The 56,911-nt window shown below is 69.3% G+C and carries 55 protein-coding genes, 1 tRNA gene and 1 pseudogene (2 of these 57 cut by a window edge); 29 read left to right on the top strand and 28 right to left on the bottom strand.

Annotated elements, in window-relative coordinates; translation table 11 throughout:
• Positions 1-883, bottom strand: partial view of a P1 family peptidase gene (locus ACZ3H8_RS29860; protein ID WP_467407199.1) — the 5' portion only. Its footprint begins 188 nt before the window's first position; only the first 883 of its 1,071 coding nucleotides appear in the window; the start codon lies at positions 881-883; its stop codon lies beyond the left edge, outside the window.
• Positions 884-925: 42 nt separating this feature from the next.
• Positions 926-2,125, bottom strand: coding sequence for a low temperature requirement protein A (locus ACZ3H8_RS29855; RefSeq protein WP_467407196.1), 1,200 nt, complete (start codon positions 2,123-2,125; stop codon positions 926-928).
• 207 nt (positions 2,126-2,332) lie between these two features.
• Here ACZ3H8_RS29855 and ACZ3H8_RS29850 point away from each other — a divergent pair, with 207 nt between their 5' ends.
• Positions 2,333-2,539, top strand: coding sequence for a hypothetical protein (locus ACZ3H8_RS29850; protein WP_307662873.1), 207 nt, complete (start codon positions 2,333-2,335; stop codon positions 2,537-2,539).
• Positions 2,540-2,555: 16 nt separating this feature from the next.
• Here ACZ3H8_RS29850 and mscL read toward each other — a convergent pair whose 3' ends face one another.
• The 6 genes from mscL to ACZ3H8_RS29820 form a co-directional block, all read right to left on the bottom strand.
• Positions 2,556-3,020 carry a large conductance mechanosensitive channel protein MscL gene (mscL, locus tag ACZ3H8_RS29845; RefSeq protein WP_398986669.1) on the bottom strand — a complete coding sequence of 155 codons (465 nt, stop codon included), beginning with the start codon at positions 3,018-3,020 and terminating at the stop codon, positions 2,556-2,558.
• 132 nt (positions 3,021-3,152) lie between these two features.
• On the bottom strand, positions 3,153-3,686 hold the full coding sequence (locus tag ACZ3H8_RS29840) for an RcpC/CpaB family pilus assembly protein (protein ID WP_467407193.1): 534 nt from the start codon (positions 3,684-3,686) through the stop codon (positions 3,153-3,155).
• Positions 3,687-3,907: 221 nt separating this feature from the next.
• Positions 3,908-4,759 carry an S-methyl-5'-thioadenosine phosphorylase gene (locus ACZ3H8_RS29835; protein ID WP_467407192.1) on the bottom strand — a complete coding sequence of 284 codons (852 nt, stop codon included), beginning with the start codon at positions 4,757-4,759 and terminating at the stop codon, positions 3,908-3,910.
• A gap of 76 nt (positions 4,760-4,835) precedes the next feature.
• Positions 4,836-5,186 (bottom strand): FmdB family zinc ribbon protein, encoded by a 351-nt coding sequence (locus ACZ3H8_RS29830; RefSeq protein WP_356227331.1) that lies wholly within the window; start codon positions 5,184-5,186, stop codon positions 4,836-4,838.
• A gap of 68 nt (positions 5,187-5,254) precedes the next feature.
• Positions 5,255-6,550, bottom strand: coding sequence for an MFS transporter (locus ACZ3H8_RS29825; RefSeq protein ID WP_467407189.1), 1,296 nt, complete (start codon positions 6,548-6,550; stop codon positions 5,255-5,257).
• 293 nt (positions 6,551-6,843) lie between these two features.
• Positions 6,844-8,346 (bottom strand): potassium/proton antiporter, encoded by a 1,503-nt coding sequence (locus ACZ3H8_RS29820; RefSeq protein WP_467407310.1) that lies wholly within the window; start codon positions 8,344-8,346, stop codon positions 6,844-6,846.
• 221 nt (positions 8,347-8,567) lie between these two features.
• Between ACZ3H8_RS29820 and ACZ3H8_RS29815 the strand changes: the two genes are divergently transcribed.
• Positions 8,568-11,300, top strand: coding sequence for a penicillin acylase family protein (locus ACZ3H8_RS29815; RefSeq protein ID WP_467407188.1), 2,733 nt, complete (start codon positions 8,568-8,570; stop codon positions 11,298-11,300).
• Here ACZ3H8_RS29815 and ACZ3H8_RS29810 read toward each other — a convergent pair.
• Positions 11,290-11,910, bottom strand: coding sequence for a 5-formyltetrahydrofolate cyclo-ligase (locus ACZ3H8_RS29810; RefSeq protein WP_467407185.1), 621 nt, complete (start codon positions 11,908-11,910; stop codon positions 11,290-11,292). The two genes, ACZ3H8_RS29815 and ACZ3H8_RS29810, sit on opposite strands and share 11 nt — an antisense overlap.
• Before the next feature lie 94 nt (positions 11,911-12,004).
• On the opposite strand from ACZ3H8_RS29810, the gene galU reads away from it, so the two are divergent.
• The 7 genes from galU to ACZ3H8_RS29775 all read left to right on the top strand — a co-directional run bounded on the left by galU (position 12,005) and on the right by ACZ3H8_RS29775 (position 17,331).
• Positions 12,005-12,907, top strand: a complete 903-nt coding sequence (gene galU, locus ACZ3H8_RS29805) for a UTP--glucose-1-phosphate uridylyltransferase GalU (RefSeq protein ID WP_467407183.1) — start codon at positions 12,005-12,007, stop codon at positions 12,905-12,907.
• Between the two features lie 4 nt (positions 12,908-12,911).
• Positions 12,912-14,213: a molybdotransferase-like divisome protein Glp gene (gene glp / locus ACZ3H8_RS29800; RefSeq protein ID WP_467407180.1), complete on the top strand. Its 1,302-nt coding sequence runs from the start codon at positions 12,912-12,914 to the stop codon at positions 14,211-14,213.
• Positions 14,214-14,253: 40 nt separating this feature from the next.
• Entirely contained in the window at positions 14,254-14,766 is a 513-nt protein-coding gene (gene moaC / locus ACZ3H8_RS29795; protein WP_467407309.1) for a cyclic pyranopterin monophosphate synthase MoaC, read from the top strand.
• Positions 14,763-15,320 (top strand): MogA/MoaB family molybdenum cofactor biosynthesis protein, encoded by a 558-nt coding sequence (locus tag ACZ3H8_RS29790; protein WP_467407178.1) that lies wholly within the window; start codon positions 14,763-14,765, stop codon positions 15,318-15,320. The genes moaC and ACZ3H8_RS29790 overlap by 4 nt, the downstream gene beginning before the upstream one ends.
• A 17-nt stretch (positions 15,321-15,337) precedes the next feature.
• Positions 15,338-15,922 (top strand): GNAT family N-acetyltransferase, encoded by a 585-nt coding sequence (locus tag ACZ3H8_RS29785; RefSeq protein WP_467407176.1) that lies wholly within the window; start codon positions 15,338-15,340, stop codon positions 15,920-15,922.
• 163 nt (positions 15,923-16,085) lie between these two features.
• Positions 16,086-17,177: a divisome protein SepX/GlpR gene (gene sepX / locus ACZ3H8_RS29780; protein WP_467407174.1), complete on the top strand. Its 1,092-nt coding sequence runs from the start codon at positions 16,086-16,088 to the stop codon at positions 17,175-17,177.
• A gap of 80 nt (positions 17,178-17,257) precedes the next feature.
• Positions 17,258-17,331: transfer RNA gene (locus tag ACZ3H8_RS29775), tRNA-Ala, on the top strand.
• A 73-nt stretch (positions 17,332-17,404) separates the two neighbouring features.
• Here ACZ3H8_RS29775 and ACZ3H8_RS29770 read toward each other — a convergent pair.
• From ACZ3H8_RS29770 to ACZ3H8_RS29710, 13 genes and pseudogenes are all read right to left on the bottom strand, one after another.
• Complete coding sequence (locus ACZ3H8_RS29770) at positions 17,405-18,643, bottom strand: site-specific integrase (protein ID WP_467407171.1); 1,239 nt, start codon at positions 18,641-18,643, stop codon at positions 17,405-17,407.
• Complete coding sequence (locus ACZ3H8_RS29765; protein ID WP_467407169.1) at positions 18,631-18,840, bottom strand: excisionase family DNA-binding protein; 210 nt, start codon at positions 18,838-18,840, stop codon at positions 18,631-18,633. The genes ACZ3H8_RS29770 and ACZ3H8_RS29765 overlap by 13 nt, the downstream gene beginning before the upstream one ends.
• Positions 18,825-20,221 (bottom strand): annotated as a pseudogene (repSA, locus tag ACZ3H8_RS29760) (replication initiator protein RepSA). The gene ACZ3H8_RS29765 and the pseudogene repSA overlap by 16 nt, the downstream one beginning before the upstream one ends.
• Positions 20,196-20,627 (bottom strand): ASCH domain-containing protein, encoded by a 432-nt coding sequence (locus ACZ3H8_RS29755; RefSeq protein WP_467407167.1) that lies wholly within the window; start codon positions 20,625-20,627, stop codon positions 20,196-20,198. The pseudogene repSA and the gene ACZ3H8_RS29755 overlap by 26 nt, the downstream one beginning before the upstream one ends.
• Positions 20,624-20,941 carry a hypothetical protein gene (locus ACZ3H8_RS29750; RefSeq protein WP_467407164.1) on the bottom strand — a complete coding sequence of 106 codons (318 nt, stop codon included), beginning with the start codon at positions 20,939-20,941 and terminating at the stop codon, positions 20,624-20,626. The genes ACZ3H8_RS29755 and ACZ3H8_RS29750 overlap by 4 nt, the downstream gene beginning before the upstream one ends.
• Positions 20,938-22,470, bottom strand: coding sequence for a DNA cytosine methyltransferase (locus ACZ3H8_RS29745; RefSeq protein ID WP_467407162.1), 1,533 nt, complete (start codon positions 22,468-22,470; stop codon positions 20,938-20,940). The genes ACZ3H8_RS29750 and ACZ3H8_RS29745 overlap by 4 nt, the downstream gene beginning before the upstream one ends.
• 5 nt (positions 22,471-22,475) lie before the next feature.
• Complete coding sequence (locus ACZ3H8_RS29740) at positions 22,476-22,670, bottom strand: hypothetical protein (protein WP_467407160.1); 195 nt, start codon at positions 22,668-22,670, stop codon at positions 22,476-22,478.
• Positions 22,671-22,761: 91 nt separating this feature from the next.
• Positions 22,762-23,070 carry a hypothetical protein gene (locus tag ACZ3H8_RS29735; RefSeq protein WP_467407157.1) on the bottom strand — a complete coding sequence of 103 codons (309 nt, stop codon included), beginning with the start codon at positions 23,068-23,070 and terminating at the stop codon, positions 22,762-22,764.
• 23 nt (positions 23,071-23,093) lie between these two features.
• Entirely contained in the window at positions 23,094-23,288 is a 195-nt protein-coding gene (locus ACZ3H8_RS29730) for a hypothetical protein (RefSeq protein ID WP_467407155.1), read from the bottom strand.
• A 6-nt stretch (positions 23,289-23,294) separates the two neighbouring features.
• Positions 23,295-23,966 carry a DUF2637 domain-containing protein gene (locus ACZ3H8_RS29725; RefSeq protein WP_467407153.1) on the bottom strand — a complete coding sequence of 224 codons (672 nt, stop codon included), beginning with the start codon at positions 23,964-23,966 and terminating at the stop codon, positions 23,295-23,297.
• 81 nt (positions 23,967-24,047) lie between these two features.
• On the bottom strand, positions 24,048-24,230 hold the full coding sequence (locus ACZ3H8_RS29720) for a hypothetical protein (RefSeq protein WP_467407151.1): 183 nt from the start codon (positions 24,228-24,230) through the stop codon (positions 24,048-24,050).
• 77 nt (positions 24,231-24,307) lie between these two features.
• The gene (locus ACZ3H8_RS29715; RefSeq protein WP_467407149.1) at positions 24,308-25,657 is read right to left on the bottom strand and encodes an FtsK/SpoIIIE domain-containing protein; all 1,350 of its coding nucleotides are present in this window, start codon (positions 25,655-25,657) and stop codon (positions 24,308-24,310) included.
• 8 nt (positions 25,658-25,665) lie between these two features.
• Positions 25,666-26,007 (bottom strand): SCO3933 family regulatory protein, encoded by a 342-nt coding sequence (locus tag ACZ3H8_RS29710; protein ID WP_467407146.1) that lies wholly within the window; start codon positions 26,005-26,007, stop codon positions 25,666-25,668.
• Positions 26,008-26,151: 144 nt separating this feature from the next.
• Between ACZ3H8_RS29710 and ACZ3H8_RS29705 the strand changes: the two genes are divergently transcribed.
• The 7 genes from ACZ3H8_RS29705 (at position 26,152) to ACZ3H8_RS29675 (ending at position 34,751) form a co-directional block, all read left to right on the top strand.
• Positions 26,152-26,532 carry a GntR family transcriptional regulator gene (locus ACZ3H8_RS29705; protein WP_467407144.1) on the top strand — a complete coding sequence of 127 codons (381 nt, stop codon included), beginning with the start codon at positions 26,152-26,154 and terminating at the stop codon, positions 26,530-26,532.
• A gap of 213 nt (positions 26,533-26,745) precedes the next feature.
• Complete coding sequence (locus ACZ3H8_RS29700) at positions 26,746-28,440, top strand: helix-turn-helix domain-containing protein (protein ID WP_467407141.1); 1,695 nt, start codon at positions 26,746-26,748, stop codon at positions 28,438-28,440.
• Positions 28,441-28,475: 35 nt separating this feature from the next.
• A complete protein-coding gene (locus ACZ3H8_RS29695; RefSeq protein ID WP_467407139.1) occupies positions 28,476-29,456 on the top strand; it encodes an asparaginase in 981 nt (326 codons plus the stop codon).
• Between the two features lie 28 nt (positions 29,457-29,484).
• Entirely contained in the window at positions 29,485-29,946 is a 462-nt protein-coding gene (locus ACZ3H8_RS29690) for a PPC domain-containing DNA-binding protein (protein ID WP_467407137.1), read from the top strand.
• A 984-nt stretch (positions 29,947-30,930) separates the two neighbouring features.
• Complete coding sequence (locus ACZ3H8_RS29685) at positions 30,931-31,581, top strand: hypothetical protein (RefSeq protein WP_467407135.1); 651 nt, start codon at positions 30,931-30,933, stop codon at positions 31,579-31,581.
• Between the two features lie 1,071 nt (positions 31,582-32,652).
• A complete protein-coding gene (locus ACZ3H8_RS29680; RefSeq protein ID WP_467407134.1) occupies positions 32,653-32,871 on the top strand; it encodes a hypothetical protein in 219 nt (72 codons plus the stop codon).
• 11 nt (positions 32,872-32,882) lie between these two features.
• On the top strand, positions 32,883-34,751 hold the full coding sequence (locus ACZ3H8_RS29675; RefSeq protein WP_467407131.1) for an MMPL family transporter: 1,869 nt from the start codon (positions 32,883-32,885) through the stop codon (positions 34,749-34,751).
• Positions 34,752-34,785: 34 nt separating this feature from the next.
• Here the strand turns inward: ACZ3H8_RS29675 and ACZ3H8_RS29670 are convergent, their stop codons facing one another.
• Both ACZ3H8_RS29670 and ACZ3H8_RS29665 read right to left on the bottom strand, forming a co-directional pair.
• Positions 34,786-35,748 carry a trypsin-like serine peptidase gene (locus tag ACZ3H8_RS29670; RefSeq protein WP_467407129.1) on the bottom strand — a complete coding sequence of 321 codons (963 nt, stop codon included), beginning with the start codon at positions 35,746-35,748 and terminating at the stop codon, positions 34,786-34,788.
• A gap of 110 nt (positions 35,749-35,858) precedes the next feature.
• Positions 35,859-36,344, bottom strand: coding sequence for a GNAT family N-acetyltransferase (locus ACZ3H8_RS29665; RefSeq protein ID WP_467407127.1), 486 nt, complete (start codon positions 36,342-36,344; stop codon positions 35,859-35,861).
• 61 nt (positions 36,345-36,405) lie between these two features.
• Between ACZ3H8_RS29665 and ACZ3H8_RS29660 the strand changes: the two genes are divergently transcribed.
• The 7 genes from ACZ3H8_RS29660 (at position 36,406) to ACZ3H8_RS29630 (ending at position 45,925) form a co-directional block, all read left to right on the top strand.
• Positions 36,406-37,203 carry an exodeoxyribonuclease III gene (locus tag ACZ3H8_RS29660; protein ID WP_467407125.1) on the top strand — a complete coding sequence of 266 codons (798 nt, stop codon included), beginning with the start codon at positions 36,406-36,408 and terminating at the stop codon, positions 37,201-37,203.
• A 211-nt stretch (positions 37,204-37,414) separates the two neighbouring features.
• On the top strand, positions 37,415-38,254 hold the full coding sequence (locus ACZ3H8_RS29655; protein ID WP_467407123.1) for a nucleotidyl cyclase domain-containing protein: 840 nt from the start codon (positions 37,415-37,417) through the stop codon (positions 38,252-38,254).
• Entirely contained in the window at positions 38,251-40,494 is a 2,244-nt protein-coding gene (locus tag ACZ3H8_RS29650) for a hypothetical protein (protein WP_467407120.1), read from the top strand. Before ACZ3H8_RS29655 ends, ACZ3H8_RS29650 begins: the two co-directional genes overlap by 4 nt.
• Positions 40,491-42,257 carry a vWA domain-containing protein gene (locus ACZ3H8_RS29645; RefSeq protein WP_467407118.1) on the top strand — a complete coding sequence of 589 codons (1,767 nt, stop codon included), beginning with the start codon at positions 40,491-40,493 and terminating at the stop codon, positions 42,255-42,257. The genes ACZ3H8_RS29650 and ACZ3H8_RS29645 overlap by 4 nt, the downstream gene beginning before the upstream one ends.
• A 13-nt stretch (positions 42,258-42,270) precedes the next feature.
• A complete protein-coding gene (locus ACZ3H8_RS29640; protein WP_467407116.1) occupies positions 42,271-42,948 on the top strand; it encodes a vWA domain-containing protein in 678 nt (225 codons plus the stop codon).
• 485 nt (positions 42,949-43,433) lie between these two features.
• The gene (locus tag ACZ3H8_RS29635) at positions 43,434-44,273 is read left to right on the top strand and encodes a protein phosphatase 2C domain-containing protein (protein WP_467407113.1); all 840 of its coding nucleotides are present in this window, start codon (positions 43,434-43,436) and stop codon (positions 44,271-44,273) included.
• Complete coding sequence (locus tag ACZ3H8_RS29630; protein WP_467407111.1) at positions 44,270-45,925, top strand: serine/threonine-protein kinase; 1,656 nt, start codon at positions 44,270-44,272, stop codon at positions 45,923-45,925. The genes ACZ3H8_RS29635 and ACZ3H8_RS29630 overlap by 4 nt, the downstream gene beginning before the upstream one ends.
• 11 nt (positions 45,926-45,936) lie before the next feature.
• Here ACZ3H8_RS29630 and ACZ3H8_RS29625 read toward each other — a convergent pair whose 3' ends face one another.
• From ACZ3H8_RS29625 to ACZ3H8_RS29615, 3 genes are all read right to left on the bottom strand, one after another.
• Complete coding sequence (locus ACZ3H8_RS29625; protein WP_467407110.1) at positions 45,937-46,644, bottom strand: Crp/Fnr family transcriptional regulator; 708 nt, start codon at positions 46,642-46,644, stop codon at positions 45,937-45,939.
• Positions 46,645-46,661: 17 nt separating this feature from the next.
• Positions 46,662-47,177 carry a Pycsar system effector family protein gene (locus tag ACZ3H8_RS29620; protein WP_467407107.1) on the bottom strand — a complete coding sequence of 172 codons (516 nt, stop codon included), beginning with the start codon at positions 47,175-47,177 and terminating at the stop codon, positions 46,662-46,664.
• A 119-nt stretch (positions 47,178-47,296) separates the two neighbouring features.
• Positions 47,297-47,971 (bottom strand): MerR family transcriptional regulator, encoded by a 675-nt coding sequence (locus ACZ3H8_RS29615; RefSeq protein ID WP_467407106.1) that lies wholly within the window; start codon positions 47,969-47,971, stop codon positions 47,297-47,299.
• 143 nt (positions 47,972-48,114) lie between these two features.
• On the opposite strand from ACZ3H8_RS29615, the gene ACZ3H8_RS29610 reads away from it, so the two are divergent.
• The 4 genes from ACZ3H8_RS29610 (at position 48,115) to ACZ3H8_RS29595 (ending at position 51,832) form a co-directional block, all read left to right on the top strand.
• Positions 48,115-49,635: a flavin-containing monooxygenase gene (locus ACZ3H8_RS29610; protein ID WP_467407308.1), complete on the top strand. Its 1,521-nt coding sequence runs from the start codon at positions 48,115-48,117 to the stop codon at positions 49,633-49,635.
• 158 nt (positions 49,636-49,793) lie between these two features.
• Positions 49,794-50,657 carry an alpha/beta fold hydrolase gene (locus tag ACZ3H8_RS29605; RefSeq protein ID WP_467407105.1) on the top strand — a complete coding sequence of 288 codons (864 nt, stop codon included), beginning with the start codon at positions 49,794-49,796 and terminating at the stop codon, positions 50,655-50,657.
• The gene (locus ACZ3H8_RS29600) at positions 50,654-51,544 is read left to right on the top strand and encodes an SDR family oxidoreductase (RefSeq protein ID WP_467407102.1); all 891 of its coding nucleotides are present in this window, start codon (positions 50,654-50,656) and stop codon (positions 51,542-51,544) included. The genes ACZ3H8_RS29605 and ACZ3H8_RS29600 overlap by 4 nt, the downstream gene beginning before the upstream one ends.
• 99 nt (positions 51,545-51,643) lie before the next feature.
• Entirely contained in the window at positions 51,644-51,832 is a 189-nt protein-coding gene (locus ACZ3H8_RS29595; RefSeq protein ID WP_467407101.1) for a hypothetical protein, read from the top strand.
• A 97-nt stretch (positions 51,833-51,929) separates the two neighbouring features.
• On the opposite strand, the gene ACZ3H8_RS29590 is transcribed toward ACZ3H8_RS29595, so the two are convergent.
• Positions 51,930-55,223 carry a S41 family peptidase gene (locus ACZ3H8_RS29590; RefSeq protein ID WP_467407098.1) on the bottom strand — a complete coding sequence of 1,098 codons (3,294 nt, stop codon included), beginning with the start codon at positions 55,221-55,223 and terminating at the stop codon, positions 51,930-51,932.
• A 134-nt stretch (positions 55,224-55,357) separates the two neighbouring features.
• Here ACZ3H8_RS29590 and ACZ3H8_RS29585 point away from each other — a divergent pair, with 134 nt between their 5' ends.
• Both ACZ3H8_RS29585 and ACZ3H8_RS29580 read left to right on the top strand, forming a co-directional pair.
• Positions 55,358-55,930, top strand: coding sequence for a TetR/AcrR family transcriptional regulator (locus ACZ3H8_RS29585; protein WP_467407096.1), 573 nt, complete (start codon positions 55,358-55,360; stop codon positions 55,928-55,930).
• A 114-nt stretch (positions 55,931-56,044) separates the two neighbouring features.
• Positions 56,045-56,911, top strand: partial view of an MMPL family transporter gene (locus ACZ3H8_RS29580; RefSeq protein ID WP_467407094.1) — the beginning only. The gene runs 1,311 nt beyond the window's last position; only the first 867 of its 2,178 coding nucleotides appear in the window; its start codon is at positions 56,045-56,047; its stop codon lies beyond the right edge, outside the window.

Raw genomic sequence — 56,911 nt, 5'->3', positions numbered from 1 at the left:
TGTCCCCGTCGTTGAGGAGATGGACGGGGCGTACGGCGCGCGCGATGCCGTCGTGCGCCGTGCCCGCGAGCTTCTGCGCCTGGGCGCGGGTGAGGTCGGCGTCGGTGGCGACGACGGCGAGGGTGGTGTTGAGCGGGGGCGGCCCGCTCTTCTCGCGTGCCTCGGTGAGGCGGAGCTGGGCCGCCGCGTGAACGTCGGGGGAGGGGTAGGTGACGCGGCCCGCGAAGTACTGCCCGTACAGCGCGCCCGTCCGCGGATCGACGGCCGAGCCCGCGGCGTTGGCCACGACGAGCGCGGCGACGGTGATCCCGGAGTCCAGGACCGTGCTCGCGGTGCCGATCCCGCCCTTGAACTGCCCGACGGCCGCGCCCGTGCCCGCGCCGACGTTGCCCTCCTCGACCGGCGCGCCCTCCTCCGTACGGGCTGCCGCCTCCACCGCGGCGCGTCCCGTCGCCGCGTCCGGTCTGGCCCGCCAGTCGCCGCCGCGCCCCAGGTCGAAGAGGCAGGCGGCCGGGACGACCGGCACCACGTGCGAGGGGTCGGGGCCGACGCGGACGCCGCGGCCATGCTCCTCCAGCCAGGCCATCACGCCGGCGGCGGAGTCGAGGCCGTACGCGCTGCCGCCGGTCAGTACGAGCGCCTCGACGCGCTGGACCAGATTGCGGGGGTCGAGGGCGTCCGTTTCCCGGGTACCGGGGCCGCCGCCGCGTACGTCGACGGCGGCGATCGCTCCGCCCGTGGGGGCGAGCACGACGGTGGTGCCGCTGAGGGCACGCTCGCCGGGCACGCGCGCATGGCCGACCCGCAGGCCGGCCACGTCCGTGAGCCCACCTTCCGCGGGTCCGCCGGTCGGCCCGTCTGCCGGAGCATCATTCCTGTCCATAACGCCCATGCGTATCACGCCAGTTGCGGCAGGCGGTGGCCGTCACGCGGTGACCGTCTGACGGGTGGCGAGTGTCACACCCACCGCGACCGTCGCCGCGGTGACGAGCCCCGTGGCGAGGACGGCCCAGTCCCCCGCGAATGTGCAGGCGAGGACTGCCAGGGTCGCGACGGGGAGGGTGAGCTGCTGTGGGAGGGTGCGTTTGAAGTGACGTGCGTGCAGCAGCCAGACCGTGAACAGGAAGAGGGCGACCGGGACGGTGACGGCGGCATTCGCCGCGACCGCGGAGATGTGCGCCTTGCCCACCACGTGTTCGATCGAGACCTCGATGCCCGCGCCGATCGCTGCCGCGGACCCGAAGATCAGGACGTGTCCGTAGCCCCATGGAATGGCCTGCCGGTTGGAGACCAGCCGCTCGTGCGCCGGTACGGCGAAGTAGATCCACCACGAGGAGAAGATGATCAGCAGCCCGCCGCCCGCGATGGGCAGCAGCTCGCCGAGGGCCTCGTTCTCGTCGAGCGCGGACTGTACGGCGATGGTGCTCGCGAACATCGTCTCGCCCAGCACGATGATCGTGAACAGTCCGTAGCGCTCGACGATGTGGTGCGGGTGCCACGGGGTCTGCTGGTTCCGCTCGGCGACCAGCGGGATCAGCAGCTCCGCGGCGGCCAAAACGATGAACAGCCACCGTTTGGCCCCGTCGGGCACGAACAGCAGCCCCACCCAGGCCATCTGGCAGACCACGAGGCTTGCGGTGTACTCGAGCGCGGTCCTCCGGGCCGGTCCCGCCTCCGAGGCCGCCGCCCGCAGCCACTGGGTCGTCAGCGCGACTCGCATGATCAGATAGCCGATGACGGCGACGGTCCAGTCGTTGTCGTTGAAGGCGCGGGGCACCCCGGCCGCGTAGACCAGTACGCCGGAGATCTGGACCAGGGTCGCGATCCGGTACGGCACGTCGTCGACGTCGTACGCCGAGGCGAACCAGGTGAAGTTCATCCAGGCCCACCACACGCCGAAGAAGACATAGCCGTAGCCGATGACGCCGGCGCCCGGGTGGCCCTCGGCGAGCGCGTGGACGAGCTGCACGCCGGCCTGCGCCACCGCGACGACGAAGCAGAGGTCGAAGAAGAGTTCCAGTGGTGTCGCGGCGCGGTGCGCCTCGTCGCGGCTACGGGGGGTCATACGGCGCAGCGGCGCCGAGGCGTCTGAGCCTGTGGGGTCCGGGCTGGGTGCGGACGTCATGCGCACAAGCACAACAGACCGGGGCGGGACTGGGCGGCGAGACGCGCGCTGCCGTCCGCCGACGCGCACCGCGCACTCCGCGCGGGCCGGGCGGCCGTTCCCGGACGCCCCGCCGACCGCCCTCGGGCCGCCCGCAGCTGCCGCCGCGCCCCGACTATCCGCTCGGGCCGGCCGACCCGTACCCGCCCCTCGCCGTACCCTGGAGGTATGAGCACCGCCCCCGCCCCCGGACCGCGTGATGCGAAGCAGCCACGACAGCAGTCCCCGAAGCCGAAGCTGATCTTCGACGATCCGCTGGACCAGCAGTCCCCGGACGATACGGACCGTGGGTGGGGCGAGCGGCCTCTTGCGGCCGGCGACAGCGCCGCCGATTTGGCGCGCTTCCTTGACGAGAAGCCGCCCCACCACATCTGAGCCTTCGCCGGCTTCTCTACTGGTCGTGGCCCGAGCCGCGCTGCGCCACGACCGCGTCGCGGATCTCCTTCAGGACCTCGAGCTCGGTCAGCTCGACCACTTCCTTCGCGCCTTCCTTGGCGGCCTCCCGCTCGGCCCTCCTGGCCAGGTACTTGGACATGGGCAGCACCATGAGGAAGTAGACGACGGCCGCAGTGATCAGGAAGGTGAGGGTGGCGCTGAGCACCGAGCCCCACAGGATCTGGATGCCGTCCACCTCGCCGTTCACCGTCTTGCAGGTGCCCTTCAGGCAGGAGCTGTAGGAGTCCAGCTCCTTCGTCCCGAACGCGCCGACCACCGGGTTGATCACGCCCTTCACCACGGAGTTCACGATCTGGGTGAACGCCGCGCCGATGACCACGGCGACGGCCAGGTCGATCACATTGCCGCGCATCAGGAAGGCCTTGAAGCCCTCCAGGACGCTGACCTTCTTCTCGCTCACCACTGAGCCTCTCTTCGCATGTGCAGGACACGGAGCCAAACGCTCCGAAACCTACGTCAGCGCGTGACCTCGCTGTCCAGTCCGCACAGGCGATGAGGCGACTTGACGGTACGTCAGTACGAGCATGAGCAGTCAGCACACGGTCACCGCCAGCCGGGATGTCGCCCCGGCGCCCGCCAGCACCGCGGCCGTCGCCCGTGGAACGGACAGCACAACCAGCGCACCGCCGTCCGGAGAAGAGCCCTCAGCTGACCGCTCGCGCGTGCCCGGGACCTCGGCCACCCGGGCTCCCGACGCCACCACTCGCGCTTCGGACCCTTGCCCCGCAGGGGAGTTGGCGGCGGCGATCACATCCACCCGGTCTCCCGGGCGCAGCAGCCGGACCGTCGCGGCATCCGCGATACGCACCGGAGCCGACACCATCTCGGCGGCGGGCCGACGCTCGCGCTGCGGTGCCGCGGCGAGCGCCTCCGTCCCAGAACCGTCCGCGCCGCGGGCGCCCGAAGCGGCAAGCGCCGCCGCCGTCATGGCGAGACCGGCCGCCAGCGCCCGCCGTCGCCGGCGCATCGCCCGCCGCAGCCGATGCGCCCCGCCGCGCACTCGCAGCGGAGCGAACGGGGGCACACCTAGAGGCTCGGGCGCGGGGGAGGGAGGGAGAAGCGACATGACACTCACCGCCTGTCGTGAGGAGTGGAGTTGGACCGATCACCTGGACCGATCACCTGGACCGATCACCTGGACCGATCACCTGGACCGATCACCTGGACCGATCACTTGGACCGATCACTTGGACCGACCGCTCCTCACGATCCACCCTCCGTCCGCATCCCGCAGACGCCTGTGGACGACCCCCGCCCTGTGGACAACTCCCTCACCCAGGCAAGCGATTACGGCAGCTGAAACCCCGGATCGACGCCGCCCAGCGCCCGCGTGCACAGACAGTCCCTGTCCCCGTCCGCCGGCAGCCCCGCCACCGCATCGAACAGCACCGTCCGCAGCCGGTCCACATTGGCGGCGAAGACCTCCATCACCTCCTCGTGGGAGACGCCTTCGCCCGACACGGCACCCGCGTCCAGGTCCGTCACCAGCGCCATCGACGTGTAGCAGAGCGCCAGTTCACGGGCGAGCACCGCCTCCGGGTGCCCGGTCATGCCGACCACCGACCAGCCCATCGCCGCGTACCACCGCGACTCCGCCCGGGTCGAGAAGCGCGGCCCCTCGACCACCACCATCGTCCCGCCGTCCACCGGCTCCCAGTTCCGCCCGCGCGCCGCCCCCAGCGCCGCCTTGCGCCCGTCGGGGCAGTACGGATCGGCCGGTGACACATGCACGACGTTCGGAATGGTCCCGTCCGGCAGCGGCAGCCCGTCGTAGAACGTCTGCACACGCGACTGCGTACGGTCCACGAACTGATCCGGTACGAGCAGCGTCCCCGGCCCGTAATCCGGCCGCAGTCCGCCCACCGCGCACGGGCCCAGCACCTGCCGCACGCCCACTGACCGCAGCGCCCACAGATTGGCGCGGTAGTTGATGCGGTGCGGCGGCAGATGGTGGCCGCGTCCGTGCCGGGGCAGGAAGGCGACCCGCCGCCCGGCGATCTCGCCGAGGAACAACGAGTCGCTGGGACTGCCGTACGGGGTGTCCACCTGGATCTCGGTGACATCCTCCAGGAAGGAGTAGAAGCCCGAGCCGCCGATCACACCGATCTCTGCGTTCGCGTTACTCGCGTTGGTCGCCATGGCTGTCACAGTATCCGGGCGCGAAAACGCCCAGGGACCCCGCCGTACACAACGGCGGGGTCCCCGGAAGCAGACCTCAGGCGGCGGAGCTGCCGCTGGAGCTCGTGGACGAACTCGAAGAGCTCGACGAGCCCGAAGAGCCCGACGAGGAGGAAGAGGACGACGTCGAAGCCGCAGGCTTCGAGTCCGACGACTTGGAGTCGGAAGCCTTCGCGCCCGACGTCGACGCCGGCGAGCTGCTCGACGACGACCCACGGCTGTCGTTCCGGTAGAAGCCGGACCCCTTGAACACGATGCCGACCGCCGAGAACACCTTCTTCAGGCGTCCGTCGCAGCTCGGGCACACGGTGAGGGCGTCATCGGTGAACTTCTGCACCGCCTCGAGGCCCTCGCCACATTCGGTGCACTGGTACTGGTAGGTCGGCACTGGTCTTCCTCCTGGCACTCTCACTCAATGAGTGCTAACGACGGTCCATAGTGACGTATTCCGCTGGATCAGTCCACCGCCACCGGCACTCGGTGACCCATCCCACGCGCCGCGATCCGCCCGGAAGCCCTCGCCGAGAGCCGCGAGCGCAGCGCGACCAAGGTGACCAGGGCCAGCACGGTGCCCACCAGGGGGACCAGGAACCCGGCGCTCGCGCCGTGCTCGTCGGCCAGCCGTCCGGCCACCGTCACGGCCGCCGCCTGGCCGAGGGCCACCGCGCCCGTCAGCCAGGTGAAGGCCTCGGTACGGGCCGAAGCCGGCACCAGGGGCTCGACCAGCGTGTAGCCGCTGATCAGGGCGGGCGCGATGCACAGGCCGACCAGCAGCCCGAGCCCCGCAAGCAGGGCCACGGAGTGCACCGCCCACAGCGCGGAGGCCGCAAGTGTCAGCCCGGCGTAGCCGAGCACCATGCGCCGCCGCGGCCCGCTCTTCCAGGCAATCGCGCCGCACGCGATGCCCGCCAGCATGTTGCCGGCCGCGAAGATTCCGTACAGCAGACCGTTGACCCCGGGGTTGCCGATCTCCTCGGAGAAGGCGGTCAGTGCGACCTGCATTCCGCCGAAGACCGAGCCGATGCCGAGGAAGGCCACGGCCAGCACCCGTACGCCCGGAACGGACAGGGCGGAGGCGTGCGGCTCGGCGGCTGTCGCCGCGGGCCGGACCGCCGGCTGCGTACGGCTCTGGGCCGCGAAGAAGAGACCGCCGGCCAGCGTCAGTGCCGCCTCGGCGATCAGTCCGGCCGCCGGGTGGACGCCCGTGCACAGCGCGGTCGCGAGCACCGGTCCGACGACGAAGGTGAACTCGTCCGTCACGGACTCGAAGGCCGCCGCCGTCGACATCAGTGGCGAGCCTCCCCCAGAGCCTTCGGCCCGGGAGGTGCCCCCACCGAGCATGGCGGCCCAGCGGGCCCGCACCATCGGGCCGATCTGCGGTACGGACGCACCCGTCGGCACGGCTGCCGCGAACAGCGCCCACAGGGGCGCGCCCGCCAGCGCGAGCGCCGTCAGGGTGGATACGGAAGCGGTGTGCACCAGCACGCCCGGCAGCAGGACGGCCCGCTGCCCGAATCGGTCGGCGAGCTTGCCGCTCTGCGGTGCGAACAGCGCCATGGAGACACCGGTGAAGGCGGCGACGGCGCCGGCGCTGCCGTAGGAACCGGTGGTGTGCTGGATCAGCAGGACGATGCCGATGGTCAGCATCGCGAAGGGCTGGCGTGCCAGAAAGCCGGGGAGCAGGAATGTCCAGGCGCCGGGGGTGCGCAGGAGCTGCCCATACCCAGGACGGGTCTCGACCGTGGATGCCACGGTCCGTGCCTTTCTGCCGCCTGGTAGCGCTCCCCTGGTACGCGTCGTACTCGTGATACGAGACGCACGCTCGTGACACGAGACGCACGGGAGCCGCCGAGAGCTGTCCTCTTGCGCGGATCTGCGGTAGATACCGGGGCCCACTGCGAGGGCGCCGCGGCCGCCATACGGTCGCGCCAGCTCTGCGTCAGGCAGAGTTGGTCGATCAGTGTGGCTTCATGGTACAGGTGGATCTCACGGTTGCGCCTGGGAAATGGGTCACATACCTAGGGGTCTGCCTGCGATTAGTCGGATCAACTTCCGCCGTTTCCACCCGTCCCCAGCCAGTCGGCCAGCTTTCCGCCCTGTGCGACCGCCCGCAGCCGCCGTTCCGCCGCGTCCCGCACCGGATCCGTCGCCACCACAAGCAGCTCGTCGCCCCGCCGCAGCACGGTCGACGGCAGCGGTACGAAGCTCTTCCCGTCCCGTACGATCAGGGTCACCGCGGAACCCGGGGGCAGCCGCAGCTCTGCGACCTCCACGCCGTGCATCTTCGACTCCTCCGGGATCGCCACCGACAGCAGATGCCCGCGCAGCCGCTCCAGCGGCGCCGACTCGATGCCCAGATCCGCCGCGTCGGTCGACCTGCTCAGGTGCAGTGCTCTCGCCAGCCAGGGCAGCGTCGGCCCTTGCACCAGGGTGTAGACGACGACCAGGACGAAGACGATGTTGAAGACGCGGCGGCTGCCGTCGATGCCGTAGACCATCGGGATCGTGGCGAGAATGATGGGCACGGCGCCGCGCAGCCCCGCCCATGACATCAGCACCTGCTCCTGCCATGGAATCCGGAAGGGCAGCAGGCTGACGAAGACCTCCAGCGGCCGCGCCACCATGGTCAGCACCAGGCCCACGACCACCGCGGGCCAGAAGTCGTCGAGCAGCTCGCTCGGCGTCACCAGCAGACCGAGCAGGACGAACATGCCGATCTGCGCGATCCAGCCGAGACCTTCGGCGAATCCGCGGTTCGCCGGCGCGTGCGGGAGCCTGGAGTTCCCCAGCAGCATCGAGGCGAGATAGACCGCGAGGAAGCCACTGCCGTGCGCCATGGCGCCGGCGGCGTACGCGACCACCGCGATCGCCATCACCGCGATCGGATACAGACCGGACGCGGGCAGCGCCACATGCCGCAGCCCGAAGGCGCCCAGCCAGCCCGTCGCCAGGCCGATGGCCGCGCCGATCGCCAGCTCCAGCGTGATCTTCCCGATCAGTACGTACCAGTCGTCGACCGGTCCCGCCGTCGAGAAGGCGATCACCAGGATCACCACAGGGGCGTCGTTGAAGCCCGACTCGGCCTCCAGTACACCGGTCACCCGGGACGGCAGCGGCACCTTGCGCAGTACAGAGAAGACCGCGGCGGCGTCCGTCGATGACACGACCGCGCCGATGATGAGCGCCTGCCGCCACTCCAGTCCGACCAGATAGTGAGCCCCCGCCGCCGTGATGCCCACGCTCACCGCGATGCCGACGGTCGACAGCGCGACCGCCGCGGGCAACACGGGTTTGATCTCCTTCCACTTCGTGCCCAGGCCACCCTCGGCCAGGATCACCACAAGCGCGGCATAGCCGATCACCTGCGTCAGCCTGGCGTCGTCGAACCTGACGTCGAAGAAGCCGTCCTGGCCGATGGCGATCCCGATCCCGAGATACAGCAGCAGGCTGGGGAGCCCACTGCGGGACGAGATGCGCACCGCCGCGACGGCGATGAGCAGAACGAGGGAGCAGATGAGCAGGAGTTCATTGAGCTGGTGGACAGTCAGTGGCCGATCCTTCCCTTCGCGCCTACATGCCGGATCGTTCTTCCGGCAGGCGACACTTCGTTACCTTACCTAATCTTTAACGTTTCCTTGATGCAGTCGATCATCTGTACGGGTTGAGGGGCCGGGTTGCTGCCTTACGGATACCGCGTCCGGGCGGGCGGAGTGCTGCGCCTACAGTTGCTCCAGCACTCCAGGACCACCCTGCCCCTCGAAGGACAGCGATGCCCGCCAACACAACCGCCTCTTCCCCCAAGAAGAAGAAGGGGCGACGCGCCCGCCTGCTCGTGATCGTCCTGGTGCTGGCGCTTGTCGCGGGTGTCGGATACGGCACGTACTGGAGCATCAGCACCGTGCGCGCCTCCTTCCCGCAGACCACCGGGACACTCAAACTCGACGGTCTGCGCGGCCAGGTCGAGGTCAAACGCGACAATTACGGCATCCCGCAGATCTACGGGGACAGCGACGAAGACCTGTTCCGCGCCCAGGGCTTCGTCCAGGCGCAGGACCGCTTCTGGGAGATGGACGTACGCCGGCATATGACGGCCGGCCGGCTCTCCGAGATGTTCGGTTCCGGACAGGTCGAGACGGACGCCTTCCTGCGCACCCTCGGCTGGCGCCAGGTGGCACAGGAGGAGTACGACACCAAGCTCACGCCGGAGACGAAGAAGAACCTCCAGGCGTACGCGGACGGCGTCAACGCCTATCTCAAGGGCCGCGAGGGCAAGGACCTTTCCGTCGAGTACGCCGCCCTGTCCTTCACGAACGACTACAAGCCCGAGCAGTGGACGCCGGTCGACTCGGTGGCCTGGCTCAAGGCGATGGCGTGGGACCTGCGCGGCAATATGCAGGAGGAGATAGACCGCTCGCTGCTGACCAGCAGGCTCACCGAGAAGCAGATCAAGGACCTGTACCCGTCGTATCCGTACGACCGGAACAAACCGATCGTCGACGAGGGCGGAATCAACCCCGCCACCGGGAAGTTCGACCCGGACGCCAAGCCGTCCGACCTGTCCGGCGGCGGCAGCGGGGGGAACAGCCCGGCAGGCGCCACCCAGGGCCTGAACTCCCAGCTCGCCGCGCTCTCGAAGACGCTGGACACGATCCCGGCGCTGCTCGGCCCCAGCGGCAGCGGCATCGGCTCCAACTCCTGGGTCGTCTCCGGCAACTACACGACGACCGGCAAGCCGATGCTGGCCAACGATCCGCATCTCGCGCCGTCGCTGCCCTCCCTCTGGTACCAGATGGGGCTGCACTGCCGTACGGTCTCGGCTTCCTGCCAGTACGACACCGCCGGCTACACCTTCTCCGGTACGCCCGGCGTGATAATCGGTCACAACCAGGACATCGCCTGGGGCTTCACCAACCTCGGCGCGGACGTCACCGACCTCTACCTGGAGAAGCTCGCCGGCGACAGCTACCAGGTGGGTGACGAGGAGAAGAAGCTGACCACCCGCAAGGAGGTCATCAAGATCGCGGGCGGTGGCTCCAAGACGATCACTGTCCGCTCCACCGATCATGGCCCGCTGGTCTCCGACCGCAGCAACGAGCTGGAGAAGGTCGGCCAGAAGGCCCCGGTCTCCAACGCCGCACCCGACCGCGGCGCCGGTTACGCCGTGGCCCTGCAGTGGACCGCCCTGGTGCCCGGCAAGTCCATGGACGCGGTCTTCGAGCTCAACCGCGCCAAGGACTTCAAGACCTTCCGCGCGGCCGCCAAAAACTTCGAGGTTCCCGCGCAGAACCTCGTCTACGCCGACTCCAAGAACAACATCGGCTACCAGGCGCCCGGCAAGATCCCGGTCCGCGCCGAAGGCGACGGCACCACGCCCGCTCCCGGCTGGGACCCGAAGTACAAGTGGAAGGGCTTCATCCCCTTCGATGAGCTGCCCTACGAGTACAACCCCGAGCGCGGCTTTATCGTCACCGCCAACCAGGCCGTCGTCGACGCGAAGAAGTACCCGTATCTGATCACCAAGGACTACGGCTACGGAGCCCGCAGCCAGCGGATCAACGACCTCATCGAGTCGAAGATCCAGGGCGGCGGCAAGATCTCGACCGAAGACATGCGCACCATGCAGATGGACAACAGCAGCGAGATCGCCAAGCTGCTCACGCCGTATCTGCTGAGGATCGACGTCTCGGACAGCTACGTCCGCGAGGCGCAGAAGCTGCTGGAGGGCTGGGACTACACCCAGGAGCCGGATTCCGGCGCCGCCGCGTACTTCAACGGGGTCTGGCGCAATGTCCTCAAGCTCGCCTTCGGCAACAAGCTGCCCAAGGAGCTGCGCGTCGAGGGCGAGTGCCTCAATGTCCGCCCGGCCGACAGCTCGGCCCCGGACGACGAGCTGACCGAGCGGGTGCGCGAGTGCGGCCAGCGCGATACGGAGTCGGCGCAGCCGGACGGCGGCGACCGCTGGTACGAGGTCGTGGGCAAGATCCTCAAGGACGAGAACAACGAGTGGTGGAAGTCCCCGGCCAGCCGTACCGACTCGGCCACCACCACGCGTGACCAGCTGCTGGCGCGGGCCATGGAGGACGCCCGCTGGGAGCTGACGGCCGAGCTCGGCAAGGACGCATCCAGCTGGAGCTGGGGCCGGCTGCACCAGCTGACGCTGAGGAACCAGACGCTCGGCACCGAGGGTCCCGGCTTCCTGCAGTTCGTGCTCAACCGCGGCCCGTGGAATCTTGGCGGCGGCGAGGCCGCGGTCAATGCGACCGGCTGGAACGCGGCGGGCGGCTACGGAGTCATCTGGGTGCCGTCGATGCGGATGGTCGTCAACGTCGGCGACTGGGACAAGTCCCGCTGGATCAACCTGACCGGTGCGTCGGGGCACGCGTACAGCGCGCACTACACCGACCAGACGGACAAGTGGGCGAACGGCGAGCTTCTCGACTGGGCCTACAGCGCGCAGGCCGTGTCCCAGAAGACCGCCGACACCCTCAAGCTCACTCCGTAGCGTCCGTAGCGTCCGTCGAGCCGGTGAAGCGCCTGACGGCCTCGGGTGTCACCACCGCGTGCACGGGGTGGTCGTGCGGTTCCTCGGGGACCCGCGCCACCACCTCGTTCGCGTACAGCAGCACCACCAGCGCCGGGTCGGCGCCTGCCGCCGAGAGGCGGGCGAGGACCCGGTCGTACGAGCCGCCGCCGCGGCCGAGCCGCATACCGCGGGCGTCCACCGCGAGCCCGGGAAGGAGCACGGCATCCGCATCCAGCACGGCGTCCACGCCGAGCCGCGCGCCGTCCGGCTCCAGCAGCCCGCGCCCCGCGCGCACCAGATGTTCCGCGCCCTCGTACACTCCCCAGTCCAGATCGTTGTCCGCCTGCAGGACCGGCAGCAGGACGCGTACGCCCCGCGCGCGCAGCGCGTCGAGCAGCGCGCGGGTGCCGGGCTCGCGCCCGACGGAGACGTATGCGGCGACTGTGCTCGCTTCGGCCAATTCCGGGAGGTCGAGGGCCAGTCGGGCGAGAACCGTGGCGGCCCGCTGGACGTCCTCAGGGGACAGGAGGACCCGGGCGTCCAGGAGTTCACGCCGAACCGCACTCTTTCCGGACAAGTCACCGCTCATTACCCGTTCACAAACCTCTCGTACATGTCTTTATGAGTCGGAAGTTAACCGGAGGCTCATCTTCAGCCCATACTCGACGGCTATGGTGCTGCGCATGACTCAGTCGCACCCCAGGATCAGCAAGGCTGTCATCCCTGCCGCAGGCCTCGGAACCCGGTTCCTGCCTGCCACGAAAGCCACTCCCAAAGAGATGCTGCCTGTCGTCGACAAGCCCGCGATCCAGTACGTCGTCGAGGAGGCGGTCGCGGCCGGCCTCTCCGACGTACTCATGGTCACGGGCCGCAACAAGCGGCCGCTCGAGGACCACTTCGACCGGAACTACGAGCTGGAAGAGGCGCTCACCCGCAAGGGCGACGCCCGCCGCCTCGCGAAGGTCCAGGAGTCGAGCGACCTCGCCACCATGCACTACGTCCGCCAGGGCGACCCGCGCGGCCTCGGCCACGCTGTGCTCTGCGCCGCCCCGCACGTCGGCGACCAGCCCTTCGCGGTCCTCCTCGGCGACGACCTGATCGATCCGCGCGATCCGCTGCTCGCCAGGATGGTCGAGATCCAGGAGCGGGAGGGCGGCAGCGTCATCGCGCTGATGGAGGTCGACCCCGCCCAGATCCAGATGTACGGCTGCGCGGCAGTCGAGGCCACCGGCGAGTCCGATGTCGTCAAGGTGACCAACCTGGTCGAGAAGCCCGATCCGTCCGAGGCCCCCAGTAACCTCGCCATCATCGGCCGTTATGTCCTGAATCCTGCCGTCTTCGACATACTTCGTGAGACCGAGCCGGGCCGGGGCAACGAGATCCAGCTCACCGACGCACTCGAGAAACTCGCCGAGGACGAGAAGGTGGGCGGGCCGGTGCACGGAGTGATCTTCAAGGGCCGCCGCTACGACACCGGCGACCGTGGGGACTATCTGCGGGCGATTGTCAGACTCGCGTGCGAACGTGAAGACCTGGGCCCGGAGTTCCGGACCTGGCTTCGCAGTTATGTGACCGAGGAGATGTAACACCGTGAGCAGCACGATCTGGTCGGTGGACGACCACCTGGAGGACATCCTCGGCGCGATCCGCCCGCTGGACCCGATCGAGCTGCAGTTGCCCGACGCCCAGGGCTGCGTCCTGGTGGAGGACGTCACCGCGCCGGTCGCGCTGCCGCCCTTCGACAACAGCTCCATGGACGGGTACGCGGTCCGCACGGCCGATGTCGCGGGCGCGAGTGAGGAGTTCCCCGCCGTCCTCACGGTGATCGGCGATGTGGCGGCCGGCGGCGCCGGGCTGCCCACCGTCGGACCCGGCCAGGCCGCCCGCATCATGACCGGCGCTCCGCTGCCGCCCGGCGCGGAGGCGGTCGTCCCGGTCGAGTGGACCGACGGCGGCACGGGCGGCGGAGCCGCCACCACGATGCGCCCGGCCGGCGAGGCCCCGGAGGGCGCGAGCGGCGAGGTCCGCGTCCACCGGCCGGTCGAGGCGCGCGCCCATGTGCGCGCCCGCGGCAGCGACGTCCAGGCGGGGGACCTGGCGCTGGAGGAGGGCACCGTCCTCGGCCCGCCGCAGATCGGCCTGCTCGCCGCGATCGGCCGCGGCTCCGTGCGCGTCCGTCCCCGTCCGCGCGTCGTCGTGCTCTCCACCGGCAGCGAACTGGTACAGCCCGGCGAGGAGTTGGGCGAGGGCCAGATCTACGACTCGAACAGCTTCGCGCTGTGTGCCGCCGCCCGCGACGCGGGCGCCCTCTCCTACCGGGTGGGCGCGGTCACCGACGACGCGGAGGTGCTGCGCGCCACCATCGAGGACCAGCTGATCCGCGCCGATCTGCTGGTCACGACGGGCGGCGTGAGCGTCGGCGCGTACGACGTCGTCAAGGAGGCCCTCGCCTCGGTGGGCGACGCGGACGTGCCGGGCAGCGGGATCGACTTCCGCAAGCTCGCCATGCAGCCCGGCAAGCCGCAGGGCTTCGGCTCGATCGGCCCGGAGCACACCCCGCTGCTGGCGCTGCCCGGCAATCCGGTCTCCTCGTACGTCTCCTTCGAGCTGTTCGTACGTCCCGCGATCCGTGCCCTGATGGGGCTCAGGGACGTCCACCGCCCGAAGGTGCGCGCACTCCTCAAGGCCGACAAGCCGCTGACGTCGCCCGCGGGCAAGCGGCAGTTCCTGCGCGGTGTGTACGACCCCGAGTCGGGCACCGTCTCCCCGGTCGGCGGTTCCGGCTCCCATCTGATCGCGGCCCTCGCCCATGCCGACTGCCTGATCGTCGTCCCGGAGCCCGACACCTCGGCCGAGCCGGGCGCGGAGGTGGAAGTGGTCCTCCTCGGCTGACCTGCATACGGTGGCGGTACCGTGTCTGCCCACACAGGCCCTGAGGGGCCAGGACCGGGAGCGCCACAGCAAAATGAGTACGCAAGGCAGGCTGACGCACATCGACGACGCGGGGGCGGCCCGTATGGTCGACGTCTCCGGAAAGGACGTCACCGCACGCACCGCCCGGGCCAGCGGCCGGGTCCTGGTATCACCGCAGGTCGTGGAGTTGCTGCGGGGCGAGGGCATGCCCAAGGGCGACGCGCTGGCGACAGCCCGTATCGCGGGCATCATGGGCGCCAAGCGCACCCCCGATCTGATCCCGCTCTGCCACCCGCTCGCGGTCTCCGGCGTCACCCTCGATCTGGCGGTCGCGGACGACGCCGTCGAGATCACCGCCACGGTGAAGACCACCGACCGTACGGGCGTCGAGATGGAGGCCCTGACCGCCGTCTCGGTCGCCGCGCTCACCGTCGTCGACATGGTCAAGGCCGTCGACAAGGGCGCGGTGATCACCGACATCCGGGTCGAGGAGAAGACGGGCGGCAAGTCCGGCGACTGGAGCCGGTCATGAGCCCGGCGCCACGGGCCGGAGAGGTGTACGGCCACAGCCACGGGCCTCGCCCCGAGGCGGCCCGGCGGGCCCTGGTGGTCACAGCGTCCAACCGCGCGGCCGCCGGTGTGTACGAGGACAAGGGCGGCCCGATCCTCGCCGAGGGGCTGGCCGCGCTGGGCTTCCAGGTCGACGGGCCGCGCGTCGTCCCGGACGGGGACCCGGTCGAGCAGGCTCTGCGCGACGGTGTCGCCGCCGCGTACGACGTCATCCTCACCACCGGCGGCACCGGCATCTCACCCACCGACAAGACCCCCGAGGTCACCCGGCGGGTGCTCGACCATGAGATCCCCGGCATCCCCGAGGCGATCCGCGCGTACGGACGCGAGAAGGTGCCCACCGCGGCGCTGTCCCGGGGGCTCGCCGGAGTCGCGGGACGCACCCTGATCGTCAATCTCCCCGGCTCCACCGGCGGAGTGCGTGACGGCCTCGCCGTACTGGAGCAGCTACTGGTGCATGCCGTGGACCAGATCCGCGGCGGCGATCACCCAAGATCCCCCGGGAGACCAAGCTGAACGCCCCCACCTGGCCGGTGATCCTGGCGGACGGCGATGTGGTCCTCCGCCCGATAAAGCTGCGCGACCAGCGGAACTGGCGCGAGGTGAACCGGCGCAACCGCGACTGGCTGCGGCCCTGGGAGGCGACCATTCCGCCGCCCGCACCGGGCGGGCCCGTCGCGCACCGGCCCACGTACCGGCAGATGGTCCGCCATCTGCGCACCGAGGCCAACGCGGGCCGGATGCTCCCCTTCGTGATCGAGTACCAGGGCCGACTGGTGGGCCAGTTGACGGTCGCCGGGATCACCTGGGGCTCGATGTGCTCGGGCCATGTCGGCTACTGGGTGGACCGGGAGATCGCGGGCCGCGGGGTCATGCCGACCGCCGTCGCGCTCGCCGTCGACCACTGTTTCCGCTCGGTCGGACTGCACCGCATCGAAGTCTGCATTCGGCCCGAGAACGCCCCCAGCCGCCGGGTCGTGGAGAAACTCGGATTCCGCGAAGAGGGACTGCGCCCTCGTTATCTCCACATCGACGGTGCGTGGCGCGACCATCTGGTGTTCGCCCTCACGGCCGAAGAGGTGCCCGAAGGACTGCTCCGCCGCTGGCACCAGGCATGACCCGGAACGTCCCGGGAAATAAAATAAACGTTCGAAAATGATCGCTGTCGACCATGTTCCGATCTGAACAATCACAAAAAAAGTCCGTGATATCAGCCAGATCGTGCGACACACCGGGCCAATTGGCGGATGCCCTTGCGCGAATCCCTCTACGGTGTGATGCGTGAGCAGCAGCGGCCTCATCTACGCAGTCATCGTCGGGGCCTGGGCCGCCTACTTGGTGCCGATGTGGCTCCGCAGGCAGGACGAGCTCAATGAAGCCCGTCCGACGGAACGCTTCTCCACCGCCATCCGGCTGCTGTCCGGACGCGGTGCAATGGAGCGCCGGTACGCCAAGGAGCTGCGGGAACGCACCGCCGAGCAGGCTGAGCCCGAGGCAGACCCGGATGCCTCCACGGACCGTTTGAGTTCCGTGGACGTCCGGGCCTTCGCCGCGCCCCCGGCCCGTACCGAAGCCCGGATGGACATCCCGGCCCGCCAGGCGCCCGTCCCGGCCCAGGCCCAGGCGCGACGCCCGGTGCCGCGTCCGCGGCCGCGGCCGAACGGCTCCGCCGCCGAGCGCGCCCGGCGCACCAAGGTCCTGGCCCGCCGCAGACGTACCACCGTGGTCCTCTTCTTCGCGTTCACGCTCGGCGCGATCGTCGCCGCGGTCGGCGGACTCCGCTTTCTCTGGGCCCCGGCCGTACCCGCCATACTTCTCAGCGCGTACATCGTCCATCTGCGCGCCAAGGAGCGCCGGCGCTTCGCGTTCACCATGGACCGTCGCCGGGCCGAGGCGGCGGCGCAGCGGCTGCGCGAGAACCGTCCCCGCCGGCACCCGGACGCGGCGGCCACCGCCGAGCCGGACGAGGAGCCCGCGGGACGCACCGAGCCAGAACCGGGCAGTGCCCTCTCCCCGCAGGAGGCAGGCCGCCGTGCGCTGGTCGAGCAGACGGACCACGCGGAGTGGGTCGACCAGCAGCGCGAACGCGGGCCGGCGCGCGGCGACAGCTGGGAGCCGGTCCCGGTCCCGCTGCCGACGTACGTCACCGCGCCCGTGGCCCCGCGCGCCACGAGCGGCGTGGACGTGAGCGACCCGGAGACCTGGAGCGCGGCCCGCTCCTCGACGGCGGAACCGGCCTCCGGGCCGGCCCCGGCGGCCGACCCCGCGCCGAGCCGGCGCACGCCTGCGCCCCGGCGTGCGCGCGAGCGCGGACGCACCCCGCTCTTCGATCAGTACGCGGACGAGGACAGGCCCCGCGCCGCCAACGAGTGAGCCCGCCATCGGCGCGTGACCAGCGCCGGAACGGATTTCCAAGCACCCCGGCGGGGATGCTAGAGTTTCACTCGTTGCAAGGGCCTGTGGCGCAGTCTGGTAGCGCACCTCGTTCGCATCGAGGGGGTCTGGGGTTCAAATCCCCACAGGTCCACCGCAGCTGAGAGCCCCTATCGGAGTAGTCCGGTAGGGGCTCTCGGGCGTCGTACAGCAGCGAAGTACAGCAACTAACTCTGATCTTCCCCGCCCAGGTGCTTGCCCAGCTTCCGAAGAGCCTTGCGCGTGGCCTCGGAGGGGATGTGGGTGTACACCTCCATCGTCACCGCGATCTTGCTGTGCCGGAGGATCTGCATTGCGATGCGCGGGTGCACATCAAGGGCGGCGAGGAGCGACCCACAGGTATGCCGAGTGTCGTGCAAACGGATCTTGCGTACCTTCGCCTTGGTCGACCGGGCAGCGAATGCGCGATTGAAGTTCCGCGGCTCGATCGGAGTGCCGTAACGGGTGGTGAAGACGAAGTCCGAGTCCGTCCACAGCTCCCCCGCGGCCTTCCTGGCGACCTCCTGCGCCTTCCGGCGGAGATCCAGGGCCGTCACACAGATCTTCGGCAGTGGCAGCGTAGCGGTCGACGCCTCGGTCTTGGTCTCGTCATGGACCAGTTGGCGGTTGATGCGCTGTAGTTGGTGTTCGACGGTGATCTCTCCCACTGCAAGATCCACGTTCTTCCAGGTGAGGCCCAGCACTTCACCCCGGCGGAAGCCGAGCACGAGGATCAGCACGTACGCCGGGTACAGCGGGTCAGCAGCCATCCGCGCAGCTTCCAAGAACGTCCGCGCCTCCTCGACCGACCACGGTTCGCGCTTCCGCTTCCTGCCCGACCGGACCTTGACGAGTGCGGCGACGTTCTTGGTAATCAGTTCTTCCGTCATGGCATTGGTGAGCGCCGACCGGAGCGCGGCACGCGCATCCTGCACCGTGCGACGGGACAGCACTTGATCGCAGCACCGGCCCACAGCACAGCACTTGCGCTCATCAGCAGGACGCTTCTCGTCCTTGCCCTGCGCGCAGCACTGGCACTGCTCTGACAGGCGATTGACCCACGCCCGCACATCACGAACCGTCAGCTTGTCGAGCCGCTTCTCTCCGAGGCCGGGGCCGATGTAGAGCCGGGCATGCATCGCGTAGGTCTCGGCGGTCTTGGGCTTCAGCTCCTGATGCACCACATTCTTGAGCCAGTACGCGAGGTACTGCGCAAGCGCCGGCGAACTGGTGGCGACGGGCCCCTTACTGGCCTCGGAGTGAAGCCTCACCCACTTCTCGTGCACCAGCGCCCGGGTAGGCCCGTAGACGTACTTCCGCTTCCGCTCACCTTCCGGCGTATCCACCCAGACGTACGCGGCGAAGCCGTTCTTGTACGGGTAGACGGAGCCCTCTCCGTTGCCGCGCTTGCCGCTCATGCTGACCACCCACCTTCGGCCTCAAGGGCGCGGCGTTCGACGTACTCATCCACCCAGCGGGGCAGGATGCGGCGGTTACCGCCATCCTTGACCGAGCGGATCTGCCCGGTGAGGAGCAGCATCTTGGTCTTGGAGAGGCCGTAGCCGAGCATTTCGGCGACCTCTGCCGTGCTGTGCCACTTCCGTTCGATCACTGCCGGAGGCATAGGTCGTGTCCCTCCTGTGCTCGTTGGTCGTGCATGGCTTCGCGGGCGGTTTCTCGGTTGATGCGGATGTCTTCGGCGATGGACGCGGCGAGGGCGGATTCGCCGGGGGTGTGGCCGTGGCCCGCGTAGCGCCAGTCGGCGAGGACGAGGGTCGTTTCCGGATCGGGCAGTTCGAGGGCCTGGCGCTGTTCGGCTGCTCGGTAGTCGGCACGGACCTGACGCCGTTCGGCGAAGGTCGAGGAGTAGCGGCGGGACTTGGTCAGGAAGTGGCCGCGGAAGCCGAGCATGTGGGCCCAGGCCCAGAGCTTGCGTTCCGGGTAGAGCGGATCGAGGTCCCAGCAGGCGCGAATGAGCCGCCGGGCGTGTTCGGGTACGCGGTGCTGGTCGAGTTCGGCGAGTTCGCCGATGCGGCGGTCGAGGCTGCCGGTGGTCTCGGCTGCTTTGGTGGCGTACTTGGCGATGTAGGCGGCGACCTTCTGCTCTGTGATGTCGTCGCTGTCGAACGCCGTGATGGGCCGGACGTCGAGCTTCTCGCCCCAGCACAGCGAACGTGCGGGCTGCCCGGCGACAGCGGGCACCGTCACGGTGGTGTAGGGATGCTCTCTGGCTCGCGGAGCGCGTCGGTGAGCAGGTCGAGCGTGGCCCAGGCTGGCGGTTCGCTGTCGGGGCCTTCGGGTCCGTCGATTCGGATGACGGCGTGGAAGTGGATCCCGCCCCGGTTCTGGAACTCTGCGACCTTCCCGTACGACAGCCGGATGGTGGCGGCGAGTTCACGCTGGGTCAGTCCGGCACGTGCGGCGATCTCACGGCGCAGCCGGTTGACGAACCGGTGCCACAGCTCCCCCGCAAGGTTGTTGAACAGCACCGCGCCCGCGTAGTCGTACGTCTGCGGGTCGAGGGCGTTGCCGAGTGCAGGATCACCGTCCTGGTGGCGGGTGCCGCAGCGGCAGCGGCCGGAGTCGGGGATGTTGTGCACGCGGCCGAACGACGGTGGGGTGAGTGTGGCGAAGACGCGGGGGCGCTCGCGCACGGCAGGGGGGATGTTCATGGCGTCGTCGCCTGCCAGGCCCGCGCGGATCAGGCGGTAGGCGTCCCCGGCGTACAGGTAGGCGCAGGGCGCGCAGCGGGAGGCGCGGCGGTTGCCGCAGGCGATGCGCATCCGGCCACCGGGCTCATCCTGCGTCGAGTAGGTGTGCAGGACCTGCCCGGTGCTCTTGTCGCGGGTCAGAGACCAGCCGGTGAGATGGACGGGCTGTGCGCACCCACCGGTCTTGCGGATCTGCTCGCGCCAACGGTCGAAGTCGGGGGCCGAAGCCACCCTGAGCAGATCGCCCAGGGTGGTCGGATCCAGCAGGTCAGCCACGGGCAGCCCCCAGCGCATCAACGAGGAGCGGGGAGGCGAGCAGGCCAGGGGGTGGGGTCCACAGACCACGCGCACCAGGCCACGACAGCGGCTCGGCGAGCGGGACGACAGTGGACAGCCGCCAATGCCACTGGCCGCGGGCGGACCAGAGCGTGCACCAGCCGTCATCTGTATGGCAGCCCTCCAGGCGAGCGACCGCGACCACAGCGCCCCGCGGGAAGGGGCGGCGCAGGAACGGGCGAGCCAGCGACGCGTCTTTCGCGTTCGGGTCGATGGTGCGTCCGGCATGGATGAGGACCAGGCCCCGGTGCTCAGTGGGCCAGGAGCGGTTCTCGACCCGCTTGGTTCCGTAGGCGATCGCACTCGCCCAGGGCTGCCACAGCGTCAACGCCAGGACCTCGGGAGCGGGGGCCGGGGTGTTCATGCGCTCACCGCCTCGGTGTCGAGCGGGAACACCGCGTAGACCACGACCGTCGACTGTCCCAGTTGCGTGATGAACTCCAGCTTGGTGCGCTGGTTCAACGCGCTGAGGGTGACGTCGTCGGTGTCGATGTGGAGGGCTTCGCGCCACGCTTCCAGGTCGCTTGCGGTATCGAGCAGAACGTGAGCCTTGATGGGCGTGATGCTGCTCGTGGTGATGTAGCCGCCGGGAAGGTCCGGGTGCGTCTGGGCAAAGCGGGCCAGCGTGGCGAGCAGGGCCGCTTGGCTGCCGAGGGCTTCCCTTTCGATCTCGTTCATGCCGACACCTGCCTCTCCAGCGGGCTGCCGGTGACGGTCTCGACGAGGGCGGAGACGAGGACTTCGGCGACGGGCGGGGTGACGGCGTTGCCGAACTGCCGGACACGCTCGCGCTTGTTGCCCAGCACGGTGTAGGTGTCGTGGAAGGCCATGGCGCGGCCGATCTCACACGGCTCCAGCATCCGGAACAGCACGTCTTCCACGTCGGTGGTCGTGCTGGTGGCCAGGGCGTAGCGGTCGCGGGTGGTCAGCGTGCCCACCGGCTCACTGGCCGGGCGTGCGCTGCCCTTGCCGTAGTACGGCACGAGGAGAGCGCCGTCGGTGTCGGGCCCGGTGACCAGGCCGTGATGGTTGCCTGAGGCGGTGACGGTGGCCAGCGGATCGGTGACCGGTCGGGCGCGTTCCTTGTCGCCGCCACCGCGCAGCGGGATCACATACGGCAGCCAGGCCAGGCCGGTTTCGTTGCGGGCGGTCTGCGTGCGCAACGGCAGAGTGGCGGGTGCTGCCTGCTTGCCGTCGCGGCCCTCCACCGGGACCAGCAGGGGCGGGATGGCTAAGGCGTCGTTCGCGCGGGTGGTGCGGGTCGGCATGGGTGCGGTGACCGGGGTCGGTTCGGTGCGCCAGGTGCCGCCGGCCGGGGCAAGCATCGCCGTTCCGTACTTGGCCAGACCGGCACGGATGCGGGCCATGGTGGCAGCGGCGAGGGGTTCGGTGCGGTCGCCGATGCGCTTGCCCGTAAGCGTCCAGTCGATCGCGGTCGCGGCCGGAAGGGCGTCAGGTTCCACGATGGAGCTGCGGCAGCGGGCGTTGGGGCAGCGGTAAAGGTACTGCTGCCGATAGCGGCCCATGTCCCGGCGCGGGTTCTTGAACACCTGCACCGCACTCACGCGCACCTCGCAGAGAGGGCACCAGGCGGACGGGCGCAGCCACTTGTTCCAGTCCGGGACCCGCCCCAGGGTGCGGTGCCAGTAGGCGAGGTAGAGGCGGTCACGGGACTGCGGGGCGAAAACGGTGCGGACCGGACGGGCGTGCATCGAGTTGAAGGCGATCAGGCGGGTGTCGTAGCCGATCGCGCGGATCTCGGCCCGCCAGGTGTTCCACAGATCCCAGGCGCGCACGTCGATGACGTTCTCCACCACACCGGCCAGCACCGGACGCCCCCGCAGTGCGCAGGAGTCGAGGTAGCGGGGAACGTCCCACATCAGCGCGCGGGAGCGGTCGGCCGCCGGGTCGGGCAGCGTCTCACCGAACAGGTCCGGCTGCTTGTCGAAGTCCCGCCGCTTGCCCCGGGCATTGGACCACTGCGGGCACTCCGGAGAAGCCCAGAACAGATCAGCGGCCGGGAAGCGGGCCACGTCCGCGTCGTGCAGGTCGCCTTGGAAGTGGTCGACGTCGGGGAAGTTCGCGGAGTGCGAGGCAATGGCCCGGTCCCAGTGATTCGCCGCCAGCACCGGCCGGACGCCGGGAACGGTGGCGGAGCCGAGGGAGGAGCCGCCGACCCCGGCGAAGAAGTCGATGTAGGTCAGCACCCCGGTCACCGCCCCGCCGCAGAGATGCGCGTGGTGACGAGCCAGAGGGGTGCGGTGCCGGTGCCGTGGCAGGCCGGGCAGTGCGCGGTGATGGTGCGCAGGTGTCCGGAGCGGTCGCGGCCGCCGAGGGTGACGGCGACGGACGGGAAGCCGTCGCAGTTCGGGCAGATCCGATCGGTCGGCGCAGGGCGGTCGGGCATGATGGAAGTTCCTTCCGGTTTCAGTGATCGGGTAGGGGTCGGTCCGTCCGGGCGGCGGATACTTGGCGGTTGAGGCCGCCCGGAGGGCCGGTCACTTACTGGGCTTTTTGGGGACCTTGAGGGCGAGCGTGATCAGTCCGCCCCCGCTGATCAGGGTCGGAACGGCTGCCTTGATCGCTACTGCGGTAGTCGCAGCGACTTGCACCAGGGACAGCACGGCGACGGTGGTGATATAGACCAGGCCGCAGACGCCGACCGAGGCGACGAGGATCAAGACCACCGGGCCGGTCCAGGAGCGGGGCGTGGTGTGGACGATGACCACGGACCGGGGGTCGGTGCCCGGGGGGATCAGGTCGGCCGGGACATGTCCGGCACGGAGCTGTGCATCGGGGCGTATCACGGTGGTTCTCCCTTCCGGTCAGGTCACTTGGTGGTGCCGTTGACGACGTCGACACCGGCCTTGGTGCCGGACTCGATCGCCGGGGCCAAGAACGTGTCAGCGAGCAGGAAGCCGCCGAGGAGCAGCACGACGATCAGCCAGGTCGGCGGGCGCAGCATCTTGATTCCGAAGTAGCCGAAGAGGGCGACCACGGCGATCAGCGGCAGTTCGACATTCACAGCCGGTCAGTCCTTTCCGGTGAGCTGGAGAGCGAGGGCATCGGCCATCGACCCGGGCACGCCGAGACGGGCGCGCAAGGTGTCGGGATCGATCGGAGTGCCGGTGGCGGTGCGGTGCGCGTCGGCGATCTTCCGGGCGTGCGCAACAAGCGCGGCCGGTACCGGGGCGGCGGGCGGCAGCGCCAGAACCGGTTCGATCTCAGGCTCGGGCTCGGATGCCGGGACCGGGGCAGGTGTATCGCGGGTGAGCGCAACATCCGCAGCCGGTTCAGCAACCGGGGCAGGAGCCGTGTCGGTTGCCTGGTGGGCGGGAGTGTGGACGAGCAGGGTGCCGCCGAGGAACGCGAGCGCGGGCCAGCCGGCCACCAGAATCCGCAGCCAGGCCGGAACGTTGTGCAGGTCGAGCAGTCCCGCGGTGGCGACATTCGCGCCCAGCGACGCAGCCAGTGCGACGGCGAACCAAGTCCATGCAGCACGCGCGGGCTCCCCCGCTGCGCGAAGGATGCGCAGGCGTCGCCAAGCAGCGACCAGCAGCAGATCCACGGAGACCGGGTAGGCCCAGGCTTTCCAGCCGTCCTGTCCCGCGGCGACAGCGATGTCATGCAGGTGGGCGAAGGACAGCGCCCCTGCGATCACGGCTTGCACCAGTACGGCGTCCAGGCGGATCTTGCGGCTCACGGGTCTTCACCTCCTTCACAAGGGAGTTGGGGCCGGGACCGGGCGGGGCTCGCAGGTCCTGCCGCCCGGTCCCGGCGGGGATCAGTTGGGGACATTGCCGGTGCCGAAGCAGGTCAGGCAGAGGGCTTCCTGCCGGTCGGTGCTCTCGCGCTTGCTGCGGGTGCCGACCTTGAAGGCCTCGGAGACCTGACCGGTCGTGCAGTCGGGACACGGCTTGGGCTTGCTCTTCGCCGTTCGGCGGGCGGTGCGCTTGGGTGCCGTCACAGGGGGTTCTCCTTTCTGGCATGGCAGGGGTAGGGACCTGGCGCGAAGCGGTCACGCCGACCGTGTGGAGCGAGGAACTACTGGGTGCTCGCAGCAGCGATCGGTACGGCCGCCGGGGCGGGGATCGCGGCCTGTGGGCGGAACGGGTCCAGGGCCGGAATCTGCGGCGTGAGGTGCGCAAACTCGCGGCATACCGCGGCGACTTCACCCAGCGATGTCTTCGGTGTGCGGATGCGCGTCCAGTTGCCGGAGGAGTCACCGACGATCGCGGTCCCAGCCCGCTCGGGGGCGATGCTGGTCGCAGCGGCGACCGCGAGTTCGTTGACGTCGGCCAGACCCATTTCGGCGGTCTGCTTGTCGTTGCAGCGATGCACCACGCGGCCGGTGAGCTGGGCCCGCAGCGCGGTTGCGCCCTTGCCGAGTTCGGAGCCGAAGCGCTGCCCGCACACCTCGAGGTAGATGCCGATTGCGCGGGCCAGCTGTGCGAGGCGGACGAGTTGGGTGACCATGTGGTCCCGGCGGGCCGTGTCTGCCTTGGAGGCGATCAAGAACAGTTCGGCGATCTCATCGATCAGGACGACGATCGGGATGGGGCGCAGGTGCTTGGGAAGGCCCCAGATGTCGGAGGTGATGTCTTCCAGCGCCGTGCCCGGGGCGATGCCCTGGTGCAGGCACAGCAGGTCGAAGCGGTCTTCCATCTCCGCGACCAACGCGTCCAGCAGTCCCTCGGCCTGGTCCGGAGTAGTCGCCAGTGCCGACAGTCGCGGAGCGAAGGGGCCCTGTTCCACGCCGCGCTTGCAGTCGATCCCGACCAGGGCGACGCTCTGCGGCGCGAGAGCCTTGATCAGGCAGCGTTGATGCATCGACTTGCCCGAGTGGTTCGCACCCAGGGTGAGGCCGTGCGGGATCTGCTGGTAGCTGCGCACGTAGGGGCGGCCGTCCTCCCGCAGAGCGACCGTCGCGGACAGCGGTCCCGCAGCCAGACGGCGCGGCATCCGCACGTGGTCGAGGATGTCGAAGCCGGTCATCCGCAGATCGACCACACCCGGCTTGATCTCGAAGACGTGCACCGAGTACACACCCCACGCGTGCCGCAGCCGCTCGGCCGACTTGACCACATCGTCCGGGGCCAGGCCCGCAGCAAGCCGCAGACGAAGCACCAGACCGGTACGGGTCGGGCGGATACCGCGCAGCTTCGGAACACCGGGACGGGCCTGCTGCTCACCGGCGGACAGCTTCTTGGCGAAGACCTTCCACCACGGCGGATCGACCGTCAGCTCACACGCCTCCATCGTCGGACGGTAGGAGGAGAGGATCCGGTACAGCGCGGCCGGAAGACCGAACAGCACCCAGTACACGGCCGGAGCCTTGACCCGAACGATCAGCGCGAAGACCACTAACGCGCCTATGAACAGCAGCAGTTCCATCACGGCGATCAGCCCTGGCCATTCGCAGCCGCCGGAACCTGCGCGGCCATCACCGCGGTCGCCTTGAAGCTGATGCCGTGCCCGAAGTCGTTCTCCCACGGGGTGGCGAACAGACCGGGCAGAGCTACCGGCATGCCGGGGAACAGGTCCGGCTGAACACCGTCCTCGGTCACCACGACGGTCACCGCGTCCGGTCGGCCATCCACGACCACGGCCACGTTCACGTTGAACTGCACCTTGCCCTGCTTGTCGACCGCGACCTCACCGGTCTCCCGGTTCTTGAGCTTCTTCTCTGGAGCCTGGATGAGCATCACGGTCATGGCTTCGGTTTTCACGGGGATCCTGCGCATGGCTTGCCTCCTGAAGGGATCGAGGGATGTTGCGGTACATACATAGTCGGCTTGGCATACCTAGTTGTCAAGGCGTTCTTGGCTTGCCTAGTTGGGCGAGTTGCCGCGAAGCTGGATTCTGTGACGACCGCGAAGAGAGTGGACATGATCAAGAAGTCCGGCGTACCGGCTTATCTCCAGATCGCCGGGAACCTGCGCGAGCAGATTCAGCAGGGCCTGTTGACGCCCGAGGAGCCGCTTCCGTCGACTGCGGAACTCGGTCGGCAGTACGGAGTTTCAGCAAGCGTCGTCAAGGCCGCGATCAGCGTTCTTCGCACCGAGGGTCTCGTCATTGGGCAACAAGGGAAGGGGGTGTTCGTCCGCCCCGCCGGCCAGGATCAGCAGCCGGAAGGCGTCGACGACGATGCGCTTGCCGCCCAACTCGGTGAGATCCAGAGCGCGATCCAGGATCTTTCAGGTCGAATGGCTGCGATCGAAGCCGCCGTGTTCCCAAAGCGCTCTCGAACTGACCGATCCGGCAAGTAAGTTCATCCAATTCTGCTCGGATGTCACTCATCCGGCGGAGCAGGGCCTGTCTCTGATCTTGGGTCCGTGTCATTGCTAACCACTCCGTCTCTGGAGGCTCTGCCCCTGGCTAGCGGGCTTGCATCCATTGACGCTCAGTAGTCGCAACATCGCCATGGACCGGATGTGGACACGAGATCGGCCGGGTAACTGTCCACACGGGAGGGATGAATCTTGGCCCAGGAGCCCCGAAAGCTCACTCCTACCAAGTCCGCTCAGGATCTTCTCGGCGCGGAACTTCGGCACTGGCGCCAGGTTCGCGGACTGTCGCAGGACGAGGTTGGCGCGCGAGTCTTCACCAGCGGCGACACGTTAAGCAAGGTAGAGGGCGCAAAGCGCTTTCCATCACGGGAAGTAGTTGAGGGCTGCGACGAAGTCCTTGGCACTGGCGGAATCTTGACTCGGCTATGGGATCTTGCAGACGCCCAGCGTCTTGACGGGCGCACACGGTCAGCCAAGCAGTCAAACCATGTGGACACTTCCTCTCTCGATCTCCAGGGCGCCCTCTCCGCAGGCACGATGAAGCTGCGGATAGATGAGGAGGGCAACGTGTGGGCCGAGGTCAATCGACGATCGTTCCTCGTGGGCAGTGCTGCCGCATTACTCAGCCAAGGGACTGCCAGCGGGGCCGCCGGTCTAAACGGTCTCTCTCCCGGGGTGAGCGCAGCGGATGATCCCTTCGGGTTCGCCAGAATGGTGACCTCGAACTGGCCCGACCTACGACTCTCCCGCCCAGTGCCCGACTTCGGAGTCGACTGGACTGCCCTCATGCCGGGGGGACGCTCAGTGCTCGGTGCCAACATCCCGCTGCAACTGCACCCCGCTCGGATCGATGGCGGCCGGGCACTCGTCTCCATCCCCGACCCACGCCGCGCCGGCAGCTTCTTGGACCGCCCCGGACGTGGCCTGCTCATTGGAGCTGCGGGCAACGACGATTCGCCCCAGTTCTATCTGCTCGACGGCCGGAACGCCCGAGGGCGCCTGAGCCGCACCGCAGGCATTCAAGAGGTCACTGCACCCCTTGCCTACGAGCTGGACGATCTGACCTACGGCATCCTCTGGGCTGTCTCCAACTACGACGATGCATTGCAGGCAGACGATCAGGACTTGGCCGAGACGCGGACCGATCTCGAACGGTACGACCGTCTGTCCTCGTCAGCCGTAAGCCGGGAAGCCGCGCCGGGACTCAACTCCGTTGCCCACATGTGGCTCGGATCGGACTTCTGCGCGCGCCACATCCTCAAGGCGTTGCCCGACCTGCCGGAGCTACCGGCGTTCTGGACCCGAGAGCAGCGTGGCGAGGAAGCCAGTGCGTGGCTGATCTTCGACCACAAGTACCCGTACCTTCAAGCGACGACCCAGGCACTTGGAGGGCCGAGCACACGAGCGTTCTGCGTGCCCGAGGCCATCGTTCAAGCTTCACCCCGACATGAGCGGATCTTGCTCTTCCTGGCTGTGGCGCTCATGGAGTCTCTCGGCATCCATGCGCAGTTCACCACGGATGCGTCATACGAAGCCGTCGAAGGGTTCGTTGTCTCGCCCAACAAGGAGGCGATCATCGCCAACTGGGTTCGAGGCGACGGCATGTGGCATGTCGACGTGACCGGACGGACATCGATCGTCCGTGCATTCACCAATGCCGCAGGCGATGTTGCAGCAGATTCGATCATCGAGGCGCCAACGGCAGCGGAACGTCTGCGCGCACTGGCTCACTACCTCGATCTTCCTTGGACCTGGCTGGTCCATCGATGCGCCCAGCTCGGTAAGTACGGGACATCGGGCCTGATCCAGTCCCGAAGCCGACTCGTATCAGCAGCCGGCCTTGATGCGGCCTGTTCGTACGTCGGTGCATTGCCGATCGACAGCTAGCCTGCAAGCCGCAAACCAGAAAGGGGAAGGCTCAGATGACGGACACGCGTCGACGCGTTGCAGTGTTCTCACTCGGTGGCACCATCGCGATGACCTCGCAGGATGCGGGCGGTGCGACCCCGACGCTCTCAGCCGGTGATCTCGTGGCAGCCGTACCAGGTCTCGCCGAGACAGGTGTCGCGATCGAGGTCCACGACTTCCGACGACTGCCCGGTGCATCACTGGCCTTCCGCGACCTACTCGATCTCGTCGAGGAAATCGAAGCGCTCGATGTGGACGGCGTGGTGATCACGCAGGGCACGGACACCATCGAAGAGACCTCGTACCTGATCGACCTCGTGTACTCAGCCGAGATGCCGATCGTTGTCACAGGGGCGATGCGCAACGCGAGCATGGCGGGCGCCGACGGGCCGGCCAATGTGCTTGCTTCCGTCCGTGTCGCTGCCAGCATCGAGGCCCGGGGGACCGGGGCCGTGGTCGTGTTCGGCGAGGAGATCCACGCTGCTCGTTGGGTACGCAAGGCTCACGCCACCAGCCCTACGGCGTTCACGTCCTACCCAGGACCGATTGGCTACGTTGCCGAGGACCGAGTACGGATCTGGAGCCAGCCGACCGAAGAGCCGAAGATCCCGCGCGAGCGACTCAGCAACGATGCCCGGACTGCGGTGGCGCTGATCGGACTCGGAGATGATGGGGTCGTACTGCGTGCCATCGGAGCGCAGGTCGATGGCTTGGTTGTTGCCGCGTTCGGCGCCGGGCACGTTCCTATGGGGTGCGTCGATGCGCTGGCAGACCTTGCCAAGGAGATGCCGGTGATCCTGGCGACGCGCACCGGGGCCGGACCTGTCCTGACCGATACTTACGGATTCTCCGGATCGGAAGCCGATCTGCTGGCCCGTGGGCTCCTCGCGGCCAACACTCTCGGGCCGATCAAGGCGCGGATTCTTCTCCAGCTCCTGTTGATGCACGGTGCCGATCACAGCGAGATCGCAGAGCATCTCAGCCGCATCCACTGACCGAGGCCTACATCCCGAGAGGACTGTCTTGCGCAGCTACGAGTTGACCACCGGCCGAACCTTCGGGGTGGCCTTCGACCACGGCGACGACTTCTTTCCCACGCTCGCGGAGTTCTGCCGCAGCAACGGCGTTCGGCACGGATACATCCCCATGTTCATCGCGGGCTTCGCCGAGGCCGAGATCGTCGGCGCGTGCGAGAAGTTGGAAGACCCAGAGGCCCCAGTGTGGAGCAAGGTCCACTTGGCCGGGGTCGAGGCGATGGGATGCGGAACTCTCGCGTACGACGCCGAGACGGACACCGTGCTGCCGCACATCCATACGTCACTCGGAGAGAAGGCCCGCTCAGCCAACGGACACACGAGTCATCTGCTCAACGCCCAGGTGCAATTCCTTGTCGAGATGCTCGTGGTCGAGGTGATCTCACCGGTCATGACCCGTCCGCAGAATCCGGACCTCTACAACGTCCCGCTGCTGACCTTCGGTGCATGAGCTGCACACGCTGCCGCAGCAGCAGCGCGGACAGAGTTTCCCTACGTCATCAAGTGCTCGCTTCGCTCGCTGCCCGACCGGTGTTCGGCCAGCGAGCGGGATCATTGCCAGCCCAGCCGCCGTCACGCAGCACAGCCACAACGGGCCCGGCTCTGCCCCATGCCCGCCATGCGCCCGAGTGGCCCCAGAAGGCTGCAAAGACACCAGGGCACCCAGAGCACCGGAGAGCGGGCGGAAGCTCGGGAGAACACCACAGTTGACGCTTGGGGCGTCTGCTTTCCCGGCCTCCTGAACTGCGGTAGCAGTCTGATCAGAGATCAGAGAGTGCCGCACGGAGTGCGGCGGCGCCGGCCGGACGCCGCCGCGCTTGCCCCTCAATGTCTGCGCCACCGGGGCCGCACGTCGTCGCCCGCCCGCGCCCACAAGGGGGCGAAAAGACCAGGCCGGGGGTGGGGACGGTCGGCGGAACGGCTTTACCCACACTCCCCGATTCGGGTCCCGCGTCGAGCAAGACCAGGGGGCCACTCGGACACATTGCGGGCAGGGGTGAAACCTGCCCGAGTAGCTGGCAAGCGTACGGCCCCCTGATCATGCACGACCCCAAACCGGGCAGGACACCGGCCAAAGCCGTTCCACCGACCTCACGAAGTTGGACGCTCAGCCCGATTGGCCGTGCACCCCTGAGCGCGTATCGGCGGGCGAAAGGCACCCCATCTGGACAGGGAGATTACACCGATCTGCTGACAATCGGCGCGTTCCTGTCGAGCGAGACGATCGATCGGCTGCCCACGGGTCAAGCTCACCCCTGGTTCGGACAAACCGATTGAAACAGGGAGCAAATACATGAGTCCTGACATCAGGGCAAGGTCCCCGCTGGGACCTGTGCCCCGTCGAGACAAGTGGAAGGCCCGCGGCACGATCGTCTCGCTCGCGCTGGTCCTGGCCGCCGGGGTGGTCAGTCCAGTCGCGGCCGCGGCTCAGAGCATGGGCGAACGCGTGAGCGCGTCGAGCGGCCCGGGCGGCGGAGACGATAAGTGCGAGGGCGTGTCGATCCTCGGCGACAGGGACCGTTGCAAGGGAGGGACGGGCCCGACGGGTGCGACCGGGGCGACGGGTGCCACCGGTCCCGCTGGTCCGACCGGCGCGACGGGTGCAACCGGCGCGACGGGACCGACCGGGGCGACCGGGCCCACGGTCAATGTCGGCGCGAGTATCTTCGCCACAAGCAACCAGACCATCCCGACCGGCGTCGTCACCCAGATCGCTTTCGACGGCGCCGACTACGACACGGACACGATGTTCGATGACGCGTCCGACACTCTGGTGGTCAACACTCCCGGGCGCTACCTCCTCAAGGGAAGGCTTCTCTGGAACTACACTCCGACTGCGGAGAGTTTCCGTGAGCTAATCATTCTGGTCAACGGCAGTATCTTCGCCTTCGACGAGCAGGACACCGCAGACATCAGTGACAATTTTGGAAATTCGCAGGAGGTGTCCACGATTGTTCAGCTGAATGCCGGTGACGTGATCTCCCTCATCGCCGTCCAGAACACCGGAAGCGACGCCACCTCGGTCGCCTTTTTGGGAGGCAAAGTCGCTGCTCCGCAGCTCCAGGCGGAGTGGGTCGCGCCGTAGACAGCGGCCTCGGCCGGTGGACTCTGTGACGGCCTGCCGGTCTGTCGGCAGGCCGTCACACTGAGCCTCTCAACTCGGCACCTGATCGAGTGACCCAGCGGATCGAGCTGGTGTGGGGTGCAACGAACGAGGCCTCCCGGCTATTGAGCAGTCGCGGACCGTTGGCGATCAAGCGGCCATGGCCATAGACCGCTCATACACGCTTCGGCCGCACGGTTACGGGCGAGCCGTACAGCAGCGAAGTACAGCAACCACAGCAACCGTCGCCGACCCACACCGACCCCCAGCGGCCGAGTAAACAGCGGAGACGACCTCAGTAACCGTTCAGCCCATAGTTCGCATCGAGGGGGTCTGGGGTTCAAATCCCCACAGGTCCACAACAACGACTGTTCTTGAGTCAGCTCAGGGAGAGTTCACGAGATCCCGTCCGATCACTTAGATCGGGCGGGATCTCGGCGTTTCCGGGGTCTGTTCGAGGTGGTGTCCGAACGCGGGCGGGGCCGGGGGCGGTTGCCTGGCAGACATTGGCCTGGGGTTCGGGGTGGTTCGGGTGCGTGGGAGGTGCCGGGGCCATCGCTGGACGCGCGCGTATCCGGTTCAACGTGCTGGGGTGTCAGGTATTCGTGCGGGCTGGCGGCCGAGCGGGTGCGGGAAGCCCGGTCGCGACCAGTGGCGTTGGAGCGGCCAGGTTGCTGCTGCAGATCATCAGGGCGAGCAGGATGGTCTGCGCGACGCGGCCGTGAGCGAGTCGCTTCCTGGGGTCGGCGATGTCGATGCCGTGCCCCTTCAGCCTGCCGTTGAGACCTTCGATGTTTGCCCGGCCCGGCCGGTAGGCGTTCTGCCAGCTGGGGTGAAGGTAATGCCGGCTCTGCCGGAACTTGTCGAGTTTTCCGAGGTCGCCGGGACGGACGGTGATGGTGGGCCGCTGGCAGATTCGCGGCAGTTCGTTCTCGGGCAGGGGGGCAGGCGTTCAGCGTGGGCCATCGGGACGGTGGGTTTGGCCGTGGTGTGTGCGGCGGTGGCCCGCCGGTTGGTGAGGTCCACGACGGCCGGCCGCGGGGCGGGGACGTGGTGGACTTGGTTGAAGCGGGGGCAGGCCACGGCAGGCGGCTCGCGGGCGGTGATCCGTTCGCGGAGTCGGGTGTTGTCGTCGATCTCGCGTACGGCTTTGTCGTCGAGCCCAGTGGTGGCGTTGGCGAGGACGGTGGGCATGGCGGGGCAGGCCAGGGATCCGTCAACGAGCAGGGCGCCTGGTACGTGCCCTGGATGCCGCGCTGTTCCTTCTTGTAGTCCAGGACGAGTTGGTAGCCGAGGCGGCGTGCGGGCTGGGCGAAATGAGGCAGTACATCACGGTCCGCTTCGACAAGCAGCCCTCCACCCTTGAGGAGTCGTATCTCGACGGGGTGGACAAGGCGGTCCAGCCGCTGCGGGCCGCCGGAGTGGATGTGGAGTACGGCGGTCCGCTGGGTGAGCTGGCCCGGCCCCCGGCCGACGACCGGACCAGTGAGGTGATCGGCTTCGCCGTGGCGATCGTGGTCCTGCTGGTCGGCTTCGGCAGTGTGCTCGCCGCCGGTGTGCCGCTGCTGACGGCGCTGATCAGCGTGATCTGCGGGCTTGCGCTGCTCGGGATGATCGCCGCCGTGTTCACCTTCGCGACGGTCTCACCCACGCTGGCCACCATGATCGGCCTCGGCGTTGGTATCGACTACGCGCTGTTCCTGATCACTCGGCACCGGCAGAACCTCATGGACGGCGCGGACCCGGTGAACGCGGCCGGCCAGGCGGTGGCCACCAGCGGACGGGCGGTGCTCGTCTCCGGATGCACGGTCATCATCGCCCTGGCCGGACTGTCCGTCTCCGGGGTCAGCTTCATCTCCAAACTCGGGGTGGCCGCCGCCGTCACCGTGGTCACGGCGGTCATCGGCGCGCTCACGCTGGTGCCCGCCCTGCTGGGGCTGATCGGCCGGCGGATCGACAAGTACCGGGTGCGCAAGCCGATCGCGGAGACGGACGCCCAGCCGGGTGAGGAGGCGCACGGAACCTGGCACCGGTACGCGCGGCGCGTCCAGCGCCGGCCGTGGCAGTTCCTGGCCGGCGGGGTGGCCGCCATCGCGGTGCTCGCCATCCCGCTGTTCTCCATCCAGCTCGGCCATATCGGGGACGGCGCCGACCCGAAGTCCTTCACCGACCGGCGGGCGTTCGACCTGATGTCCGAGGCCTTCGGGCCGGGCTCCAACGGGCCGATGACCCTCGTCATCGACCAGACGCCGGTGGCGGCGGCCGACCGGGCGGCGCTCTCCTCGCAGGCCCAGCAGGCGCTCACCAATGTGCCGGGAGCCGCCACGATCACGCCGCTGAAGCCGACTCAGGACGGGGACGTACTGGTCGCGACCGCCTATTCGCAGCAGGCGCCGCAGGACGAGGACACCACAAAGCTGGTCAACCGGCTGGTCGACGACATCCTGCCGCAGGCCGTCTCCGGCACCTCCGCCCACGGCTATGTGACCGGCACGACCGCCGCCCAGGTCGACTTCCTGGACATCGTCTCCAGTCGGCTGCCCCTGATCATCGCCGTGGTGGTCGCTCTCGCCTTCGTCATCATCCTGATCGTCTTCCGCGGAGTGCTGGTCGCGGTCAAGGCGGCGGTGCTCAACGTCCTTTCCATCGCGGCCTCGTACGGAGTCGTGGTGGCCGTCTTCCAGTGGGGCTGGGGCGGCCCGGCGCTGGGGGTGTCGGGCAAGGTGCCCGTGGAGAGCTATGTGCCGATGATGATGTTCGCGATCGTCTTCGGTCTGAGCATGGACTACGAGATCTTCCTGCTCTCCCGCGTTCATGAGGCGTGGCTGCGCACCGGCGACCCGAAGGCGAGCGTCGCGCACGCGCTGGAGATCACCGCGCTGGTGATCACCTGTGCTGCGCTGATCATGGTCAGCGTCTTCGCCGCCTTCATCATCAGCGACAGCATCGTGGTGAAGATGCTCGGGCTCGGCCTTGCCGTGAGCGTGCTGATCGACGCGACCGTGGTGCGGCTGCTGCTGGTGCCGGCGGTGATGACGCTGCTCGGCCGGGCCGCCTGGTGGACGCCGCGGTGGCTGGACCGGATCCTGCCCCACGTGGACACCGAGGGCGTGCACGAGACTGCGGCCGCGCCCCGGGGCGGCGGGGGCTGAGCGGCCCCCGCCGGCCCGAGTGGCTCCAAGTGGCTCAGGAGACCTGGGCCTTGTCGTAGACGGCCTTGGCCTCATTGCCGAAGTACGGCCCGAACATCCGGTTCGGCAGGAAGGTGTAGCCGAAGCTGTTCACCGAGGCCTGCAGACCGGTGCCGGTGGCCTCGCTGAACGAGGTGAACCAGGGGCCGCCGCTGGAGCCGCCCGTCATGTTGCAGCCCAGGCTGTGGTCCTTCGAGAACAGGAAGTCCTTCGAGGAGTTCCCGCTGCAGTAGATGAGCTTCGTGCCGTCGTACGGAGCGGCCGCGGGGAAGCCGAAGGCGTACATCGCCTTGTTGTAGCCGCCGTTGAAGCTCAGGCCCTGCGCGCCGACCGTCTCGGCGAGCTTCTTGCCGCCCAGCGGGGCGACGACGGCCGCGCCGACGTCGTAGTTGATGTCCTCGCTCGCCACCCACTGGTCGGTGGAGAAGGTCTTGGTGGCGGACCACTGGCCGTACGGCGCCTGGCCGTTGTTGTACGCGGGCACGAAGACCCAGTTGGTGTGCCAGCTGCCCTGGTACTTCACGCAGTGGCCCGCCGTGATCACGGTGCTGCCGTTCTGGCTGGTGACGGAGTTGCCGGAGCAGGAGGCCGTACGCCCCTGGAAGCTGAAGAACACCCGCCCGGACGTCTTGACCACGGCGCCGCCACCCGTCCACGGGCCGCCGGCCTGCGGGAACGCGGTGGGCGAGACGGCGGTGGGGGGTATGACGGTTTCCTTGCCGCCGCGCTTGGGAGTTCCCAGCGCCTTGAGACCGTCGCGGGTCAGTGGCAGCAGATCGAGCGGGGTGGCGTTGCGCATCCGCTCAGCGGTCCAGAAGCCCTGCGTCTGCTGCTGCTTGAAGACGGTGGGGGCGGGGGAGGGAGCGGGGGCGGCGCCGGCGGTGGTGGCCGACAGTGCGCCGACGAGCAGGGTGGCGACGGTCAACAGGATCCCGGCGGGGGTGCGATGGCGTCTCACGCATGTCTCCTTCTGCCGTGCCCGCGCGTGGTGTCGCGCGGGCAGGGTGGGGGATGAGCCGGTGCGGATCGGCGTGCGTGAGGCAGAGTGCCACGGGAAGCGCGTTTATGTCAGGGGCGCGACAAGAGCTTCGCGAAGCAGCGGCTGCTCTCGTACTCCCGGTAGTGGCCGAATTTCGAGCACGGCAGATAGCCGGCCGAGGTGTAGAGCCCGATCGCCTCGGGCTGCATGATGCCGGTCTCCAGCACCATCCGGGTACGGCCGGCGGCGCGGGCGTCATCCTCCAGGGCGGCCAGGATGCGACGGGCGAGGCCGAGGCCGCGCGCCTCGGGGACCACGTACATGCGCTTGAGCTCGGCGTCTCCGTCGGAGTAGCCCTCGGGGTTCGTGTCCTGCGAGCGCCAGCCGCCGGTCGCCACGGGCCGGCCCTGATCGTCGTACGCGAGGAGGTAGAGGCCGCGGGGCGGCAGGAACATCGAGGGGTCGAGCGGTGTGACATCGCCCTCGTCCTGGTACCGCTCGGCGTATTCGAGCTGGACCTGGTCGTTGAGTTTGACGGCGTCGGGGTGGTCGAACGGCGTGGCGCGGAAATTCATGGGCAGATCGTACGGGTATGCGAATGCGGGCTGCCGGTGCGGTGCTCGGTAGGGTGCCGGGATGCTCACCGTGACAACCGTGAATGTGAATGGACTCCGCGCCGCCGCCAAGAAGGGCTTCGTCGACTGGCTGGCCGGCACCGACGCCGACGCGATCTGCCTCCAGGAGGTCCGGGCCGAGGCTCACCAGCTCCCGGACGAGGTGCGCGAGCCGGACGGCTGGCACACGGTGCACGCCCCGGCCGCGGCGAAGGGGCGCGCGGGTGTCTCCCTCTACACGCGACGTGAGCCGGACGCGGTGCGCATCGGCTTCGGGTCGGCCGAGTTCGACGGAAGCGGGCGGTACGTCGAGGCTGACCTGCCGGGTGTCACCGTGGCGAGCCTGTATCTGCCCTCTGGCCAGGTGGGGACGGACCGCCAGGACGAGAAGATCCGGTTCATGGACGAGTTCCTGCCCTATCTGCGTGAACTGAAGGCCCGCGCGGCGGCGGACGGGCGCGAGGTGGTGGTGTGCGGCGACTGGAACATCGCGCACCAGGAGGCGGACCTCAAGAACTGGAAGGGCAACATGAAGAACTCCGGCTTCCTGCCCGAGGAGCGGGAGTGGCTGTCCCGGGTCTTCGACGAGGCCGAGTACGTGGACGTGGTGCGGGCACTGCACCCCGACAGGGAGGGGCCGTACTCGTGGTGGTCGTACCGCGGGCGGGCCTTCGACAACGACACGGGCTGGCGGATCGACTACCAGGTGGCGACGGCGGGCCTGGCGGGGCGCGCGGTGAAGGCGTGGGTGGAGCGGGCGGTGACGCACGGGGAACGGTGGAGCGACCATGCGCCGGTGACGGCAGTTTACGAGCTGTAGCCGGATTCGCCTTCGCGGCCGACTGCCGTACACCCATTCAACTCAACTGAAGAGACAGCGGACTTGATCGGTCGGAATGCGTCCGGCCGCGCTGGATTTTTGATCCACTTCGGTCAATTTCAGCTATGAGTCAACTGGCGTATACCCGTGCCGCGGCGATGTCGTACTACTGGGGCAGCTGATCGACAGCAGCCTTCGGGAGGTACGCCAAATGGCTGGTCACGCCACACACCGCTGGATCGTGGTCCTGGACATCGAGAACTTCAGTGTGCGCACCGATCCGGTTCAGCGATCAGTGCGTGCCGCGATGTACGAGACGCTCAAGAGCGCGATGGAGCGGTCAGGGCTGCCGGTCGAGGACATTGTGTACGAGGACCGGGGCGACGGCGTTCTGATGATCGCGCCGGGAACGGTCTCGCCGCTCCTGCTCGCGGGGCCGTTCATCCGTGAGCTCGACGACGAACTCGCCCAGAAAAGCGCGATGTTCAGCAAGGCGCACGCCCTCCGGTTCCGGGTGTCGCTGCATCAGGGGCTCGCCGTGCAGGACGCGGAGGGCTGGTCGGGCGACGCGGTCAACACCGCCTGCCGGCTGGTGGATGCCCAGCCGCTGCGCGATGTTCTGGTCGCCGCGCCCTCCGCCCGCATGGTGTTCGTCGTCTCGGACGAGACCTACCGCGGGGTGATCAGGCACGGTCATCGCGGTATCGACCCGGCTGCATATCTGCCGATGCGGTTCGCCACCAAGCACGGCGAGGTCGTCCACAGCTGGATCACCGTGCCCGGGTATCCCGCGCCGCCCGGCCTCCCGCCGGTCGGCGAGGACGACGGAGGCAATGGAGGCGGCGGTGGCAAGGGGGGCGGCGGTGGCGAGGGCGGCGGTGGCGAAGAGGGCGGCCCGGCGGACCCCGCGGCCCCCGTCGGCCCCGGCGGGCAGCAGGCGCCCGGTGGCGCGTACCGCCCGGTGACCTTCCACACCGGAACGGTCCAGGGAGACCAGTTCGCAGGTGACAAGACGGTCAACGTGAACACCACGGGGCCGGTGCGGCCGTGACCGCACCCGCGTCAGGAGCCCCGGCCGCCGGCGGCGCAGGGGGAAGCCCGCAGGCGGCCGGAACGGGGGGGTCGGCGGCGGGCGGGGCACCGGACAGCGCTCCGCCCGCCCCGGTCCAGGGGGCCGAAGGATCCGCCGCACCGTCGGGCGAACAACTGGACGGTGCGGCGGCCCAGCAGGAGGCGCCGCAGTCGGGCCCCGGAGCCGAGTCCTTCGAGGCCACCGGGCAGATGGGACAGGGATCGCTGCGCCACGGCCATCTGCAGAACGCGGTGGCGAACGTCGAGGGCGACATCGTGGGCGGCGACAAGTACGTGCTGCTCCTGGGCGGCACAAAGAAGCGGCTGCGCACCCTGTCGCCGCTGATCGAGGAGCGGGTGCGCTTCGCGTACCACCAGCCGCCCTGCTTCACCGCCGCGAGCGAGGCCCTGCGCAAGCAGGGCCTCCTGATCCTGCGTGGCGCGCCCGGGTACGGAAAGTCGGCCCTGGCCGTGCGTCTGCTGATGGGAGCCTGCCAGGGCGGCCCCGTGTACCACCTGGACAGCAATGTGGACTTCGCCTCGCTCGCCGAGCAGTTGGAGAGCGGCAGCGGCGGCATCGAGCAGGGCGTGGGCTTCCTGCTCGACCAGCCGGCCGACATCGGAAACCTGGACCGGGAGGTCTTCGAGAAGGTCCAGGGGGCGCTGTCCCGGGCCGGTGCCTGGATGGTGCTGACCGTGCCCAGTACCGAGGTGTCCGACAGCGAACTGCTCAGCGGCGTACTGGATGTGAGTGAGGAACCGGACCAGCAGGCCGTCGTCCGCGCCCATGTCCGCTGGCGGCTGGGGGAACGCGCCGCCGGCCGACTGCTGGCCAGGCCCGATGTGTACGACCTCCTCGCGGAGCTGCTCGCGGGCGACCCCGCCTGTCGGCAGGCCGGTGAACTGGCCGCCGCGCTCTGCGAGGAGTACGAGTCGGGGGAGCTGAGCCCGGAGCGCCTCAGGGAGCGCCGGGCGCGCATGGAGGCCGAGGACTTCGAGATCTGGGCCGAGAACCTGCCCGACACGGCCGCCCGCAGCCTGGCGCTGGCGCTCGCGGTGCTGAACGGGCTGCCCCAGGAGTACGTCGCGCGGGCGGCACGCGCTCTGCGGGACCGGCTGGAGGACGACGCGCCGTACATCAGGGCCGCAGGGCCCGACGGTCGTCTGCCACAGCCCAGGGACCTGTTCGCGGTGCCGCGGCGCAGACAGCTGACCCTGCTGCGGGCCCGTGCGGTGCCCAAGTCCCAGGGTGAGCCCGGCGAGGTGCTGGAGTACAAGGATCCCGACTATCCGCGCCTGGTCATCCGGCACGCCTGGACCCAGTACGAGATCCAGGAGGAACTGCTCGACTGGCTGGGCGAGTTGGTCATGGACCCCTCGGAAGAGGTCCGTGTGTACGCGGCCGCCGGTCTGGGCGTGCTCGCCGCCGACTCCTTCGGCTATGTGTCCGGCCGGATCCTGCAGCGATGGGCGTACAGCGACAGCGCGTACCGCCGTGCTGCCGTGGCCTATGCCCTCTCCGTCGGCTGCCGTGACGCCTGGGTCCGGGACCAGGCCGCGGCCATGGTGGAGGCATGGCTCGCCGACCGCAGTCGGCCGCTGGGACAGGCGACGGCTGCCCGCGTCCATGGTCTCGGCGCGGTGACGGACCGTGCGGTGGAGGAGATCGGGCGGCTGGCCGTGGTCGGCAACGTGACCGTGGCGGTGGCGGCCGGATGCAGCCTGGCCGACCTGCTGGCGGACGACTTCGAGCTGGCGGCATCCGTACTGAACATGCTCCATGAGCAGGCGGCGGACTACCGGGCGCGCCCCACGGCTCTGCTGTCCTTCCTGATCCTCGCGGCCCAGCTCGTCATCGAGACCGAGGAGCGGGGCATGGGCGGACAGGTGCCCGGCAGGCCGGCGCTGCTGTACCTGGCCCACCGGAAGCCGGAGTTGCAGGAGCCGTTCATCAGGCTCTGGCGTGCGGCGCTGAACCAGGCCTTCTTCGACGACGAGGCGGAGCAGGTGATCCGGAACTGGGCGGCGCTGGCCGAGCGCGACCCGCAGCTGCGCGAGATGTTCCGCTTGATGATCGGCGCGATCGCCTACGGGGACGAGCGCTCGGGCCGGATCCTGCGGCGGTGCGCCGACGACTGGACGCACCCGGACAACCTGGCGCCGCTGCCGCTGGCCGCCGCCACCGTTCATGCCCAGCTCGACCTGGAGAAGGTGCCGTGACCGTCTCGCTGATTCTCAATGACCGCCCGATCCCGCGCAGCCAGGTTGGCGCGCTCCCGAACCTTCCCCCGAGCGTGGCGATCGTCTATCCGGTCGAAGGCGCTCCGTGGGAGGTCGAGACCGTCCGTACGCGCAGCCAGCGGTGGTTCGGCAAGAACCGGGCGTGCTACGCCGTCGACCTCAGTGACCACAGGCGCTCCGCCAAGCTCACTGAAACCCCGCTGACTTGCGAGGACGGCGGACATCGCTTCGAGGCGAAGATCGATGTCGGATTCCGGGTCCATGACCCGGTGCGGCTGGTGCGCGGCAACGTCCAGGACGCCCTTTCCGTGATCTACGGCTATCTGACGCATCAAATGCGCCTCTACGCGGCCGAGTTCCCCATCACCGAGGCGATGGCCGCCCAGACGCGCATGAACCGGGCCTTCGCCCAGGACATCCTGCTCGCCGAAGGCATCACCATCTACCACTGCACCATCCAGCTGGAACCGGACGCCGCCTCGCGCGAATTCATCCGCCGGCTCAGGCAGGCGGAACGGGAAGACGCACTGGGGCTGCACTCGAACAAGGCGGCCGTGGGACAGGCCTGGCACACCGAGTCGATCAAGGACATCGAGCATCAGGCGCGGATCGCCCGTGAGGAGCAGGAGCGCAAGGTGATGGCGGGCGTCCAGCTCGACTTCGCGGGTCTGGTCCGGGAACACCTGACCAAGCACCCCAATGACACCCACGAGGCCATGGGCCTGCTGATGCGGCTCGAGGAATCCCGGCTCGGCCAGGTGGAGATCCAGGAGCAGCGCCATGTGGAGATGGTCAAGTATCTGATCGACAAGGGCGTGGTCAGGGACGTCGACCTGCCGGGTGTACGCAACGGGGTGCTGGGAGCGGGCGGCCCGGAAGCGGGGGTGGCGGGTGTCCTGCCGCACTCGGGGCAGGCGCCCTCGTCCGGTCCCGCGCCTGCCATCGGCCCGGGCCATGCGGTTCCGGCGCACGGCCATCCGGCCGCGGCGCAGGGCGGCGGCGCGCCGTCGGCGATCCCGCAGTCCCGGTCCGCCCCCGTCCGTACGTGGGGCGACGCCGGCGCACAGCCCGCCGCCGGAGCGCCGGTCACAGGTCTGGTGCCGGTCTATGTGGTCCTCGACGCCTCGGCGGCCGCGGCCGGCTGCGCGACCGAACTGGCCAACGCCCTGCGGTCGGTGCAGACCCTGCTGGCCAACAGTCCGGACGTGGCGGCCGCGGTACGGCTCTCCGTGCTGTCGTACGCGGACACGGCCGAAGTGCTGCTGCCGCTCACCGAGGTGACCTGGCAGACGGGCATCCCCGACCTGCGCGGCGGGCCGGGCTGCCGGTATGCGCCGGCCTTCCGGAGACTGCTGGACCTGGTGCCGCTGGAGACGGAACGGCTCAAGCAGCAGGTGGCCCGGGTGCTCAGGCCCGTGGTTTTCCTCCTCGCCGTGGGAGAGGCCGAGGACACGCCCCAATGGGGCGATGTGCGGGCGGAGTTGATGCATCACAAGTACCACCCGCACCTGGTGGCCTGCGGTATCGGGGAGGTCGGGGAACGCACCGTCGAACGCCTTGCCAGCCGGCCCGAACTCGGCGTCGTGGCGGCTCCCGGGGCCGATCTCGCCCAGTCGGCTGTGCAGTTCTCCGTACTCCTGCAGAACACCGTGCTGCATCTCGGGCGGAGTGCCCTGGGGGGCGGAATGGAGCTCCGCCTGGACTGCCCGCAGGGCCTGACTCCCGTCAAGAACGTTCAGTAGAAAGGAAACACGCATGGCCGAGACACTCGGGCAGCTGCTGCCGGTGTACGTACTGGCGGACGAGTCCTATTCGATGGCTTCTCAAGTCAACGACCTCAACGCCGGGATGAAATCGCTGCACATGGCCCTGCTCGGTGAGCCGATGGCAGCGGCCAAGGTGCGGTTCTCCGTGCTGGGCTTCTCCAACACCGTCACGGAACACCTGATCCTGGCGGACCTCAGAGGTGAGAGCGAGCTGCCCCGGCTCTCGGCCGGCGGCGGGACCAGCTACGAGGCGGCCTTCAGCGCGCTGCTCCAGCGCGTGCCCAACGATGTGAGCAGCCTCAAGAGCCAGGGTTACCGGGTGCACCGTCCCGCGGTGTTCTTCCTCAGCGACGGACAGCCCAATCCGAATGAGAACTGGACGGAGGTGCACCGCAGACTCACCGACCGCAACGTCACCAGCGCGGCGCCCAACGTCATCGCCTTCGGCATCGGAGAAGCCGAGGCCGAGACCATCCTCAACGTCGCCACGCAGTCGGAGTTCGCCTTCATCTCCCTGCCCGGGTCGCAACTCGGTGATTCCATCGCCAAGTTCTTCACCGCGCTCACCAAGAGCGTCGTGGAGTCGGGCAACGCGATGGCCTCGGGCCAGGCGGAGCTGGTCGTGGAGAAGCCCGAGGGCTTCCGGCTCGCGATCGACGAGGTGTGACGGTGGAGCTCTTCGGGAGGAAGGGGCGGTCCAAGGACCCGGAGGAGCCCGCCGCGTCCGGTGAGCCTTCCGCGCCGGTGCCGCCCCCTGGCCCCCCTCCGCCAGTGCCACCTGCCCGGCACGCTGACGGGCAGCATCAGCAGCCCCCTCGTCAGGCGGGGGGTGGGTACGTGCAGCAGCAGTATCTGGAGCCGGGTTACGCGCGGCCTCCGCAACCGCAGCCGCCACCGCCGCAGCACCCGCATCAGCCTTCGCAGCAGCACCCGCAGGAGGCCCTGCCGCGGCCGCAGCCTCAGCAGCAACGACCGCAGCAGCAACACCCGCAGCACGCGCAACCACCGCAGCAGCAACGACCGCGGCACGCTCAACCACCGCAGCAGCCCCCGCCGCGGCCGCATCCTCCGACGTCGGGTTACGCCCAGGCTCCACCGCGGCAACCGCTGCCCGGCCGATGGGACCGGATCGTCCTCGGGCGGGCCGCCGCCGTGCCGGAGCCGAAGCCGCCGCCCGCGGATCCGTACCGCCCGGACACCGTCTTCGACGGGTGGTCCACGCGCTACATCACGGTCCGGCTCGCCTCCGTACGGGGTGACGAGCACCGGTGCAGCGGACGCCCGCGGCAGGACGACATCACGGTCGCCTGGCACGAGAGCACGGAGGCGGTCGTCTTCGCGGTGGCGGACGGAGTGTCCGCCGCCCCGCAGTCGCACATCGGCGCCGCTCTCGCCTGCCGTACCGCCGTCAACGACCTGCTCGGCCAGCTCGAAGAGGAACGGGCGGAGCTCGACTGGACGCGCGTGGTGCAGGCCGCCGCCTATCAGCTGCTGATGCGCGTGGCCCGGGTCGGAGAGCCCTCCGAGGAGCATCGCAAGGAGGCCATGGCCCAGCTGGCGACCACCCTGGTGGCAGGCAGGGTCCTCCCACTGCCCGACGGGACTCTCCGGGTCGACCTGGTCCACGTCGGGGACACGGCGGCCTGGCAGCTGGTCGAGGGGCTCTACTACCCCTTGCTTGGCGTGGAGAGCGACGACGAGATTTCGTCTTCCGCGGTGCTGGCGCTGCCGCGGCTGCCGCCGGCGCTCCGTCCGAGGTCGTACCAACTGCCCGCGGACGGGGTGCTCCTGGTGGGCACCGACGGATTCGGCGTGCCGCTCGGCGACGGCACGGGCATGGTCGGCGAACTGATGGCCACCGGGCTGTCGCATCCGCCGCGGGAGCCCCGCACGCTCGCCCATCTGCTGGACTTCTCCCGGGAGACGTTCGACGACGACCGCACCCTGCTGGCGGTCTGGCCGCGTCATCGCCTCGCGGAAGGGACGCCATGAGCGCCCCCGGCGCGGCACGGGTCCAGCTGGCGGCCCTCGTCAGGGGGGCGCAGCTGGGCAAGGGCGGCCAGGGCACCGTCTGGGCAGTTCAGAAGCGGCTGATCAACGGTGAATGGCCGGTCGTGTACAAGGAGTACGACGGCAAGAGCAGGAGCGAGCTGAGGGCAGACGTACTGGAGCGGATGGTCGCCTTTCTGCCGCGCCAGGCGGACGGGACGGCACGCTGGCTGGGTGAGCACACGGCGTGGCCGGCCGCGTTGGTGAACCAGGGGAACGACGTTCACGGTTTCCTGATGAGGCAGATCCCGGAGGAGTACTTCCGGGTGCTGACGACCTCGCCGGAGAAGAGGACTTCGGGCTTCGAGTTTCTGCTGAACAAAGACGCCTACTTGCGGAACGTCGTCGGGATCTCGTTCACGCCGCGGCAGCGCTTCCAGCTGCTGCTGGATCTGGCGGAGAAGCTGGACCGGCTGCACGGGCTCGGCGTGGTCGTGGGAGACCTGTCGCCGAAGAACCTGCTGTTCTCGTTGCAGGGCTCGCCCAGCTGCTTCCTGATCGACTGCGACGCGATGGTCCTGAGTGGCCAGTGGGCGCTCAAGCCGGTGCAGACCCCGGGTTGGAGCCTGCCCGGGGCCGAGGAGCCGACGACCCGGGCAGGCGATGTCTACAAGTTCGGTCTGCTCGCCGCCCGGCTGTTCATCGGAGATCAGGTCGGATCGGACGTGGACATCCTGCGGTCGGCCGACCGTGCGGTGGCGCAGCTGGCGGAGCGCAGTCTGGCCGATCAGCCCGCGCAGCGGCCCGCGCTCGCCGACTGGCTCGGTCCGCTGCGCAGCGCTGTCGTCACGGCGCCCGCCAGGTTGTCGCCGCCGGCCGCTCGGCCCACCGCGCCCACGCCCACGGTGGTGAACAGCCCGGCGCCCTCGCCCACGGTGGTGAACAGCCCGGCATGGACGCCTCCGCGCAGGCGGACCGTACCGACCCCGACCCCGAGCCGGACGCCGACCCCGGCCCGGACCGTACCGCCCCCGGCCCGGACGCTGACCAGGACTCCGGCCCCCGCGCCGCGCGGATTGAGCGGCGGCTGGATCTTCTTCCTCCTGCTGCTGATCGCCGCAGGGATCGGTGTCGGTGCCCTGCTGGCGAACGGAGCGCCCTGGGACGACGGCGCCGGCGGATCGTCGTCCGAGGCCCCGGACACGCGTGAGGGACAGGCGAAGAAACTGGAGAGCCTGCTGTGGGAGAACGACGGCACTCGGGGCAGCGTCTCGAAGTCCGTCGAGAGCGTGATGGGCTGTCCGGGTGACAGTGAACTACAGGAGGCGAAAGGGGTGTTCGACGAGGCGGCCGCGAACCGCGACCGGTTGGTCGACGCCGTGGAAGGAGTAGGTCTCGACCAACTGCCCGACGGGCTGACCGCGGATCTGCTGGCCGGCTGGACGAGTTCGGCAGACGCGGACAGGGCCTACTCCAGGCTGGCCACCGACATGGCCGACGGATGCACCACGAGCCGGGTGACGTCCTCCGACGCCTGGGCGGACGCGGACCGCGCCAACGTACAAGCGACGCGCGCGAAAAAGGACTTCGTCGAGGCGTGGAACCCGCTGGCCGAGGAATACGGCCTGCGGACCCTGTCCTGGGACGAGGTGTGACCGTGCCGGGCTCAGGGCGGCCCTTCGCCGCACTCCCGCTTCAGCGCGTCCGGGTTCTCGACGACCAGCCGGTTGCGCCCCGTCGTCACCCAGCCGTTCCCGCGCCACTGCTCGAGGATGCGGCTGACCGTACGGCGGGAGCCGAGCACAAGCCCGGCGAAGTCGTCCTGGGAGAGCGGCAGGGCGATCAGCAGAGCGCCGGAGTCGCTGCGTCTGCCGTATCTCTCGCCGAGATCCAGCAGGAGTGCGGCGAGGCGGGCCTGGATCGCCTCGCCCCCGGTCGAGGTGCGCTGGCTGTCGGCGTCCCGCAACCGCGCGGAGAGCACCTGCTGCATCGCCGCGGCAATGGCCGAGTGGTCACGCGCCGCGCCCCTGAAGGCGCTCGCCGGGATGATCAGCGCTTCCACAGTGGTCAGGGCGGTGAGGGTGGCGGAGCGCGGTCCGCCGTCCAACCCGGCCTGTTCGCCGAGCAGATCACCCGCGTTACGTATGGCGAGTACGGCTTGATAGCCGTCGGCGGAGAGCGCGGTGACCTTCACGCATCCCCGCCTGACGACGAGCAGATGGTCGGTGAGCTCGTTCTCCTGAAGGAGGTGGTCCTTGGCCGCGAACGTTTCGAGATGACCGATGCGGCGCAGGGCGAGCCGGGCGGCGTCGTCGAGCAAGCTCCAGAACGGAACCCGGTTCGACCGGTACCGGTCCGTGTGCCGCGCGGTCATGGACGCTCCTCGAGGTATCAGCCGAACGCGCCGACCACGGCGATCAGGACACCGCCCGCCATCGCGCAGCCGAGCGACTGCCGGACCCTGCGGTGCTTGGTCCACAGGATTTCGCTCATGGTCACCAGCTGACGGGTCAGGGCCGGGAGGGGGTCGTGCCGGCCGAGCTGTTCGGCGAGCTGCTCGGGAGTCCAGTGACGCAGATCTCCGTAGAAGATGAACTGACCCTGCGCGGGCGCCGACCGGCCCTGGTGGCCATGGCGCGGGAGCACGACGAGGACGGCGAGCGCGGCGGAGAGCCCCAGCAGGAGAACGCCGAGCCACAGTCCGATTTCCGCTGCGAGCCCGGACAGTGCGCTCAGCCTGCGGCCGGACCCCGACAGGGCGGCCACACCTGCCAGCGCGGCCGACTCCATGGCGAGGGCGAAGGACGCCTTGGCGTCGACGCCGCGGGTCCATTCGCCGAGCGTGGTGTGGATCTGCCACGCGGTCCTGACCGCTTCCTCCCGCGACACCGGTTCCCCCTGTGGCACGCGGTTTCCTCCGCATCCTTAACTGTGGTCGTGGTCCATCGCACCATAGCCATGGATACCCGCGCCGGTCATGAACTCCCGCTGCGGCACCGCACTTTGATCAGAAGTGATCAAAGTGATCAGCGGGGGCGTGCCTCGGTCGGGCCAGGCTCGGGCAGTTTGCGCAGGCGCCGGTCCAGCGCCATCGAAAGTTCCGCGTCCACCACGCTCTTCGCCAGCGGCCGCAGTCTGTCAACCTGGTCCTGAGAGGTGTGGGCGCGCAGCATCTCGACGAAGAGTTCCGCCAGTTCGTCCGCGTGGGCGCGGACCCGTTGGCCCGCTTCCAGGACCGTCGCCAGTGGGATGCCCGCGCGGACCAGGGCGGATGAGACGTCCAGCAGGCGGCGGCTGATGTGGACGATCTCGTCGCCGTCCGTCGCCAGGTAGCCGAGGTCCAGCGCGGCCGCCAGGTTCTCCGCGGTGACCTCGCCCTCGAAGTAGTCGGCGAGTTCCTGGGGGGTGAGGCGGACCGGCTCCTCCTCGGTGGGGGCGCCGAGGCCCAGGACGTCACCGACGTCGCGGCCGCTCTCGAAGGCGGTGGCGAGATCGGCGATGCCGTTGAGGGTGTGGCCGCGTTCCAGCAGGGCGGCGATCGTACGGAGCCGGGCCAGGTGGTGCTCGTCGTACCAGGCGATACGGCCCTCGCGGCGGGGCGGCGGGATCAGCCCGCGCTCGCGGTAGAAGCGCAAGGTGCGCACCGTGATGCCGGCCTCCTTGGCCAGCTCCTCCATGCGGTACTCGCGTCCGTCTGCCACAGGGGAAGCCTATGTTGTACCACCGGTAACTTGTCGGGTCCTGCCCCTACCGCTCGGTAAGACACTGCTCTACTCTCCCCATCATGCCAGTGATTGCTGGCATGGTCTGGCAGGGTTATGACGTTCCAGCGGGAGGCGGCGGCATGGGCCAGCAGCACGAGCACGTACGGGTGGCGGTGATCGGATCCGGATTCGGCGGCCTGGGGGCCGCGGTCCGGCTGCGCCGCGAGGGGATCACCGACTTCGTCGTCCTGGAACGGGCGGACTCGGTCGGCGGAACCTGGCGGGACAACAGCTATCCGGGGTGCGCATGCGACGTGCCCTCGCACCTCTACTCGTTCTCCTTCGCGCCCAACCCCGACTGGCCGCGCACCTTCTCCGGGCAGGAACACATCCGCGCGTATCTGGAGCATGTCGCGGACACTTTCCGGCTCCGTTCCCACATCCGCTTCAACCATGAAGTGCTGATGATGCGCTGGGACAGCGACGAGCTGCGCTGGGAGATCGAGACCTCGCGGGGCACGCTCACCGCCGATGTCGTCGTCTCGGCGACCGGTCCGCTGTCCGACCCGAAGATGCCGGAGATCGACGGTCTGGCCGGCTTCCCCGGGAAGGTCTTCCACTCCTCCCGCTGGGACCACGACTACGACCTGCGCGGCAAGCGCGTCGCGATGATCGGGACCGGCGCTTCGGCGATCCAGATCGTGCCCTCGATCCAGCCGGAGGTCGGGAAGCTGACGCTCTTCCAGCGGACCCCGCCGTGGGTGATGCCGCGGATGGACCGGGCGATCAGCGGGGCCGAGCGCTGGCTGCACCGGCAGCTGCCGTTCACCGGTTCGGCGCGGCGCGGACTGCTCTGGGGAATCAGGGAGTTGCAGGTCAGCGCGTTCACCAAGCGGCCGAAGGAACTGGGGCTCGTCGAGTCGCTCGCCAAGGCCAATATGGCCAAGGCCATCAAGGATCCGGCCCTGCGGGCCAAGTTGACGCCCTCGTACCGCATCGGCTGCAAGCGGATCCTGCTGTCGAGCGAGTACTACCCGGCGCTGGTGAAGCCCAATGTGGATGTGGTGGCTTCGGGGCTGGTGGAGGTGCGCGGGTCGACGGTCGTCGCTGCCGACGGTACGGAAGCCGAGGTCGACGCGATCATCTTCGGCACCGGCTTCCATGTGACCGACCTGCCCATCGCCGAGCGAGTGGTCGGAGCCGACGGGATCACGCTCGCGGAGGCGTGGAAGGACGGGATGGAGTCGCTGCGCGGCGCCACCGCGGCCGGCTTCCCCAACTGGATGTCGGTCATCGGCCCCAACACGGGCCTCGGGAACTCCTCGATGATCCTGATGATCGAGTCGCAGCTGAACTACATGGCCGACTACATGCGGCAGTTGAATGTGCTTGGCGGGCGTGCGGCGCTGGCCGTCCGGCCGTCCGCGGTGGGCGCGTGGAACCGGCGGGTGCAGGAGCGGATGGAGCGGACGGTGTGGAAGTCCGGCGGCTGCAACAGCTGGTACCTGGACGCGAATGGGCGCAACACCACGCTGTGGCCGGGGACGACGGGTGAGTTCCGGAAAGCGACGCGTGAGGTGGATCTCGCGGAGTACGAGGTCGTACGGATGCGTGCGAAGTCCGCACCCGCTGTCGAGGCGACCGCGGAGGCCGTGCGATGAGCCAGACGAATCAGACGAGCCAGCCCGGTCGGACGAGCCAGCCCGGTCGGACGAGCCAGCCCGGTCGGACGAGCCAGCCCGGTCGGACGAGCCAGCCCGGTCGGACGAGCCGGACTCTGACCGCCGTCTCCGCCGACGGGTCGACGATCCATGTCGAGGTGTACGGCCCGGACGGCGCGCCCGCCGTCGTCCTCGCCCACGGCTGGACCTGTTCCACGCTCTTCTGGGCCGCCCAGATACGGGAGTTGGCGGGCGACCACCGGGTCGTCGTCTACGACCAGCGCGGCCACGGCCGTACCCCGTTCGCCGCGGTCGGTACGGACCTCCTCGCCGACGACCTGGAAGCGGTGCTCGGTGCCGTACTGGCTCCCGGCGAGAAGGCCCTGCTCGCCGGGCACTCCATGGGCGGGATGACCCTGATGGCCGCGTCCGGGCGGGCTGCCTTCGCGGAGCACGCGGCCGCGGTGCTGCTGTGCAGTACGGGCAGTTCGCGACTGGTCGAGGAGTCGCTGGTGCTGCCGATGCGCGCCGGGCGGCTGCGGACCCGGATCACTCGGATGGTTCTCGGGGCGCGGGCTCCGCTCGGACCGGTGACGCCGGTCTCCAAGCGGATCCTCAAGTACGCGACGATGGGCCCCGGTTCGGCACCGGAACGGGTGACGGAGTGCGCCCGTATCGTGCACGCCTGCCCGCGGCCGTCCCGGGTGGCCTGGGCGCATGTGCTCGCGAAGCTCGATCTCGTCACGGGCGTACGGGAGTTGCGGGTGCCCTCGATCGTGGTGGCGGGCACGGCGGACCGGCTCACCCCGATGGTGCACGCGCGGCGGTTGGCCGCAGAGCTTCCCGACTGCCGTGAGCTGGTGGAGCTTGCCGGGATGGGCCATATGACGCCGGTGGAGGCTCCGGAGGTCGTCACCGCGAAGATCCGCGAGCTGGTGGCTACGTTTGTCAACGCGGATGCGACGGCGAACGCGAACGCGAAGGCGAGCGCGAACGCGAAGGCGAAGGAGGAGGCCGCATGAGCAGGACGAGCCTGGAGGGGCAGGTCGCGGTCGTCACCGGCGCGGCGCGGGGCGTGGGCGAGCTGCTCGCCCGCAAGCTCTCGGCGCGCGGCGCGAAGGTGGCGCTGGTGGGCCTCGAGCCGGACGAGCTGAAGCAGGTCTCGGGCAGGCTGCACACCGAGAGCGACTGGTGGCATGCGGATGTGACCGACCACGAGGCGATGGCGCAGGTCGCGCAGGAGGTCAAGGAGCGCTTCGGCAAGGTCGACATCGTCGTCGCGAACGCGGGCGTGGCGTCGGGCGGTCCCTTCGTGGACTCGGATCCGGCCGCGTGGCGGCGGGTGATCGAGGTGAATCTCATCGGGAGCGCGGTCACGGGCCGGGCGTTCCTGCCGGTGCTGACCGAGAGCCGGGGGTACTTCCTGCAGATCGCGTCACTGGCCGCGATCACGCCGGCACCGATGATGACGGCGTACTGCGCGTCCAAGTCGGGCGTGGAGGCCTTCGCCCACAGCCTGCGGGCGGAGGTCGGGTACAAGGGCGTGCGAGTGGGTGTCGGCTATCTGTCCTGGACGGATACGGACATGGTGCGCGGGGCCGACCAGGACGAGGTGATGCGGGAGCTGCGGCAGCGGCTGCCCTGGCCGTCGAACCGTACGTATCCGCTGGGCCCGGCGGTGGACCGGATCGTGGCCGGGATCGAGCGACGGTCCGCGCATGTGTACGCGCAGTGGTGGCTGCGCGGGATGCAGTCGGTGCGGGGCGGTCTGCCGGGGCTCATCGGGGTGGTCGGCCAGCGGGAGATGCGGCGTTTCGAGCCGCGGCTGCGGGGGGTCGGAAAGGGGCTCGTGGGGGCGGGCGGGGCGGCGGACGAGGCGGCGCGGAACGCGAGTACGCAGCGTCAGTGATCGAAATGCGAGGCATGTCCAAGAGTGTCACGCTGGTGTAGAGGCACAGGGGGCGTGCTGACTCCCGCCCTCCTCACACCCTTCTAGGAGTGAACGTTCATGGGCATCGCAGACCAGTTCAAGGACAAGGCCGACGCGCTCGAGGAGCGGGCGCAGAAGGCCGAGGGGGGCGCGAAGAAGAAAGCGGCGAAGCGGTCTCCTAAGCCGGAGGAAGGGCCCCGGGAGCGGACCACCGAACAGGCCATGCAGGACGCCGAGGACAAGTTCAAGCAGGACTACGACATCTGAATCCACGCAGCGAAGGGGCGCACCCGTGCCGACGGGCTGCGCCCCTCTTGCGTGCGGGGGTGCCCCGGGTGCGAGGTGCCCCGGGTGCGAGGGGCCCTCACGCCCTCCGCGGCGGCAGCTTCGGACGCCGGAGATCCGGCGCCTGGGAGTAGTCCGGGGGCTCCGCCGCCGGGTGGGTCTTCAGGAGGTCCAGGGCCAGTTGGATCGCGTCGTCCAGCTGGACGTGACGGCCCTCCGCCCAGTCCAGGGGGGTGCGCAGCGCGTCCAGGTCCGGGTCCACGCCGTGGTTTTCGATGGACCAGCCGTACGCGTCGAACCATGCCGCGTTCATCGGGACGGTGATCACCGTGCCGTCGCCCAGGCGGTGGCGGCCCGTCATGCCCACCACGCCGCCCCAGGTGCGGCTGCCCACCACCGGGCCCAGGTCCAGCAGTTTGAAGGCCGCGGTGATCATGTCGCCGTCCGACGACGTCGCCTCGTCGGCGAGGGCGACAATGGGGCCGCGCGGGGCGTTCGACGCGTACGAGACCGGCTGGGCGTTGCGCGTCAGGTCCCAGCCGAGGATCTTCCGCGTCAGCTTCTCCACGACCAGTTCGCTGATGTGGCCGCCCGCATTGCCGCGTACGTCCACGAGCAGTGCAGGCCTGGACACTTCGAGCCGCAGATCGCGGTTGAACTGCGCCCAGCCCGACCCACCCATGTCCGGGATGTGCAGATACCCGCACTTGTCGCCGCTCAACTCCCGTACCACCTCGCGGCGTTTGGCCACCCAGTCCTGGTACCGCAGCGGCCGCTCGTCCACCAGCGGGACGATCGCCACCCGCCGGGCGTGCCCCTCGCCCTCCGCAGGCTGGAAGGTCAGCTCGACCGTCGTGCCGCCCGCCGCCGAGAGCATCGGGTAGGGGCCCGCCACCGGGTCCACGGGGCGGCCGTCGACATGAGTGAGGATCGCGCCCTCGCGGATGCCCGTGCCGGCCAGCGGCGAACGTGCCTTGGAGTCGGACGATTCGCCCGGCAGGATCCGTTGGATCAGCCAATTCCCGTCCCGGCAGACCAGGTTCGCGCCCAGCAGGCCCATCGCCCGCTGGTAGTGCGGCGGTCCTTCGTTGCGCCGCGCGGGCGTGACGAACGCATGGGACGTGCCCAGCTCGCCCAGCACTTCACGCAGCAGATCCGCGAACTCGTCCGGCGACGCGACCCGTTCGACCAGCGGTCGGTACTGGTCGAGTACCGCGTCCCAGCCGATGCCGCACATCCCAGGCTCCCAGAAGTACGCGCGGATGATGCGGCCCGCCTCCCCGTACGCCTGTCGCCATTCGGACGGCGGGTCCACCTCGTGCTGGATCCGGCGCAGGTCCATATAGACCGTCGAGTCGCTGTCCCCGGACTCGGTGGCCGGGACCGCGCGCAGCTCCCCGTCGTCCACGACCACCAGCCGGCTGCCGTCGCCGCTGACCGCGAACCAGTCGAGATGGCCGACCAGTTCGGTCTTGCGGGCCTTCGTGATGTCGAAGTGCTCCAGCGTGGGGCGGCCCGAGGTGTCCGCCGGGTTGGCGAACGTCTCACCGAGAGCCCCGGAGATCGGCCAGCGCAGCCAGACCAGCCCGCCGCCGCTGACCGGATGGAGCGCCGAGTACTTGGAGGCGGTGACGGGGAAGGGGGTGACCCGGTCCGCCAGCCCCTCGACCTCGACCATGACCGTGCCGTCGCCCTCCTCGGATTCGTCCAGCGGGTCGAGCCCGCCCGCCGCGGGCCGCCCGTCCGGCAGTAGCGCGAAGGGCGAAGGCGTCGCGGACGACAGCGGTACGAGATAGGGGCGGCAGCCCAGCGGGAAGGACAGGTCCCCGGTGTGCACGTCGTACACCGGGTCGAAGCCCCGCCAGGACAGGAAGGCGAGATAGCGGCCGTCGCGCGTGAAGACCGGATTCTCGTCCTCGAAGCGGCCGTTGGTGACGTCGACGATCGTACGGTCCTTGATGCGGGCCATCTTGATCTGCCGCAGCGAGCGGCCGATGCCGGGCTGCGACCAGGTGAGCCAGGCGCCGTCCGGCGAGAAGGCCAGGTCGCGGACCGGCCCGTTGATGGAGCGGATCAGCTCCGTGACCTCCCCGCCCCCTGAACCTTCGGCCCGGGGGGTGCCCTCTGTCTCCTCCTCCTCGGTCACGTCGAGCAGCAGCAGCCGGCCGTCGTTCGACGCGATCGCGAGCCGCTCCCCGTCCGGGTCCGACACCATTTCGTGGACACGTCCCAGCTCCCCCGAGGCCAGTCGGCGCGGCTCCCGTTCGCCGCTCGCCCGTGGCAGATACGCGATCTCGACGGCGTCCTCGCCGTCCGCGCTCGTGACATAGGCGACCTGGACGCCGCTGCCGAGCATCTCCGGCAGCCGGACCCGTACGCCCGGGGTGTCAGCGATCGTGCGCGCCGGACCGTCGCGGTGTGTGAGCCAGTACAGGCTGCCGCGTACGTTCACGGCGCTGGCCCGCCCGGTCGTGTCGACCGAGATCGCGTCCACGTGGCTGGAGGCGGGCACCTGGTAGGCGCGGCGTCCGGCGCGCGGGCCCCCGAGCCGTACCTCCAGCTTGCGCGGCACCGCGTCCGGCGCCGTCAGATCGTCGACGATCCACACCTCACCCGCGCACTGGTACACAACCCTGCGACCGTCGCTCGAGGCGTGCCGGGCATAGAAGGCGTCATGGTCGGTGTGGCGCCGGAGATCGGTCCCGTCGGGCCGGCAGGAGTAGAGATTGCCGACGCCCTCGTGGTCGGAGAGGAACGCGATACGCCCCGAGACGAACATCGGGCAGTCCAGGTGGCCGTTCAGATCCGCGAGCAGCCGCTCCCCGTGCAGCCAGAGCCTGCCCGTCGCTCCGCCCCGGTACCGCTTCCACGCGGCCGGTTCGTGCGGCGGCTTGCCGGTGAGGAGCAGCGAGCGGTGCTCTCCCTCGATGTCCGCGACCTGGATGTCCGACGTCGGGCCCCAGGGGAGCCGTCGGCCGGGGGAACCGTCGGTGGCCACCTTGTAGGCCCAAGAGAAGTACGAGAAGGGCTGGCCGTGCGAGGAGACGGCAAGGATGTTGCCGTCCGGGTCCCAGCCGCAGACCCGGGTGTCGGTGGAGCCCCAGTAGGTCAGCCGCCTTGCCGGCCCGCCGGCCACCGGCGCCAGATGTATCTCCGGGTCGAGGCTGCGCCAGGTCGTGTAGGCGATGTGCGCGCCGTCGGGGGAGAAGCGCGGATGGCTGATTCTGGTCCGGTCGACGGTGACCCGCCAGGCGCGGCCCGGCCTGTGCCCGGCGGGCACCAGGGGCGCGATCCAGAGATCGTCCTCGGCGGCGAAGCACAGCAAGTCCTCGTGCAGGTGCGGGAAACGGAGATACGCGACGTCGTCACTCACCCCCCAATGCTTTCGGTGTCAGGGGGGTGCGGCAACTTGTGACGCAGAACACGACCGAAACGATTTCGTTTCGCAGAGGCTCCGGGCTATCTTCGTACTGTACGAAACCGTTTCGTTCAGGTTGGAGGTCGACCATGGCAGGCAGCAGAATCACGCCCGAGCGCGAGGCGGAACTGTACGAAGCCGTGCTCGACCTGCTCCGTGAGACGGGCTACGACGGCCTCACCATGGACGCCATCGCGACCCGTACCCGTTCCAGCAAGGCCACCCTCTACCGCCAGTGGCGGAGCAAGCCGGAGCTGGTTGCCCGCGCGCTGCGCCACAACAAGCCGGTGAGCATCGCGGAGATCGACACCGGCTCCCTGCGCGGTGACTTCCTCGCGATGGTCGACCGCATGGACGACTGCCAGATGGAGAAGGACTCCGCGCTGATGCGGGGTCTGGCCCATGCCATCCACGACAACCCCGACCTCCACAAGGCGCTGCGGGACCTGCTGATCGACCCGGAGATGACCGGGCTCGACGCACTGCTGCACCGCGCCGTGGACCGGGGCGAACTCCCCGCGGACGCGCCCGCGCTGAGCTACGTCCCGCACATGCTGGTCGGCGCTTTCATCGCTCGTCCGCTGATCGAGGACCGGTCGGTCGACCGGGCCTTCCTCGCCGCCTACATCGATGCCGTGGTTCTCCCCGCACTCGGCATCTGATCTCCCCGCAGCACCCCTCCCCGCACCACCCAGCACAGCACCTGACGCGCGCCGCTCTCGTCGTCGGGCCGGCTCCCCATGCCCTGTTCACCTCACACTCGGGAGTACGCCCTCGTGGCCACGTTCCTCTACAAACTCGGGCGGTCCGCCTTTCGGCGCCGCCGCCTCGTCGCCCTGCTGTGGGTGGCGCTGCTGGCGCTCGCCGGCGTCGGCGCGGCCAACGCGTCCACCGCCACCTCGTCGTCCTTCTCGGTCCCGGGCACGGAGGCGCAGAAGGCCTTCGACCTGCTGGAAGAGCGCTTCCCCGGGGGCAGCGCGGACGGCGCGACCGCCCGGGTCGTCTTCAAGACGCCCGACGGCAGGATGACCGACGCGGCCAACAAGGCCGAGGTGAACAAGGCCGTCGCCGCGCTGAAGGCCGGCTCCGACCAGATCGCCTCCGTCGCCGACCCGTACACCGGCAAGGCCGTCTCCAAGGACGGCTCCACCGCGTACGTATCGGTCTCGTACAAGGTCAGCTCGATGGAGCTGACCGACGAGACACGTGAGGCGCTGGAGAAGACCGGTACCGAGGCGCGCGACGCCGGGCTGACCGTGGAGATCGGCGGCGACGCGCTGCAGACCGTCCCGGAGACCGGGGTCGGCGAGATCATCGGCGTGGGCATCGCCGCGGTCGTCCTGGTCATCACCTTCGGCTCATTGGTCGCCGCCGGGCTTCCGCTGCTCACCGCGATCATCGGCGTGGGCATCGGGATCTCCACGATCACCGCGCTCGCGAACGTACTCGACCTCGGCTCCACCACCTCCACGCTGGCGACGATGATCGGCCTCGCGGTCGGCATCGACTACGCGCTCTTCATCGTCTCCCGCTACCGCGCCGAACTTGCCGATGGCCGTGAACGCGAGGAGGCGGCGGGCCGGGCCGTCGGCACCGCGGGCTCCGCAGTCGTCTTCGCGGGCCTGACCGTGGTCATCGCGCTC

Source organism: Streptomyces sp. NPDC002868, from assembly GCF_055563295.1.
Note: the sequence above shows the minus strand (reverse complement) of the source record. Positions and strands in the feature narration are given on the sequence as shown.

Coding starts and splice junctions, on each gene's coding strand:
- ACZ3H8_RS29665 (WP_467407127.1), bottom strand. CDS start 36,344: ATGAATTTCCGCGCCACGCCGTTCGACCACCCCGACGCCGTCAAACTC.
- ACZ3H8_RS29600 (WP_467407102.1), top strand. CDS start 50,654: ATGAGCAGGACGAGCCTGGAGGGGCAGGTCGCGGTCGTCACCGGCGCG.
- ACZ3H8_RS29840 (WP_467407193.1), bottom strand. CDS start 3,686: ATGTCGCTTCTCCCTCCCTCCCCCGCGCCCGAGCCTCTAGGTGTGCCC.
- ACZ3H8_RS29765 (WP_467407169.1), bottom strand. CDS start 18,840: ATGCCTCCGGCAGTGATCGAACGGAAGTGGCACAGCACGGCAGAGGTC.
- ACZ3H8_RS29815 (WP_467407188.1), top strand. CDS start 8,568: ATGCCCGCCAACACAACCGCCTCTTCCCCCAAGAAGAAGAAGGGGCGA.
- ACZ3H8_RS29740 (WP_467407160.1), bottom strand. CDS start 22,670: ATGCCCGACCGCCCTGCGCCGACCGATCGGATCTGCCCGAACTGCGAC.
- ACZ3H8_RS29695 (WP_467407139.1), top strand. CDS start 28,476: ATGACGGACACGCGTCGACGCGTTGCAGTGTTCTCACTCGGTGGCACC.
- ACZ3H8_RS29610 (WP_467407308.1), top strand. CDS start 48,115: ATGGGCCAGCAGCACGAGCACGTACGGGTGGCGGTGATCGGATCCGGA.
- ACZ3H8_RS29625 (WP_467407110.1), bottom strand. CDS start 46,644: ATGACCGCGCGGCACACGGACCGGTACCGGTCGAACCGGGTTCCGTTC.
- ACZ3H8_RS29755 (WP_467407167.1), bottom strand. CDS start 20,627: ATGAACACCCCGGCCCCCGCTCCCGAGGTCCTGGCGTTGACGCTGTGG.
- ACZ3H8_RS29585 (WP_467407096.1), top strand. CDS start 55,358: ATGGCAGGCAGCAGAATCACGCCCGAGCGCGAGGCGGAACTGTACGAA.
- ACZ3H8_RS29715 (WP_467407149.1), bottom strand. CDS start 25,657: ATGGAACTGCTGCTGTTCATAGGCGCGTTAGTGGTCTTCGCGCTGATC.
- ACZ3H8_RS29850 (WP_307662873.1), top strand. CDS start 2,333: ATGAGCACCGCCCCCGCCCCCGGACCGCGTGATGCGAAGCAGCCACGA.
- ACZ3H8_RS29750 (WP_467407164.1), bottom strand. CDS start 20,941: ATGAACGAGATCGAAAGGGAAGCCCTCGGCAGCCAAGCGGCCCTGCTC.
- ACZ3H8_RS29630 (WP_467407111.1), top strand. CDS start 44,270: ATGAGCGCCCCCGGCGCGGCACGGGTCCAGCTGGCGGCCCTCGTCAGG.
- ACZ3H8_RS29710 (WP_467407146.1), bottom strand. CDS start 26,007: ATGCGCAGGATCCCCGTGAAAACCGAAGCCATGACCGTGATGCTCATC.
- ACZ3H8_RS29705 (WP_467407144.1), top strand. CDS start 26,152: ATGATCAAGAAGTCCGGCGTACCGGCTTATCTCCAGATCGCCGGGAAC.
- ACZ3H8_RS29660 (WP_467407125.1), top strand. CDS start 36,406: ATGCTCACCGTGACAACCGTGAATGTGAATGGACTCCGCGCCGCCGCC.
- ACZ3H8_RS29835 (WP_467407192.1), bottom strand. CDS start 4,759: ATGGCGACCAACGCGAGTAACGCGAACGCAGAGATCGGTGTGATCGGC.
- ACZ3H8_RS29685 (WP_467407135.1), top strand. CDS start 30,931: ATGGGCGAACGCGTGAGCGCGTCGAGCGGCCCGGGCGGCGGAGACGAT.
- ACZ3H8_RS29655 (WP_467407123.1), top strand. CDS start 37,415: ATGGCTGGTCACGCCACACACCGCTGGATCGTGGTCCTGGACATCGAG.
- ACZ3H8_RS29810 (WP_467407185.1), bottom strand. CDS start 11,910: ATGAGCGGTGACTTGTCCGGAAAGAGTGCGGTTCGGCGTGAACTCCTG.
- galU (WP_467407183.1), top strand. CDS start 12,005: ATGACTCAGTCGCACCCCAGGATCAGCAAGGCTGTCATCCCTGCCGCA.
- ACZ3H8_RS29790 (WP_467407178.1), top strand. CDS start 14,763: ATGAGCCCGGCGCCACGGGCCGGAGAGGTGTACGGCCACAGCCACGGG.
- ACZ3H8_RS29595 (WP_467407101.1), top strand. CDS start 51,644: ATGGGCATCGCAGACCAGTTCAAGGACAAGGCCGACGCGCTCGAGGAG.
- ACZ3H8_RS29640 (WP_467407116.1), top strand. CDS start 42,271: ATGGCCGAGACACTCGGGCAGCTGCTGCCGGTGTACGTACTGGCGGAC.
- ACZ3H8_RS29855 (WP_467407196.1), bottom strand. CDS start 2,125: ATGACGTCCGCACCCAGCCCGGACCCCACAGGCTCAGACGCCTCGGCG.